The sequence below is a fragment of the Photobacterium angustum genome (assembly GCF_003026365.1).
In the GTDB taxonomy this organism is placed as follows: Bacteria; Pseudomonadota; Gammaproteobacteria; order Enterobacterales; family Vibrionaceae; genus Photobacterium; species Photobacterium angustum.
Genome location: NZ_PYOM01000012.1, coordinates 57,672 through 115,342, shown reverse-complemented (window position 1 = coordinate 115,342; position 57,671 = coordinate 57,672). Strand labels below are relative to the sequence as shown.

General features: G+C 38.4%; 57 protein-coding genes (2 of these 57 cut by a window edge). 20 read left to right on the top strand and 37 right to left on the bottom strand.

The window, feature by feature from the left end:
• On the top strand, positions 1 to 184 hold the 3' portion of the coding sequence (locus CTN01_RS13745; RefSeq protein ID WP_045148884.1) for a membrane protein. It extends 326 nt beyond the left edge of the window; only the last 184 of its 510 coding nucleotides appear in the window; its start codon lies off the left edge, out of view; its stop codon occupies positions 182 to 184.
• 488 nt (positions 185 to 672) lie between these two features.
• Positions 673 to 3,408: a bifunctional acetate--CoA ligase family protein/GNAT family N-acetyltransferase gene (locus CTN01_RS13735; protein WP_045148882.1), complete on the top strand. Its 2,736-nt coding sequence runs from the start codon at positions 673 to 675 to the stop codon at positions 3,406 to 3,408.
• 80 nt (positions 3,409 to 3,488) lie between these two features.
• Here the strand turns inward: CTN01_RS13735 and CTN01_RS13730 are convergent, their stop codons facing one another.
• Positions 3,489 to 5,438: a CHASE3 domain-containing protein gene (locus tag CTN01_RS13730; protein WP_045148880.1), complete on the bottom strand. Its 1,950-nt coding sequence runs from the start codon at positions 5,436 to 5,438 to the stop codon at positions 3,489 to 3,491.
• A 339-nt stretch (positions 5,439 to 5,777) separates the two neighbouring features.
• Here CTN01_RS13730 and CTN01_RS13725 point away from each other — a divergent pair, with 339 nt between their 5' ends.
• The 5 genes from CTN01_RS13725 (at position 5,778) to CTN01_RS13705 (ending at position 12,153) form a co-directional block, all read left to right on the top strand.
• Positions 5,778 to 6,569, top strand: coding sequence for a DUF4344 domain-containing metallopeptidase (locus tag CTN01_RS13725; RefSeq protein WP_249033684.1), 792 nt, complete (start codon positions 5,778 to 5,780; stop codon positions 6,567 to 6,569).
• A gap of 181 nt (positions 6,570 to 6,750) precedes the next feature.
• Positions 6,751 to 10,491: an intermembrane phospholipid transport YdbH family protein gene (locus tag CTN01_RS13720; protein ID WP_045148876.1), complete on the top strand. Its 3,741-nt coding sequence runs from the start codon at positions 6,751 to 6,753 to the stop codon at positions 10,489 to 10,491.
• 17 nt (positions 10,492 to 10,508) lie between these two features.
• Positions 10,509 to 10,766, top strand: a complete 258-nt coding sequence (locus CTN01_RS13715; RefSeq protein WP_052666615.1) for a YnbE family lipoprotein — start codon at positions 10,509 to 10,511, stop codon at positions 10,764 to 10,766.
• Positions 10,747 to 11,088, top strand: a complete 342-nt coding sequence (locus tag CTN01_RS13710) for a YdbL family probable chaperone protein (RefSeq protein ID WP_045127424.1) — start codon at positions 10,747 to 10,749, stop codon at positions 11,086 to 11,088. Before CTN01_RS13715 ends, CTN01_RS13710 begins: the two co-directional genes overlap by 20 nt.
• Positions 11,089 to 11,202: 114 nt before the next feature.
• Positions 11,203 to 12,153, top strand: a complete 951-nt coding sequence (locus tag CTN01_RS13705; RefSeq protein ID WP_045082051.1) for a YeiH family protein — start codon at positions 11,203 to 11,205, stop codon at positions 12,151 to 12,153.
• 82 nt (positions 12,154 to 12,235) lie between these two features.
• Here the strand turns inward: CTN01_RS13705 and CTN01_RS13700 are convergent, their stop codons facing one another.
• The 6 genes from CTN01_RS13700 to CTN01_RS13675 all read right to left on the bottom strand — a co-directional run bounded on the left by CTN01_RS13700 (position 12,236) and on the right by CTN01_RS13675 (position 17,693).
• Positions 12,236 to 12,841 (bottom strand): sugar O-acetyltransferase, encoded by a 606-nt coding sequence (locus tag CTN01_RS13700; RefSeq protein ID WP_107342173.1) that lies wholly within the window; start codon positions 12,839 to 12,841, stop codon positions 12,236 to 12,238.
• A 161-nt stretch (positions 12,842 to 13,002) separates the two neighbouring features.
• On the bottom strand, positions 13,003 to 13,845 hold the full coding sequence (locus CTN01_RS13695) for a tetratricopeptide repeat protein (RefSeq protein ID WP_045127423.1): 843 nt from the start codon (positions 13,843 to 13,845) through the stop codon (positions 13,003 to 13,005).
• A 254-nt stretch (positions 13,846 to 14,099) separates the two neighbouring features.
• Positions 14,100 to 14,330, bottom strand: a complete 231-nt coding sequence (locus CTN01_RS13690; protein WP_045148874.1) for a hypothetical protein — start codon at positions 14,328 to 14,330, stop codon at positions 14,100 to 14,102.
• A 176-nt stretch (positions 14,331 to 14,506) separates the two neighbouring features.
• Complete coding sequence (locus CTN01_RS13685) at positions 14,507 to 15,877, bottom strand: histidine-type phosphatase (RefSeq protein WP_045148872.1); 1,371 nt, start codon at positions 15,875 to 15,877, stop codon at positions 14,507 to 14,509.
• 111 nt (positions 15,878 to 15,988) lie between these two features.
• Complete coding sequence (locus CTN01_RS13680; RefSeq protein ID WP_045148870.1) at positions 15,989 to 17,299, bottom strand: Y-family DNA polymerase; 1,311 nt, start codon at positions 17,297 to 17,299, stop codon at positions 15,989 to 15,991.
• A 13-nt stretch (positions 17,300 to 17,312) separates the two neighbouring features.
• Positions 17,313 to 17,693 carry a LexA family protein gene (locus CTN01_RS13675; RefSeq protein WP_045148868.1) on the bottom strand — a complete coding sequence of 127 codons (381 nt, stop codon included), beginning with the start codon at positions 17,691 to 17,693 and terminating at the stop codon, positions 17,313 to 17,315.
• Between the two features lie 302 nt (positions 17,694 to 17,995).
• Here CTN01_RS13675 and CTN01_RS13670 point away from each other — a divergent pair, with 302 nt between their 5' ends.
• On the top strand, positions 17,996 to 18,547 hold the full coding sequence (locus CTN01_RS13670) for an SPOR domain-containing protein (protein WP_045148866.1): 552 nt from the start codon (positions 17,996 to 17,998) through the stop codon (positions 18,545 to 18,547).
• Between the two features lie 124 nt (positions 18,548 to 18,671).
• On the opposite strand, the gene CTN01_RS13665 is transcribed toward CTN01_RS13670, so the two are convergent.
• Positions 18,672 to 20,012, bottom strand: a complete 1,341-nt coding sequence (locus tag CTN01_RS13665) for a DEAD/DEAH box helicase (RefSeq protein WP_045082046.1) — start codon at positions 20,010 to 20,012, stop codon at positions 18,672 to 18,674.
• 223 nt (positions 20,013 to 20,235) lie between these two features.
• Here CTN01_RS13665 and CTN01_RS13660 point away from each other — a divergent pair, with 223 nt between their 5' ends.
• Positions 20,236 to 20,835, top strand: coding sequence for a DUF2238 domain-containing protein (locus CTN01_RS13660; RefSeq protein ID WP_080896196.1), 600 nt, complete (start codon positions 20,236 to 20,238; stop codon positions 20,833 to 20,835).
• A gap of 92 nt (positions 20,836 to 20,927) precedes the next feature.
• On the opposite strand, the gene galE is transcribed toward CTN01_RS13660, so the two are convergent.
• Positions 20,928 to 21,947, bottom strand: a complete 1,020-nt coding sequence (galE, locus tag CTN01_RS13655; protein ID WP_045148863.1) for a UDP-glucose 4-epimerase GalE — start codon at positions 21,945 to 21,947, stop codon at positions 20,928 to 20,930.
• Between the two features lie 271 nt (positions 21,948 to 22,218).
• Between galE and CTN01_RS13650 the strand changes: the two genes are divergently transcribed.
• The 4 genes from CTN01_RS13650 to CTN01_RS13635 all read left to right on the top strand — a co-directional run bounded on the left by CTN01_RS13650 (position 22,219) and on the right by CTN01_RS13635 (position 25,638).
• Positions 22,219 to 23,142, top strand: coding sequence for an alpha/beta fold hydrolase (locus tag CTN01_RS13650; protein ID WP_045148862.1), 924 nt, complete (start codon positions 22,219 to 22,221; stop codon positions 23,140 to 23,142).
• 236 nt (positions 23,143 to 23,378) lie between these two features.
• Positions 23,379 to 24,431 carry a GGDEF domain-containing protein gene (locus CTN01_RS13645; RefSeq protein WP_045148861.1) on the top strand — a complete coding sequence of 351 codons (1,053 nt, stop codon included), beginning with the start codon at positions 23,379 to 23,381 and terminating at the stop codon, positions 24,429 to 24,431.
• Positions 24,432 to 24,443: 12 nt separating this feature from the next.
• Positions 24,444 to 24,959, top strand: coding sequence for an NUDIX hydrolase (locus CTN01_RS13640; protein WP_045148860.1), 516 nt, complete (start codon positions 24,444 to 24,446; stop codon positions 24,957 to 24,959).
• 124 nt (positions 24,960 to 25,083) lie between these two features.
• Positions 25,084 to 25,638 carry a manganese efflux pump MntP gene (locus CTN01_RS13635; RefSeq protein WP_045148859.1) on the top strand — a complete coding sequence of 185 codons (555 nt, stop codon included), beginning with the start codon at positions 25,084 to 25,086 and terminating at the stop codon, positions 25,636 to 25,638.
• A gap of 179 nt (positions 25,639 to 25,817) precedes the next feature.
• Here CTN01_RS13635 and CTN01_RS13630 read toward each other — a convergent pair whose 3' ends face one another.
• From CTN01_RS13630 to CTN01_RS13565, 14 genes are all read right to left on the bottom strand, one after another.
• Positions 25,818 to 26,732, bottom strand: a complete 915-nt coding sequence (locus tag CTN01_RS13630) for a metal ABC transporter solute-binding protein, Zn/Mn family (RefSeq protein WP_107188315.1) — start codon at positions 26,730 to 26,732, stop codon at positions 25,818 to 25,820.
• 12 nt (positions 26,733 to 26,744) lie between these two features.
• Positions 26,745 to 27,620: a metal ABC transporter permease gene (locus tag CTN01_RS13625; RefSeq protein WP_045082039.1), complete on the bottom strand. Its 876-nt coding sequence runs from the start codon at positions 27,618 to 27,620 to the stop codon at positions 26,745 to 26,747.
• Positions 27,620 to 28,378, bottom strand: a complete 759-nt coding sequence (locus CTN01_RS13620) for a metal ABC transporter ATP-binding protein (protein ID WP_080890287.1) — start codon at positions 28,376 to 28,378, stop codon at positions 27,620 to 27,622. The genes CTN01_RS13625 and CTN01_RS13620 overlap by 1 nt, the downstream gene beginning before the upstream one ends.
• Complete coding sequence (locus CTN01_RS13615; protein WP_045148857.1) at positions 28,375 to 29,283, bottom strand: metal ABC transporter solute-binding protein, Zn/Mn family; 909 nt, start codon at positions 29,281 to 29,283, stop codon at positions 28,375 to 28,377. The genes CTN01_RS13620 and CTN01_RS13615 overlap by 4 nt, the downstream gene beginning before the upstream one ends.
• A gap of 57 nt (positions 29,284 to 29,340) precedes the next feature.
• Positions 29,341 to 29,928 carry a DUF6162 family protein gene (locus CTN01_RS13610; RefSeq protein ID WP_045148856.1) on the bottom strand — a complete coding sequence of 196 codons (588 nt, stop codon included), beginning with the start codon at positions 29,926 to 29,928 and terminating at the stop codon, positions 29,341 to 29,343.
• On the bottom strand, positions 29,925 to 30,242 hold the full coding sequence (locus CTN01_RS13605; RefSeq protein ID WP_045148952.1) for a hypothetical protein: 318 nt from the start codon (positions 30,240 to 30,242) through the stop codon (positions 29,925 to 29,927). Before CTN01_RS13605 ends, CTN01_RS13610 begins: the two co-directional genes overlap by 4 nt.
• Before the next feature lie 90 nt (positions 30,243 to 30,332).
• The gene (locus CTN01_RS13600; RefSeq protein WP_045082037.1) at positions 30,333 to 31,163 is read right to left on the bottom strand and encodes a DUF4198 domain-containing protein; all 831 of its coding nucleotides are present in this window, start codon (positions 31,161 to 31,163) and stop codon (positions 30,333 to 30,335) included.
• 13 nt (positions 31,164 to 31,176) lie between these two features.
• A complete protein-coding gene (locus CTN01_RS13595) occupies positions 31,177 to 31,701 on the bottom strand; it encodes a DUF2271 domain-containing protein (protein WP_045148855.1) in 525 nt (174 codons plus the stop codon).
• A 17-nt stretch (positions 31,702 to 31,718) separates the two neighbouring features.
• The gene (locus tag CTN01_RS13590; RefSeq protein ID WP_045148854.1) at positions 31,719 to 32,348 is read right to left on the bottom strand and encodes a PepSY-associated TM helix domain-containing protein; all 630 of its coding nucleotides are present in this window, start codon (positions 32,346 to 32,348) and stop codon (positions 31,719 to 31,721) included.
• A 228-nt stretch (positions 32,349 to 32,576) separates the two neighbouring features.
• Positions 32,577 to 33,155, bottom strand: a complete 579-nt coding sequence (locus CTN01_RS13585; protein ID WP_107342172.1) for an RNA polymerase sigma factor — start codon at positions 33,153 to 33,155, stop codon at positions 32,577 to 32,579.
• A gap of 146 nt (positions 33,156 to 33,301) precedes the next feature.
• Positions 33,302 to 34,480: a DUF481 domain-containing protein gene (locus CTN01_RS13580; protein WP_045148853.1), complete on the bottom strand. Its 1,179-nt coding sequence runs from the start codon at positions 34,478 to 34,480 to the stop codon at positions 33,302 to 33,304.
• A 323-nt stretch (positions 34,481 to 34,803) separates the two neighbouring features.
• On the bottom strand, positions 34,804 to 35,595 hold the full coding sequence (locus CTN01_RS13575) for a phytanoyl-CoA dioxygenase family protein (protein ID WP_045184159.1): 792 nt from the start codon (positions 35,593 to 35,595) through the stop codon (positions 34,804 to 34,806).
• Between the two features lie 284 nt (positions 35,596 to 35,879).
• Positions 35,880 to 36,908 carry a methionine synthase gene (locus tag CTN01_RS13570; protein ID WP_045148851.1) on the bottom strand — a complete coding sequence of 343 codons (1,029 nt, stop codon included), beginning with the start codon at positions 36,906 to 36,908 and terminating at the stop codon, positions 35,880 to 35,882.
• A 49-nt stretch (positions 36,909 to 36,957) separates the two neighbouring features.
• Positions 36,958 to 37,938 (bottom strand): DUF1852 domain-containing protein, encoded by a 981-nt coding sequence (locus tag CTN01_RS13565; protein ID WP_045148850.1) that lies wholly within the window; start codon positions 37,936 to 37,938, stop codon positions 36,958 to 36,960.
• A 249-nt stretch (positions 37,939 to 38,187) separates the two neighbouring features.
• On the opposite strand from CTN01_RS13565, the gene CTN01_RS13560 reads away from it, so the two are divergent.
• A complete protein-coding gene (locus CTN01_RS13560) occupies positions 38,188 to 38,997 on the top strand; it encodes a sulfite exporter TauE/SafE family protein (protein ID WP_045148848.1) in 810 nt (269 codons plus the stop codon).
• Positions 38,998 to 39,101: 104 nt separating this feature from the next.
• Here CTN01_RS13560 and CTN01_RS13555 read toward each other — a convergent pair whose 3' ends face one another.
• The 7 genes from CTN01_RS13555 to CTN01_RS13525 form a co-directional block, all read right to left on the bottom strand.
• Positions 39,102 to 40,286: a CDC27 family protein gene (locus CTN01_RS13555; RefSeq protein WP_045148950.1), complete on the bottom strand. Its 1,185-nt coding sequence runs from the start codon at positions 40,284 to 40,286 to the stop codon at positions 39,102 to 39,104.
• Positions 40,286 to 40,942, bottom strand: coding sequence for an energy transducer TonB (locus tag CTN01_RS13550; RefSeq protein WP_045148847.1), 657 nt, complete (start codon positions 40,940 to 40,942; stop codon positions 40,286 to 40,288). Before CTN01_RS13550 ends, CTN01_RS13555 begins: the two co-directional genes overlap by 1 nt.
• Positions 40,942 to 41,346 carry an ExbD/TolR family protein gene (locus CTN01_RS13545; RefSeq protein WP_005365390.1) on the bottom strand — a complete coding sequence of 135 codons (405 nt, stop codon included), beginning with the start codon at positions 41,344 to 41,346 and terminating at the stop codon, positions 40,942 to 40,944. Before CTN01_RS13545 ends, CTN01_RS13550 begins: the two co-directional genes overlap by 1 nt.
• Positions 41,343 to 41,876, bottom strand: coding sequence for a MotA/TolQ/ExbB proton channel family protein (locus CTN01_RS13540; RefSeq protein WP_045082027.1), 534 nt, complete (start codon positions 41,874 to 41,876; stop codon positions 41,343 to 41,345). The genes CTN01_RS13545 and CTN01_RS13540 overlap by 4 nt, the downstream gene beginning before the upstream one ends.
• A complete protein-coding gene (locus CTN01_RS13535) occupies positions 41,876 to 43,243 on the bottom strand; it encodes a MotA/TolQ/ExbB proton channel family protein (RefSeq protein ID WP_045148845.1) in 1,368 nt (455 codons plus the stop codon). The genes CTN01_RS13540 and CTN01_RS13535 overlap by 1 nt, the downstream gene beginning before the upstream one ends.
• The gene (locus CTN01_RS13530) at positions 43,243 to 44,016 is read right to left on the bottom strand and encodes a DUF3450 domain-containing protein (protein WP_039872011.1); all 774 of its coding nucleotides are present in this window, start codon (positions 44,014 to 44,016) and stop codon (positions 43,243 to 43,245) included. The genes CTN01_RS13535 and CTN01_RS13530 overlap by 1 nt, the downstream gene beginning before the upstream one ends.
• Before the next feature lie 155 nt (positions 44,017 to 44,171).
• On the bottom strand, positions 44,172 to 46,262 hold the full coding sequence (locus tag CTN01_RS13525; protein WP_045148843.1) for a TonB-dependent siderophore receptor: 2,091 nt from the start codon (positions 46,260 to 46,262) through the stop codon (positions 44,172 to 44,174).
• A gap of 394 nt (positions 46,263 to 46,656) precedes the next feature.
• Here CTN01_RS13525 and CTN01_RS13520 point away from each other — a divergent pair, with 394 nt between their 5' ends.
• Positions 46,657 to 47,088, top strand: coding sequence for a hypothetical protein (locus tag CTN01_RS13520; RefSeq protein ID WP_045082024.1), 432 nt, complete (start codon positions 46,657 to 46,659; stop codon positions 47,086 to 47,088).
• A gap of 126 nt (positions 47,089 to 47,214) precedes the next feature.
• Entirely contained in the window at positions 47,215 to 47,826 is a 612-nt protein-coding gene (locus tag CTN01_RS13515; protein WP_045148841.1) for a flavin reductase family protein, read from the top strand.
• Between the two features lie 95 nt (positions 47,827 to 47,921).
• On the opposite strand, the gene CTN01_RS13510 is transcribed toward CTN01_RS13515, so the two are convergent.
• Entirely contained in the window at positions 47,922 to 48,170 is a 249-nt protein-coding gene (locus tag CTN01_RS13510) for a DUF3297 family protein (protein ID WP_045082022.1), read from the bottom strand.
• Between the two features lie 341 nt (positions 48,171 to 48,511).
• On the opposite strand from CTN01_RS13510, the gene CTN01_RS13505 reads away from it, so the two are divergent.
• The gene (locus tag CTN01_RS13505) at positions 48,512 to 50,818 is read left to right on the top strand and encodes a methyl-accepting chemotaxis protein (RefSeq protein WP_107188317.1); all 2,307 of its coding nucleotides are present in this window, start codon (positions 48,512 to 48,514) and stop codon (positions 50,816 to 50,818) included.
• 86 nt (positions 50,819 to 50,904) lie between these two features.
• Here the strand turns inward: CTN01_RS13505 and CTN01_RS13500 are convergent, their stop codons facing one another.
• The gene (locus tag CTN01_RS13500; protein WP_045148839.1) at positions 50,905 to 51,801 is read right to left on the bottom strand and encodes a LysR family transcriptional regulator; all 897 of its coding nucleotides are present in this window, start codon (positions 51,799 to 51,801) and stop codon (positions 50,905 to 50,907) included.
• 156 nt (positions 51,802 to 51,957) lie between these two features.
• Here CTN01_RS13500 and CTN01_RS13495 point away from each other — a divergent pair, with 156 nt between their 5' ends.
• The 3 genes from CTN01_RS13495 to CTN01_RS13485 are packed head-to-tail and all read left to right on the top strand — an operon-like array spanning position 51,958 to position 53,757.
• Complete coding sequence (locus CTN01_RS13495) at positions 51,958 to 52,401, top strand: DoxX family protein (protein ID WP_045148837.1); 444 nt, start codon at positions 51,958 to 51,960, stop codon at positions 52,399 to 52,401.
• 23 nt (positions 52,402 to 52,424) lie between these two features.
• Entirely contained in the window at positions 52,425 to 53,120 is a 696-nt protein-coding gene (locus CTN01_RS13490; protein WP_045148836.1) for a pirin family protein, read from the top strand.
• A gap of 58 nt (positions 53,121 to 53,178) precedes the next feature.
• Positions 53,179 to 53,757, top strand: coding sequence for an NAD(P)H-dependent oxidoreductase (locus CTN01_RS13485; RefSeq protein ID WP_107342171.1), 579 nt, complete (start codon positions 53,179 to 53,181; stop codon positions 53,755 to 53,757).
• Positions 53,758 to 53,868: 111 nt separating this feature from the next.
• Here the strand turns inward: CTN01_RS13485 and CTN01_RS13480 are convergent, their stop codons facing one another.
• The 5 genes from CTN01_RS13480 to CTN01_RS13460 form a co-directional block, all read right to left on the bottom strand.
• Positions 53,869 to 54,228, bottom strand: a complete 360-nt coding sequence (locus CTN01_RS13480) for a DUF6559 family protein (protein ID WP_045148835.1) — start codon at positions 54,226 to 54,228, stop codon at positions 53,869 to 53,871.
• A gap of 248 nt (positions 54,229 to 54,476) precedes the next feature.
• The gene (locus tag CTN01_RS13475; protein WP_045148834.1) at positions 54,477 to 54,896 is read right to left on the bottom strand and encodes a PACE efflux transporter; all 420 of its coding nucleotides are present in this window, start codon (positions 54,894 to 54,896) and stop codon (positions 54,477 to 54,479) included.
• Between the two features lie 123 nt (positions 54,897 to 55,019).
• A complete protein-coding gene (locus CTN01_RS13470) occupies positions 55,020 to 56,012 on the bottom strand; it encodes a RelA/SpoT domain-containing protein (RefSeq protein ID WP_045148832.1) in 993 nt (330 codons plus the stop codon).
• A 163-nt stretch (positions 56,013 to 56,175) separates the two neighbouring features.
• Positions 56,176 to 56,391: a KTSC domain-containing protein gene (locus CTN01_RS13465; RefSeq protein ID WP_045082015.1), complete on the bottom strand. Its 216-nt coding sequence runs from the start codon at positions 56,389 to 56,391 to the stop codon at positions 56,176 to 56,178.
• Positions 56,392 to 56,598: 207 nt separating this feature from the next.
• A protein-coding gene (locus CTN01_RS13460; protein WP_045148830.1) for a BCCT family transporter crosses the window boundary here: on the bottom strand, positions 56,599 to 57,671 show its 3' portion. Its footprint extends 520 nt past the window's final position; only the last 1,073 of its 1,593 coding nucleotides appear in the window; the start codon falls outside the window, past its right edge; the stop codon is at positions 56,599 to 56,601.

Genomic DNA, 57,671 nt, shown 5'->3' with positions numbered 1-57,671 from the left:
TAAAGCATTGCTGCTTACCCCAATTGTATTAGCTGGCTTTTGGTTCTGTTTTATCTTTAATGTTCCCGCAGGCGTTATTGCGTGTGCAATGCTTGGCGCAATCTTATTAGGTGTAGCTGCATTTAGTAAGTGGCGTATGCCATTACATTTCGATATTGGTGATAAAACCCGTTATCAAGTTTAAGCAATTACGCTTTATTGATAATAAAAAAAAGAGATCATAGCGATCTCTTTTTTATATATACTAGCGCCCTGCTAATCTACGACTCTTTTTCTGCCTATACATATTCTTATCTGTAATCTCGAGTGCCAATTTAACACCTTCATCTAATGTACCAATACCATATGAAAAACTCAGATATAGCTCTTGAGATGAAAAATGCGCTTCAATACTAGTACGTATCTTTTCCATTCTTTTACTTACAACATCAATACATAGACTATCGAACAGTAATGTAAATGCATCACCACAAAGCGAATCATTACATCGTTCTCGCGTAGCATGGTTTTCATGGTATCAGCGAAAAATACCTACACGCCCTTAATACCTTATGACCCATAGTTTTAAATTTATTATGTTCAGATCACAGCTCTTTCGCTAGATTTTCCATCTTATCTGATTCAGGTTTATTCTATAACTAGCTTATCTATTAACTTTAAAGGATATCGATCATGGATGGGATGAGACGCTTACTCAAACCAAAATCAATTACCGTTATTGGCGCATCAGATAATCCTTCGCGTGCCGGTAATGTGGTTATTCGGAATCTCTTATCCGATCAATTCCGTGGTCCTATCATGCCAGTTACGCCAAAATATGATGCGGTAGCAGGCATTCTTGCTTATCCTGATATTGCTAGTCTACCCCGTGTCCCTGATTTAGCTATTGTGTGTACTCGCGCTGAATTAAATATTGATATTGTTGAACAACTGGGTAAGAAAGGCGTTAAAGCTGCAATTATTCTTGCGGCAGGAATGAATAATCCACAGTTAACCCCCGCCCCTTTCACACCAAACTATCAGCCAAGCCTTGAAGATCAAATGCTGGCGAAAGCCAAAGAATATGGAATGCGATTAATCGGCCCTAATAGTATGGGTCTTATCTTACCGTGGTTAAACTTAAACGCATCGTTTTCTCCCATCAGTGCTAATAAAGGAAATATCGCCTTTATTTCACAATCTGCTGCGGTATGTACCACTATTTTAGATTGGGCAAAAAATAAGAGTATTGGGTTTTCCACCTTTTTATCACTCGGTGATGCCTGTGATATTAACTTTGCGGAGTTGTTAGATACCTTATGCCAAGATTCTAAAACAGAAGCGATTTTGCTTTACATTGATTCGGTAAAAGATGCGCGACGCTTTATGTCTGCCGCTAGGGCCGCAGCACGTAACCGCCGAATATTGGTATTAAAAAGTGGCCGAACCCAAGCAGGCAGCTCTGCTGCACATATCCATACCGGCGGTGATATCGGCTTAGATGCGGTTTATGATGCTGCAATTAGACGATCTGGTATGTTACGAGTAAACAATACGCACGAACTATTTGCAGCGGTTGAAACACTTGCCCACTCTGTACCACTACGAGGTGAGCGCTTAGCGATTTTAACCAATGGCGGCGGGCCAGCGATTATGGCTGTTGATGCGCTTTCAGATCGCGGTGGAAAGCTTGCCCAGCTCAGCCCTGAAACCATTAATCGACTTTCAGCTGTGTTGCCTTCATGTTGGTCTCACTCTAATCCCATTGATATTATTGGTGATGCTGATATAACGCGGTACCAACAAGCGATAAAGATCTTATTAGATAGTGATGATTTTGATGCCTTATTGATCATGCACAGTCCATCTGCGATTGCACCCGATACAGCAACCGCAAATGCACTTGTTGATACTCTCCACCAGCACCCTCGAACTAAACGTTTTAATATACTGACTAATTGGGCGGGTGAAAACGAAGCAGCTACAGCACGAAGAACCTTTACAGAGGCAGGTTTTCCAGCCTATCGCACACCTGAAAGTGCAGTCTCTGCTTTCATGCATTTAGTCGAATACCGACGCAACCAAAAGCAACTGATGGAAACACCGGCTTCTGTTGGCTATGACAATCATAATTCACATCAAGTCCACGAATTAGTGAATATGATGCTGACCAATAATATTCTTCATTTGGAAACACATGAAGCTCGCCCGATTTTAGAATGTTATGGCTTTAATACTCTACCTACATGGATAGCACTTGATGCTGTTGAGGCCGTTCATATTGCTGAGCAAATAGGCTATCCCGTTGCCGTTAAGTTACGATCTCCCGATATACGACATAAATCAGAAATACATGGTGTTGTTCTTCATCTTCGTACCGCAGCAGAAGTTGAAACCGCAGCACAAGCTATCTTTGATAGAGTAGCGATGCTTTATCCCACTGCACGTATTGATGGATTATTAGTACAACGCATGGCAGATCGTTCAGGCGCACAGGAATTGCGGATCGATGTACACAATGATCCGATCTTTGGCCCAGTGATCTTAATGGGAGAAGATAATGCACATTGGGATATCCACCGTGACGCTGCTGTAGGCATACCACCGTTAAATATGGCGCTGGCTCGTTATATGGTGATCGATGCGCTAAAAACAGGAAAAATCAAGCATCGCAGTGCGTTAGAGAAAATAGACATTCCTGCTTTGTGTAATCTATTGATTAAGATCTCGCAATTGATCATCGATTGCCCAGAGATCAAAGCTCTTAATATTCATCCATTATTAATTAGCGGTAGTGATCTCACTGTGTTAGATGCTTCAATGGATATTCAATCTTTCAGTGGTGATAAACAAAAACGCCTTGCGATACGCCCTTACCCTAAAGAGTACGAGGAAAGTTGCGTACTCAAAGATAGTCAAACCTTACTATTACGCCCTATTTTGCCTGAAGATGAACCGTTACATAAAACCTTTATGTCTAAAGTTTCGGTTGAGGATCTTTATAAACGCTTTTTCTCTGATGTCGGTGAGCTAAACCATGAAGCACTCGCAAAATTTACACAAATAGATTATGACCGTGAGATGGCTTTTGTTGCCGTTGCACAAAATGCCAATATCAACCCAGATACGAATGAGAAAGAAGATGTTGTTTTAGGTGTTGCTCGGGCGTTATCCGATCCTAAAAATCATGATGCCGAGTTTGCGATTCTAGTACGCTCTGATATGAAAGGATTAGGGCTTGGCAGTATCTTAATGGACAAGTTAGTGAGATACAGTAAACAACGTGGATTACAATATTTAACGGGTATGACGATGCCATCCAATCGCGGGATGATCCATCTTGCAGAGAAAGTCGGTTTTAACATTGATGTACAACTAGAAGATGGCATTGTTGAAATGCTACTTCCCCTTGCCGATAAAAAAAGATAGCTAACTTTGAAGGCAGCAATTCAATGAATTCATCAAATTGCTGCCTTTTTTATTTTTCTGCTTATATTCAACATCTAACGTTAAACTTTAAATTGACGAATTATGTAATGCATCTGAGAAGATAAGTCAGATAGTTCTTGTGTTGATTTAACGGTTTCATTAACACTTTGAGCACTTTGCTGAGAAATCATATTCACCGTTTCCATGTTTCTATTAATTTCTTCAGTCGTTGTACTTTGCTCTTCTGAAGCATTAGCTGTTTGTGTATTCATATCGTTGATCTTGGCAATAGATTCGCTAATCACCCCAAACGCATCTCGGGATCTCGTTGCATTCACAACACTTTCTTTCACGAAGTTATTACTCTTATCCATACTGTCTACTAGTTCATTAGTACCTAACTGCACTTTTTCGATTAATTCTTGGATTTCTGTGGTTGAATCTTGTGTGCGTTTTGCTAACTCTCTAACTTCATCAGCAACAACCGCAAAACCTCGCCCTTGCTCACCAGCTCGTGCCGCTTCGATTGCAGCATTCAATGCCAATAAATTTGTTTGATCTGCGATGCCACGAATAACATCTAAAATCCCACCTATATTTTCAGTTTCTTGCACCAATTCATTTAAACGTACTGAGGTAAGATTTATCTCTTCATCAAGTTGATGGATACCTTCTATGGTCTCTTTAACAATGATAATCCCTGATTGCGCTTCCCTATTTGCTTCATTGGCAAATTGAGCCGCTGAAAATGCATTCTGTGCGACTTCTTGAACTGACATAGACATTTGATTCATCGCTACTGCCACTTCATCTGTCATATGTTGTTGTTCTTTCACACCTTGGCTTGATTGTGTCGTTATAGTGGTTAAATTATCGGATGCATATCCAAGTTGATCACTTGCATTACTCATTTTTAAAATGATTTGTTTTAAACTATCTGCTGTTGTCTGTAGTGCCGTGAGTAATACACCTACTTCATTATTACCATTTGGCTTGATTTGAATCGTTAAATTACCGTTAGCGAGTTCTTTTGCTGCAACAACCGCTCGTCCAATTGGTCCAGTGATCGTTTTCGAAATAACAATACCAATAGTCAAGGCAAGTATCGCTGTAATGATCCCTCCGAAAATAATCACTTTGGTTGCCAAATCTGCAGCATTTTCTGCCGATATTTTACGTTGCACCATTAAGTCTTTTTCAACTGCGATGATATCATTTACTTGACTACGCAGTTCATCCATATAGATCTTACCTTGCTTACTTGAAAGCTCTTGGTATAAATCTTCCATCACCTTGTAATTAAGCCCATTTGTTATCAGACTAATCGCAACTTCAGCATAATTATTGATCCAAGCACTGACAGTTCCACCTTCAAAATCATTGATTTTAAAAAAATTATCTAACTCTTTTTTACCGATATAATACGGCTCAAGGTAATTTTCATCTTTATTAATGATGTAACCGCGTAAACCTGTTTCCATATTAATTAACGCTTGTAGTACATCAGTGCTTTTATAGCCAAACTTCCTATCTTTTACTTCAACTCGAATCTGATCCATAAGCTTCTTTCCCATGCCAGAAGCTAATAGTTCATCGATTTCAGTAGCTGCATTCTCACCACTTTTAATATCTTTTCGAAGCTTAATGATCTTTTCTGCATACTTTTGCCAGTTCATCGCAACATTCTCGACTTTATCAAACCGCCGTTGTTGTGTGGGATTGTCACTGGTTAATTGTTTAACAATAGAGAGATCATTTTTGAACCTATTTTTACCACTCACATAAGGTTCTAAATATTCAGTTTGTCCACCAATAGCAAAACCGCGCAGTCCTGTTTCTTGATCGATCATCGCACTAACAAGCCCATTCGCATGATCGATAACTTTATATGTGTGTTCTACTTTTTTGGATGTTTGCTCCATTGTATTAATTGCATTCCATACAATGGTAAATAAAACGCCAAGTAAAAAAATAACGAAGCCATTACTTATTAGTAGCTTATTTCTTATTGAAATATTGGAGATATTCATAATGTATTAGCCTTTTATTATTGAGTAATAACGGCAGGTATGACGGCGATCACTTCAGTGAATCCCAAATGTCCATAGCTTATAGCCTTATATAGAATAAGCAATTAATTGCACTTAAATTTATAAACTACGGTAATTTGTTTTAAAACTGAGAATATCAAACATATTGATAAAATTATTTTTAAAGGCGTAGCATATTTAGCTAACAAAAATGCCTTATACACTATAATTTTCACTTTAAAGACAGTTAGCCGAATTATGTGAGGTATTACTGTGTATAACTATCCAAACACTGAGGGATATAAAACACGTCATTATTTATATTTACTCACTACTATCATGAGTTTTTTGTTTCTATCGCATTTTACTTACGCAGGAACGACCAAAAATATTGGTACCAATATTCCTGTCGACGATCATTACGGATTAGCGCTTGAACCTGCTCCAACTATCACTTATCGCTTTTTGCCACCAGCGATTGGACAGCAACAGATTGAACAATTTATTGAACAATCTCCTGTACTCGAAACGATCAAACAACTTAGCCAACGTCGTTTTATTTTCTCACCCAGTTTACAGATTGTGTTCGGTTCGGAAGATGGTCCACTGTTTGATCCTGTGACAAATTCAATCCACATTCCCTATCAATTTGTCATTGAAGCCCGTAAGCGTTTTAAAAATAAAGGGGGGATTAACAATCAACGAGAGTTAAACCAAGCAACAGAAGATACATTATTACATACCCTACTACATGAAATTGGTCATGCTTATATTCTCGATAGAGCAATACCTATTTTAGGTAAAGAAGAGGATTCCGTTGATAACTTTGCTACCATTCTATTGCTTAACGATATCGCAAGAGGAGATGAAATAGCGATGAACTCCGCCGACTTATTTGCGTTAGAAGATTTGGATATCGACAGTTTTGATGATGCGGATTTTGTCAGCGAGCACAGTTTAGATTTGCAGCGTTATTATAATATTTTATGTTTAGTGTATGGCAGTAACCCTAGCCGTTATCAACGTATTTTTGATGAGTTACCCGTTTCTGATCGCCAACAGCAAAAAGAGCGTTGTCCTGAATATTTTTCTGTCATTAATCAAGGCTGGTTGCATTATCTTGCAGAATAACGATGAGTACGCTGATATGAAATGATACCTTTTTTAAAATGCTCTTTTTTAAGCTATAAATAACCCAAATATGACAAAGCAATAAACAATCACTTTACTATAGGGCTATAATCTTTAATATCAATAACATGATAACGATTTACATTGTGTTGTTACACTTTTACGGATGAGTTTGTATTCTATGTCGAATGACAGTAAAAAAGATAAAAAAGCAGAAACAAACTCAGATATAGCGCAGAATAACCATACTAATACGGTTTCGCGCCCTAAGCGATTCCGCCGCTTTCTATTTTGGACGATTTTACTTTTTACAACGCTTCCGCCTGTCGTACTTTCTGTCTGGCTGAACAGTAAAGGAATCCACCTCAACAGTGTTTCAGGCTTACATTTCAAACATGGTCTTTCCGCCAAGAAAATCTCTGTCAGTATTAATGATACAAATTTGGAGTTTAATAATTTATCTCTTCAACGACGTCTCGATAAAACTAGTGGGGATGTGTCGTATCATATAGTGGCAACAAAAACTAAGCTGGTACTTCCTCCTGCAGCAAAATTAATGCTGAGAGAGAACAATGTACAACTGAACTACATTCACTTTTACGACGCTGATTTTAAATTTACTCAATTTAAAGCGCCTTTGCGTTTTTCTGCCCATGCCCGAAAAGTAACAGCATCAGCGCTGCACACTAACAGTGTGAGTGGATGGCCTAATGCTATTCAGATACTAGAAGATGTTAACGTAGATTTTAATAGTGATCCTGATATTGCGTTATCTGGCACTGTGAAGCATGGTGTGATTACTCTGTTTTTTCCTAACTATAATCCCTCTCCTCATTATCGTTTACCTTTTAACGATGGTGATTTTTCTATTGCTTGGAAGAAAGACTCAACTCCACTCAAAATTAATATCGGCTCTTTGGTTCCAGAGTGGGAAACCTTATATTCAATTTTAGAAAAGCAAATCATCACGAAAATGGCTTTCGCGATTGATTTCCATGACCCAATCGATTCAATGGTGTTAACCACTGATAAATTTCATATTGAAGAACCTAAATATTTACCTCAATTTGTTGAGCGTGCCGATATTAATAATAAGGGTTACCACTTAGGGCAAACCATTGCCAACCTTGCGCAATTGCCGATGCACAAATTTAAAGTAAAATCTTTCACTTACGGTGATTTGATTTTAGATGCGAAAGTAGTGTTGGAAACCCCACTCACTAATACCGATGGTAAGACGGAACAAAAAAAGCATAAAAAGAAAACAGGTAAAAAGCTGGTTACACAGAAACAAATTGATAGGAAAAAGGCGATAGATAAAGCGAAACAACAAGCAAAAGATCTTAACATTACAGAAGAAAAGCGAACAAAAGCGAAATTCATTGTTCGTGGTAAAGCCCTTGCACCTAACCCTTATGATCTCGATGTAACAGTTCGTCACTTAACTAAATTTGATGCGTGGGTTAATACCCACCTAACACGCAGTGACGGTAACAACCTTTACTGTGAATCTAAAGTTCTCTTTAAACAGCCATTACCAACGTACTTCAATTGTAATGCTAACTTCAAAGACACTAAAGAATTTACAGATCGCATTGGCTTAACTGAACTTCCTAATGCAAAGATCAATGGCCCACTGCGCTTTTGGGCCAAACAAACATCAGCCCCACTTGACGCGCCTAAGAACAAAAGCATGTTGCTTAACAATAAACTTGCTACCGCTTATTATGATGTAGGATTTGAACTACCTGAATCTTTTGAGATCGCCTTAAACAAGTATGCTCTCCCTGCAGGCTTATTCAAAAAATTTAATGGTGAACACGCAGCTCAAAGTAAAAACAAACAACTTGCTGATGTTAAAATGATCAGTGATGGCAGAATCGAATTTAACGTAAATTTCTACGACAAACTATTACGTGTCAATTTAAAAGATGACAGTAAAAAAATTAGTTTTGTCAACAAAAAAACGCAATCGGCTATTAATCTAAATTTTAAGGATCTAAGCTGTCTTTACCCTAATTTGCAATGTCATATTAATGCAGAAATTGAAGCTAAAGCAGATAAGATTTATCCCATGCCTGATAGTTTGATTAAAAACTTCAATTTTCATACCAACATGGTTGCAACATGGGCTAACAACCTCTTAGTCGCAAAAATGGCGAAAAATAATATTTCGATGGATAATGTTGATGTTCAAAGTCTTCCAGGCTTTCAAAAGAGTCAAAGTAAAAACGTTAACTTCCAATTAGATTCATTAGTCGGACTCTATACACAAAATAAGCAAGGTACAGTTGGTACATTTACCATCTATCAGCCAGCAGATACAAAGGCATCACTAAGTTCTGAATTTGTGGTAAACCGCCAAGAAGAAACGCATTCAAATACAAACAGGCATCAATCATTAAGTCGTTATCGTGCTGATTTAGGGATCAAAGTTAATAATTTTTATCTTAGCCAAGATTTGAAATTAGACGATGACACGCCATCAGAAAACGTGAAGCCTAACGCTGATAGTGCTAATAAAGTGGCGTCATCAAAAGTCTGTAATCCTATCATAGTGAGCCTTCATACCCCACCGTATAAACGTACTCGCGCATACAGTGTAGAAGAACTCATTAAAGATAACGTTTACCTAACGACGGCTGTAACACAATTAAATGTATGTAAGAGAATGTCCCTTTTCACAGTGCCATTGCGTGAAGGAATTCATAATCCAGATGCTTTTTTAGCCAAGTCTGTCTCTGATACATCGGGTAATATAAATCACAATAAAGAAATTGACGTCACGCTTAAACCACTGATCATTCGTTCTGATTACGGTATTGTTTTTAATGTTCAACGTAATCAATTAAAGCTGGGGAAAATTTATAGTGATGGGCACGTACAGTTATTAGGCAATGAGTTAACCCTCAATAATCAATTTAAAAACAGTAGAAAGGCTTTATTTGCTGATATTGATTTACACTCTAATTTTGACAGTGGCAACTCCCACATAAAGTTACAGCGTCACACTTTTAACTTTACACCAGAGCAAGATCTTAAAAGCTATTACATTCCAGTTTTGCCGATTGATTTAAATATTACCCATGGTCAATTAACCACAAGTGCCGATATTCATATAAATAAAGACGCACAAATTACAGGCTCTATTGGATTATCAAGCAAAGGCATTACTGGTGCGTATGAAGGCTACCGCTTCGGTAACGTTCATAGCAATGTACAATTAGCGCTCATGGCTTCTAATTTGAAAACACAAGCACCGCTGGAAATCTCAGCCGATTATCTTGATGTGGGTATTTCGATGTCAAACCCTCGTTTTGTTGCTGATTTTGATACCGCAAAGCAGTATTACCATATTGCACACGGATCTACTGAGCTTTATGGCGGTAATGTCACCATTACACCACTTACTATAACTAGCCTTAGTAATATTAAAGAAGTACCCTTGAAAGTAACAGGAGTTGATTTAAAACGTGTCATGGCGATTGCGGATCAAGACAATATAGAGCTAACAGGTAAAGTAGATGGCGTTATTCCTATTGCACTTGATAATGGCAGTATCGTGATACGTAACGCTTCACTGGACACCCGTAAACCCGGTGGCGTATTGCGTTATATTGAAGGCTCGAGCATTGATAAGAAAATTAAAGCGGCGGACGCGTCAAGTCCGCTCAATATTGCAAAGGTTCTAGAAAATTACCATTATAATAGTATTGCTCTTGCCTTTGATTACGCTAAAGATGGTGATCTTTCATTAACAACAGAAATAAAAGGTCAAAATCCAGATTTCCAGAACGGACGTCCGATCCACTTAAACGTTAATTTAAATGACAATATCCCTAAATTATTGCGCTCAAAAGATATGATTTATTCATCAAATTTAGTCGCTCAGATCAAACAACAACTTGGCATTCAAGAATAAGAAGACAACGACCATATATGACTATCTATAAAAAACATTGCCAAAATCACAACAATAAACTCCGTTCTTATGGCCATTTTTCAGTGGTAAAAGTCGCTTTTCTGCTATTCGGTCTTTCGAGTAGTATTGTAATCAGTGGCTGTACACCAAAAGTTGAGGTTGCGCTTTCAGAAGAGCCAATTGTTATTAACCTTAACATCAATATTAAACATGAAATCAATGTGAAAGCCGATCGTGAAATTAATGAGCTATTCAATGATAAAGAAGTCTTTTAAATTCGTTCTAAGTGTCATGACTGGGCTAATACTATTGTCGTCTATAGCTCATGCATTAACGTTACAACAAGCTAAACAGCAAGGACTGATTGGTGAGGCAAATAATGGGTATGTTGCAAGTGTGCAACCTACTCCTTCACCGTCTTTACGTGCGTTAATTGATTCCGTGAATAACAAACGTCAACAAGGCTACTTACAAATCAGCAAAAAGAATAATCTATCATTAGATGATGTGACTAGCATGGCACAAGAAAAAGCGGTTAAGAAAACCTTACCGGGGCTGTATTTTCAAACTAAAACGGGTGATTGGGTTAAGAAATAAACCCTTACTTATGTTAAGTTTTTCTTAACCCTACACTCAGTCTATTTAACTCTTAACTGCTCAGTATTCAGCGTATAATCCTTTAATTATAATTATATTTTTATCGCTATTACTATGCCCATCATTGATAACTTCAAACGTCTACGACCAATGGACGCGATTTTTATTTGTACTGCATTATTATGTTTGCTACCTATTATCAGCTCGCCAATCGCTTTAATTCTAGGTTTTCTACTTGCCAGTTTTGGTTTAGTCCCTTCACAATTTAATATTGCCGCCCTAACAAAAAAACTTTTATCTTATTCCATTATAGGCTTGGGCTTTGGTATCCACTTAAATGAGGCAATTGAAGCCAGTAAAGCTGGATTAGGTTTAATCATTTGCTCTATTTTCTTTACTCTTCTTTTAGGCTGGATTGCTACACACTTTTTATCACTAGATAAGAAAACTGGCCATTTAATTGCTTCTGGTACTGCAATTTGTGGTGGTAGCGCTATTGCAGCTGTTTCACCTGCTATTAATGCAAAAGATGAACAAACATCACTTGCCTTAGCAACGGTATTTGTCTTAAACGCTGTCGCACTATTTGTATTTCCTGCTATTGGTCATTTACTGGATATGAGTCAACACGCTTTCGGGACATGGGCTGCGATCGCCATTCACGATACTTCGTCCGTCGTCGGTGCCGCAGGTTCTTACGGGGATGAAGCATTAAAAACGGCAACAACGTTAAAGTTAGCGCGTGCATTATGGATCATTCCTGTCGCTTTTATCAGTGCTTTAATTTTTAAAGGGAACAGCAAGAAAATCTCGGTACCTTACTTTATCGTTTTATATTGTGTTGCTATCTTAATTGCACACTTTTTACCGCAGTTTCAATCTGTCTACGATATGATTTTTGTCGCTTCTAAGCGTTTGCTGGTGGTGTGTTTATTCTTAATTGGCTCTGGTATCACTGTTAATAAGCTAAGAAATGCGGGCCCTAAACCTATGTTATTAGGTGTACTACTCTGGCTTGCTATTGGTATTTCTTCATTAACCTATATTGAAATGTTTATCCCTTAATTTTTCGCTATTGTTTAAACAAAGAGCCAGACTATATGTCTGGCTCTTTGTTTTTATACGCTGGTTGGCAGCCCCTTAAGTATTACATTTCCATAATTGGACGCCACATTTCTTCGATTTCTTGTTCTGATGGCATCTTACCGTGTTCTATTTTTTTGATTACCCTACATGGATTACCTGCCGCAACACAGTCGGCAGGAATATCTTTCGTTACAATACTTCCAGCGCCTATAACACTTCGATCACCAATCGTGACGCCGTCTAATATTATGGCTCCCGCTCCTATCCATACACTATCGCCAATAGTAATAGGGTTAGCAGCTGCAATAGGTAAGACTCTTTCAGCAATATCTAATGGATGACCAGCAGTACTTATAACCACATTCGGTCCAATTTGAACGAATTCTCCAAACACTACTGGAGCAATATCTAAAATTTTAACGCCTGCATTAAGAAAACCACCCCGTTTGAAATGTATATTCTTCCCCATATCACAATAAAATGGCGGAAGAATAGTAACGCCATTTTCCGCACCCAATAACGCTGTCAGGATGAGACGTGATTTTTCTTCTTCTGATGGTCGAGCATGGTTAAAGTCATACAGTTTTTCTTTAACACTTAGCTGAAATTGAACAAGTTCTGGGTTGATGGGTAAATGTACGGAGAAATCTGATATTTTGCTGCTCATCCTGTGCCTCTGATACCGATAGACTTTTCAATATAAGTAATAAAGTATCTGATAACGCAGAGATTTTATATAACAATAAACACGGATAAATAAAAAAAGCGGCAATCATTTTGCCGCTTCGTGATAGAGATCTTAATTAAAAAGAGCGAATATAAATATGTTTATTCAGGAGAATGTAACAACAGATCAAATCGACTGTTACCATGAAGAATATCGAGATCAGGCTCATCTGCAATTAAATCACGAATGGATGGGCTGGCAATAATCGCACGCTCTAGATCTTCAATCGCTTGATCTTCAATCCCTAATCGAGAATATGCACAAGCACGTTGATAAAGTGCAGGACCATTGGTGTCATCTACCTCCAACACTCGATTACATAAACTCAGCGCCCAATGGTATTCCTTAATTTCCATTGCCGCATCTGCTTTATAGGTTAGTGCTTCAAGATCACCGGGTCGAATAAGCAATATTTCATCATAAACATCAATACGTTGTTCAGGTGTTTGAGAACTTTGCGCACGTAACCATAGGTTATGAATTTCGTTAATTTTCTCAATTTCTTTATTATTTTCACTAATAATGCGAGTTTTACGTTTTAAATCTCGTTCAAGCGCCAAGAACTTCTTCTCATATTCTTGGGCAATCTTCTCTAATCGTTTATCCGCCATTTCAGTGGTGTTACTTTTGAATTCACGAAGAGACTGCCAACCAACAAATGCAATAAGAGATGCGACACCTGCAATAATGTAGAAAAAATAAGTAACGGTGACATTCGCATAATTTAATGATTTATCAGCAACCGTTAATTCACGGTCGGTAATTTCAATCACCATTCGGCGCTCAAGATCTTGCTGTGATTCACGTAAATCTTTCAATTCATCAAGAATATAACGTTCCATGAACGGCTTTTCTAACATGTCCGTTTCTGAGTATTTTTTTTCACTTGCCTGTACGGAAAAACAGAGAAGTAGAGAAGCTAATAGCCCTATAAGCAAGCGCATAAGTATTCCTTTTACATAGGTAAACAATACAACTTCTGAAACCATAGCAAATGGAAGGACTAAATAGCAAAAAGTGAGGGTAAATTGCTGAAAAATGGATATATAAGCAGGTTAATAGAAATATATCGAATAATTAATCACCACTTTCTTGTTTTGTAATGATTGAAATAAGACCATTTAATCATTTTAATGTAAATCTCCCATTAAAAACTATATAGAGTTTATCAATAAAGCGACATTACGAACTGACAACATTATGGTTCAATTTCAACCCTATCGGATCTGGACACAGTTTGAACTGCGTGATGTTTACTCTCATCAACTTTAAGCCATACCACAGTGATAAGAATAACAAAGGCAATTAAATCGCAAATTGCACTGATTAATCCTGATGTCATTAGCGAAGCAACTATTAGCCCAATCGCAATCAATGCGGCTGTAATTCTTAGCTTTTTATCATTATTTTTATCTAACCATTTTTTCATACTTCACTCCTATCTGCTGATTAATAGTAATAGAGTGATGAAGGTTGAAAAATATCGATTGAGTATTTGATAGAGTAAAATAGTCTATCAAATACTCGTTATTAAATGTGAGTATTTAAAAGCGAACATACTATTTGGATCTTACGATACAGATAGGCTATCAACTCGATTAGAGATTATTGCTTATAGCAACGCTTTAATTCACTGAAGCGATAGAAATAACTCCCAGCCTCAATAGGATGACAGGATGATTTAAAGCCAATTTCTTTCTCGTTATAGAGCATTTTCACAAGCAAATCATCATCTTCACCACGATACACATCCCACTGAATATTACTGCTATAAGGCGCTACCCATTTACCGCGCCAATCATTGTTGTCATAGCTAAAGGTCGTTTGAGGATCAATGCCCTCTTCACTACCCTTCAATTGCATATTGGCAGCAAAAGGCATAATAGTTTCAGCATGGGCAAAACGTACCTTTAGTGCCGCCTGCTCATTACCTTGTTTAATTTTTTCGATTTCATTGAAAAAGTCATCAACCAATACCGATGCCATCTTGTAAGTAATATCAGTATTGTTAAAGCTTGGGCCTTTTTCATAAAAATCTTCACCATCTAATACATAGCTTAACCATTGAGTTTCTTCTGGAGTAAAGAATTGCTCAAATTGCCAAGGATCTTCACCCGCTTCTTGTGCCATACCCGGTGCAATTAAGTAAAGGTTAAACAAATGAATCACTGCATCGACTTCATTTTCTGCCAATAACTCATCAGGCTCTTCTGTTGAATAAAACTTCAGTTCACCATTTACTAATTGTTGTACAAACTCAGGACTATAGAGGCGTCCTAATACTGCTTGTGCTACTTGATGAGATTTCTCGCTATCGAATAAGCGATCAATAGCCGCTCTTAATGCAGCGTCGTGATCAACATAGTCATTGTATTCTTTGTTTTCTTTATGGAAATACAACTGCGCTTTGTTAACTTTTGGTTCTAACAGTAAATCGGCGAGATCTTGGTTATTTTCTGTTAAACCTTCAGTAAAAGCATTGGCACTTGCCAGTGCGCGATCTTTACCTGAATATTCCACCACAATATGACGTTGATTTTCTATTGCTTGATCAACCAAAGAATGATTGCGCTGTGCTGCACGCTTACCAATCGCCAACAATTCATCATGACCTAAACCGGATAAATTACCGTAACCTAACGCTTCGTTAGCTGCAGTCATGCGTTCGATTTCAGCACCGAGCTTTTCACCTAATGGAGTAAGCGCACCTTGCTTTTGTGCCTCACGCCAAACTTGCATTGAAATATCGTCATATTTAAAACTGGAAAGTGCACGGGAGCCATGACGAGAGACCAACTCAGAATAAACTAACTCATAACCTTGCGGTGCTTGTTGGTAACTACCGAGTTTCTGCTGAGGCGCATAAGTTGTTTTTGTACCAAATTGATACTCAGTAACGGGATCGGATTTATCACCTGAATGACAAGCTGTGATCCCGATAACTCCCAGAGCACAACACAAAGCAAGATAACGCATATAAAACCTTAATATTCGTGTAAAAACGCGAGATTAAGCGAGTTATGTGACAACTTATCTTCATTTAGGTCAGGCTTTTGTCAACTTAAAACTATTCGCCGCGACAGAGGTTTAACATTTCGCAATCGGTAATTCATCAAGTCGTGTAGTCCAACGGTTAGAACGATGTGCTTGCTTCATGTGCCAGTTGGAAGTTGCAATAACAGAGGCGGGTTTAATTCCATTCTTAAACTTCGCATTCATCATATCGGTGATTGCCATTAAATCTCGACGTTTAGCTTCATCATAGGCACTGGTATCAAACATATCTAATTGAAAACTATTGTTTTCAGCTGGCGTCAATTCATCTAATATCACACCAACTTTTTGATACTCATAGCCTTCTTTATAGAGTTGTTTAAGCTGCTGTAATGCTGATTCAATAAACTTATAGTTATCTTGGCTTGGACACATAAGTGCCACTGTACTACTACGGTTTCGCTGTGGGAGTTGCTTATAGCGATTAGTACGTAAGAAAACACCAACAATATTTGCTTGGCTTCCTTGTTTTCGCAGTTTTTCTCCCGCTCGTTGGCAATGAAAAGCCAAAGCAGATTTTAACTCTTCAAACTCGGTAATGCCTTGGCCAAAACTTCGACTCGATAAAATTTGTTTACGGGTTTCATCAATATCCCCAGGCGCAATACACGCGACACCTTGCAACTCCATCACTGTACGTGCGAGAACGACATTCCATACACAACGCATTTCTGACGCGCTCTTTTGGGATAGTTGTAATGCATTATCAATACCTAATGTACATAACCTAGTTGCCGTTTTTGCTCCAATTCCCCAAATATTTTGAATATCTGTACGGGCTAATAACCATTCTCTTTTATAATCACTATCAATTTGAATGACACCATTAACCTGTCGCTCATACACTTTGGCTGCATGATTGCCCAATTTAGCCAAGGTTGCAGTAGCACCAATCCCTACACGAACAGGCAATCCAATATTTTTATAAATAGTGTCTTTAATTTCGCGGCCATAATCTTGCAATTGTTCTAACTTAAAACCATCGAGACGAACAAAGGCTTCATCTATTGAATATTGTTCTACACACGGAGAAAATTTAGAGAGCTCTTCAATAAAACGACGACTCATATCGGCATATAAGTTGTAATTTGAACTACGTACCTGAACACCTTTCATACGAGCCTCTCGTTCAACTTTAAACCATGGCGCACCACGTTGAATGCCGAGTGCTTTCGCTTGATCAGAAAGAGCAACACAACAACCATCATTATTTGAAAGTACAACTAAGGGCTTATTCACTAATGTTGGATCAAACAACTGTTCACAAGAACAATAGAAACTCTTGGCGTCCACTAATGCCCACACTTGATCGTGTTTACCTGTAATAATTTCAGATATTGTCATTTCAAATACAGCATTAAAGTAAGTTGTGAATATTACGGGTCACGACACCAAAAATTTCAGCATCTTGAGGTAGAGGAAATGATTTCATGGCTGGATTTTCTGCTTTTAACCACCAAGCATCATTTATACGAACTAAACGTTTACAGGTAAATTCATCATATATACGTGCAATAACTATTCGCCCAGGAATTACTTTTTCTGCTCGATCAACCACCAGCAAATCACCATCAAAAATTCCAGCGCCAATCATGGACTCACCGGATGCACGCAAAAAGAAAGTAGCGTTCGGGTGGCGAATCAAATACTCATCAAGATCTAAACTCTCTTGATGTCCATCAGCAGGAGATGGAAAACCACACGCCACTGATTCAATAAAATACGGATATGCTGTCATTAAACAGGCCAAACACTAACTGTACATTTATACAGTTTAATACGAATAGTACTATAAGGTCACTTTTTTATTGCTTTTCTCTCACTGCAAAAATCCATTGTTAATGAAACATATTAAAAACTAATAAATCAGTATTTTAATCGAATGAAAAACCATCAAACAGCGTTTTTTATACTATTTTAATGCGGAGAATATGCTTTTGTTAGATACAATGAACAAACAAAATTTGATACTGAATATTGACACCTACTCCTAGGCTTTCCTCGATATAGTATCTACTCTCAAAGATTATGGAGACACGTATGACGTTGCTGACTCGTAAGGCAGTTACTCTTTTAGGCCTATTAGCTTTATCTGGTTGTGCATCTTCTGACAGCCCATGCGATTCAGGTTACCTTATGCCATCAAAAATTGATGGTGCTAATTTTCAGTGTGAAAAGCCAGCTGATACTGTCGTTCCTGAAACAACAGTTACACCACCGCCAGTGATTGATAGCGATTATATCGACAACAATAATGCGCATCTTGAAGACGAAACATCAATGACTAACGACCAAGCATTTGGTGATATTTCCCCTTCTCGTTACACAGTACAAATATTAGCACTAAGTGAAGAGCGTAATTTACGTGGTTACCTACAACCAATTACAGGTAATGAACCTATCTGGGTTAACTGGAAACGTGTAGATGGTCGTAACTGGTATGCTGTCATTTATGGTAACTTTGCAACTAAAGATGAAGCTCGCCAAGCTATTCAAAGTCTACCAGCATCTGTTCGAGCACAAGGTCCATTCCCATTAAGCTTTGCTACGGTAAAAGCTGACAAAGAAGGTCAGGTATACCAACTACGTTAATCACTCTTTGATTACGCAATAAAAAACCAGCCTTAGTGCTGGTTTTTTTATCGATTCTATTTTAAACAGACATAAAAAAACCAGAGTCATACTCTGGCTTTTTTGCAGTGATTAGACAGAGAGCTTATTCGCCGTCTTTACTCACGTCTGTATTGCGCTTTTTCTTCGGCATAAATACGTCGTTACCCACCGCTTGGTTTTCGTAAAAACGTTTATCCACTTTCTTCTTGGCACGTGGAGCTTGTTGCTTCTTAGCAACCACTTTATCGCCTGTTGGCTTCTTCTTGATAAACTTCTTCTTAGGCGCAGGTTTCAAACCTTTAAACTTACCTTCTAACCCTTCGATAGTGGTAAATTCAATCTTCTGCTTTAAGAATGCTTCAACGTTTTTAAAGCTCTTCCAGTCCTTAGGGCCAACCAGAGATATAGCATCACCTTTGTTACCCGCACGACCTGTACGACCTACACGGTGGACATATTCTTCCGCGTGTTTAGGCATATCGAAGTTAATAACCAGTGATACGTTATCAATATCTAAACCACGAGAAGCAATATCCGTTGTAACAAGGATCTTATGACATGTGCGCTCAAACTGGCTCATGATGCTATTACGCTGGTTCTGGTTTAAGCTGCCACTTAGTGCAACGGCTTTTAGCTTACGCTCGTTTAGTTCAGCGGTTAAACGATCAGTATCAGCACGGGTTGCAGTAAAGATGATAACTTGTTTGTAATCTTGGGTTTCTAAGATTTTATCCAGTAACGCTTGTTTATGATCTAAATGATCACAAAGAATAAAACGTTGAGTAATATCTTTATGTTCTTCCGCTGAGTGACCAATCGAAATACGCTTAGGGTTATCAAGCATTTCGGATGCAATTTCAACTACATCTGAATGGTCTAGCGTTGCAGAGAACATTAACGTTTGACGACGACGGTGGTTAGCCGCTTCGTTAATACGACGAAGTTGTGCCTCAAAACCTAAATCAAGCATACGGTCAGCTTCATCAAGGATTAGCATTTCTAAACCATCAAGGTGCGTACTACGGTGCTCTAGGTGATCAGCTAAGCGACCCGGTGTTGCAACAACAAACATAGGGTCATTACGTAGTGCTTTAACTTGATCATTAAAGTTTTCACCACCAACAATCAAGGTACCGTCATAAGGTGTACCTGCATTTAACGTCCGTAATTGAGCAAAAACCTGTTTAGCCAATTCACGTGTTGGCGTCAGGATCAATACACGAGGATCACGGCGTGTAAACGGCTTACTACGATACATACGTTGCATTGCAGGAAGCAAAAACGCCAATGTTTTACCGGAACCCGTTTTCGATGAGGCTAAGATATCTTTGCCTGCGATAGCAACAGGAATTGCTGTTTGCTGAATTTCGGTTGCTCGATCAAACGCCAAATGATTGATTTTTTTCAGTAGGCGTGGGTCTAATCCAAGATCTTTAAAATGCAAAATGACGCTCCGGTAAAAACAACTCTTTGGATAGAGTTTACAGTTAACTATGATGAATATCACAATAACGTGAAAAACATTAGCCGTGGATTATAACACAAGTTCTGATTAAGAAAGCATATTTACCTTTTTCATTTTCTTATAAGGTGGTAGATAAAAACGAATTGGAAAGAAATGAGCATTTAGTCTAATCTAGCGAAGATTTATTCAATAAGGATGTATGATGTCAGAAAATAAATTCCCATTATGGTTAGCCGTTTCCTATACCCTCTTTTTCATCATTTTAGGAATAAACCCTGCTTTTAGAGAAGTATGGATAGCAGAAGCCATTCCACTGATCATTATTTTTGGAGCACTCATTTTCACTTTCCGTTACTATCGCTTTAGTAACCTTGCTTACGCTTTAATGGCTGTATGGTTAGTACTACACAATATCGGCGCTCACTATACCTTTGCGAATGTCCCATTTGATTGGTTTAATGATTTAATTGGTTCCCAACGTAATAACTTTGATCGCCTTGCCCACTTTTCGATTGGCTTTTATGCTTTCCCTGTTGCTGAATATTTAGTGAGAAAAAACCATTGTAAGCCGCTTATTGCTGGTTTATTTGGTTTATTTGCTGTCATGGCGGTTGCTGCTGGCTATGAGATAGTTGAATGGTGGTACGCTGCAAGTGCTGGCGGTGAAGCAGGCATTGAATTCTTAGGCTCTCAAGGAGATATTTGGGACGCTCAGAAAGACATGTTAGCTGATACCTTGGGTGCCGTGTTTAGTTTGATCTTATTCTTTATTTTTAAAACCTATAAGCAAACCGAAAATTAAAACTCTGCGGTTAACTACTCATATCAAAAAGGCGCTCACTTCAGTATAAAGTGAGCGCCTTTTGATTATTTGTAATTCACTCTTAACGCTAATTATTCCGCGTCTGGATAACCATTTGGGTTAGTCGACTGCCAGCGCCAAGTATCTTGCGTCATATCATCTAAGGTTAATTTCGCTTCCCAATGCAACTCTGCTTTTGCTTTTGCAGGATCTGCCCAGCATTCAGCAATATCACCTGGACGACGCGGTGCAATACGGTACGCTACTTCAACACCTGATGCTTTTGAGAATGCATCAACCATTTGCAGTACGCTGTTACCGTTACCTGTCCCTAGGTTATAGATATGTAACCCGGCTTCAGTGCCTTTATGGTTCAGTGCTGCTAAGTGACCATCAGCAAGATCAACGACATGAATGTAATCACGAACACCAGTGCCATCAATCGTTGGATAGTCATTACCAAACACAGATAGGAATTCACGTCGACCAACTGCAACTTGAGAAATAAATGGCATCAAGTTATTCGGGATACCTTGTGGATCTTCACCCATTGTGCCTGATTTATGCGAACCAACAGGATTAAAGTAGCGCAATAACGTAATACTCATTTCTGGATGAGCGTGTTGAATATCAGCTAAGCATTCTTCAACCATTAACTTGCTACGACCATATGGGTTAGTAGCACTGGTTGGAAAATCTTCTGTGATTGGCACAGAGGCAGGATCACCATAAACCGTTGCTGATGAACTAAAGATCAATGCATTCACAGCAGCAGCACGCATAGCTTCAACAAGCACTAATGTGCCATGAACATTATTATCGTAGTATTCAAGAGGCTTTTCTACTGACTCACCCACTGCTTTTAAACCAGCAAAATGGATAACAGCATCGATTTCATTTTCAGCGAAAACTTTATCTAAAAAAGCACGATCGCGAATATCACCGTGATAAAAAGCAGGTTTAACGCCAGTAAGGTTTTCAATACGACCCAATACTGTTTCTTTACTGTTATACAAATTATCGACAATAATTGGTGTCATACCAGCTTCAATCATTTGTACACAAGTATGGCTGCCGATATAGCCCATGCCACCAGTAACTAAAACACGCATAGTGTCTCCTAATCCTTAAAATAGAGGCTATCACATTCATACAAATAGATATTAAGCTTTTATATTAAATGGATAGTCAATCAGTTGAGGATGATTATCGTGATTCATCATCATAGTTTCAAGTCAGTTATGCTTAATATTACCATCGAACGCACTTAATCGTTATTATTTATGTTTACAATTACAAACAATAACTTCGATTTTAATTACTTGCAGCTATATTATAAAACACTGTATTATTATGCGGTGCTTTTTTAACTATCGAGTCATTATGAAACGTTTATTACCTATAACTATGATGGTATGCAGCCTACTTCCTCTTCTTAATGGCTGTGAAGTGGTTCAATGGAAAACCGATCATGATAAAACCGTGCTGCATGATGATGGTTTTACTAAACATTCCCTTGCATTAAAAGAAGGCGGAACGCTGAGTTACTGGGAAGGTGGACAAGGTGAACCTTTATTATTATTACACGGTTTTGGCGGTACAGCAGCGGCAACATGGAAAGCTGAAATGCTTGAATTAAGCAAACATTATCGTGTTATCGCACCTGATTTACTGTGGTTTGGTGAATCACAAAGCAAAGCAGAAGCTCGTTTAGCGACTCAAACTCAAGCAATATGGCAACTTGTTGATCACTTAAAACTACAAAAAATCAATGTTGCTGGTATCTCATACGGTGGTTTTGTTACTTACGATATGATGACTACACCTGAACGGATAAATAAAGCAATTATAATTGCTAGCCCAGGTCCGCTTTTTAGCGATAACGACTTAGCTGATTTAGTTAAACGCGCCAATGTGAATACACCAGAAGCGTTATTTGTACCGAGTGGCGCTGACGGTATTCGCCGTTTATACGACAATGTTTTTGTGAAGAAAAAACCAATGCCGGATTTTGTTGCAGAGCAAATCTATCAGGGCTATTTTTCACAATGGAAGCCAGAACGTACAAGTTTGATCCAAACGCTGCCATTAGATCGTGATCGCATCCAGCAATTCGATCCTACTCATTTGCCGAAACTCATGCTCATTTGGGGTGAAAAAGATAAGATATTTCCATTATCTAATGGCATCAAACTGAGCAAATATACTCAAGCACCTATAGTGGTTATCCCAAATACCGCACACGGTGTGACTAATGAGCAACCAGAACTCACTTCTGAAGTAATTAATAACTTTTTACAACAATAAATCAGTGAGTAATAGTAAATAAGAGGGAGGACACATTCTTCCCTTAATATCACTAGATAGTAACGTTATTAACAAGTTAGACAAAATACACCCTTGTTATCCATGCTTATTGGTTATTGATAAAGCTCGTTACATTAATTTTCAAAAAAAATTAGACATAGAGTGAAACACTGCTATTCTCGCACAGTGCACAACATGCTGTATTCTTTAATTCTGTGCGAAGGCGTTTCCAACTTATGACGACATTAATCAAAAGCAATCAGCTTCATCCCACCAATTTTGCTTATATCGAACTTAGCGAAAAAACACTTAAAAAACAGCTCGCATTACTTTTCCCCTTTTCTGGCGCTATTTGTGGTGTCATTGCTTTTACTTATTTTGTTTCTAATGCTGAGTTTTATTTTACCCTTGTCGGTATCATTGGCATGTTCCTTTGTTATAGCCTTGCTATCCTCAACCGCTCTATTTTTTCAGCGAAAACCTTATTCTGGATATTCTTGATTGCAACAACCTTAGTCTGTACTAGTGGGTTTTATTTTGAAGGCGCACGCCACATCAGTAACACTATTGGATTAACCATTCCTCTGTTGTGTTTTTTCGCTTTAAGGATCAAAACAGCAGCATGGTATAGCAGTCTATTTGGTTTTATCTATATCGTTCTGAGTATTTCTGAAATTGCCAGCAAACATTTACAAATATCATCGGCATTACAAAACATCAGTACTTATTCGATTATTTTTGTGATGGCATTTTTGCTTTCTCGTCATCGCTATGATGCCATTATGCAAGTTAAACGTACCACAACCCATGACTATTTAACTGGACTTCTAAGCCGTGAAGGGTTTATCCCTCTTTATCTTAATGAGTCATCTCGTTGCAAACGCTATCGTCGTGATATTTCAATGCTACTGATTGATATCGATAACCTTCGCGACATTAACGATCGATACGGACTCGATGTGGGAGATAAAGCCATTATGATGTTAGCAAAATGCATGAAAGAGACTTGCGATGCTGATGTTCAAATTGCACGATTAAGTTGCCAAGAATTTTGTATTCTTATACCTAATGCTGATCTCCAAAAAGCGGAATTTATAGCCATTGCTTTACGTAATGAAGTCGCTAAATGGACTTTAGAGTTAGAATCTGGACATAAAATAAATATGACGATCAGTGTCGGTATAACCACCGTTGAATATCAAGATTTTAGATATGACTACATTAAAGCTGAGAGTGCATTGATGCGTGCGAAACGTTGGGGATATAATCAAATAGCAACCAATGAATAAAGGTGCTAAAGCATGTCTTCAAAAATAATGTACCAATGGAAATGTTTTTCAGTTGAAGAACAAGAGCACGTTCTGCCGAATAATAAACAAGTAACATTCACTTCAATTAAGCATCCAGGGGCTGTGGTCATTATTCCTATTAATAACCAAGGGCATCTTGTCTTAGTGAACCAATATCGTCCTGCAATTAAACAATGGATATTAGAATTCCCAGCTGGAACATTAGAATCTGATGAAGATATTTTTCTTTGTGCGAAAAGAGAACTTGCTGAAGAAACCAATTTAAAAGCAGAAAGTTGGCAATCATTAGGCGAATTACTACCAGTACCAAGCTTTTGTGATGAGATCCAACACCTTTTCGTTGCAACGGATCTATCTCCAACAATTGGTCAGCTTGATGATGATGAGATTATCGAAGTTGTTACCCTTTCGGTAACTGAGCTCGAACAAAAAATCGCAAAAAATGAAATTAAAGATAACAAAACCCTGTCTGCTTTTCTTAAAGCTCGTTTAGCTGGACTCCTTTAAATTTGTACGCTGAAAGTAGATTTCAGCGTGCAAAACGCCATATCTGAAAAATAACTACTCACACATATTGATCGTAGTTCTCACAGTAAAAGAATATAAAGAATGCTTTATGGAATGAGAGTTCATGTCTTTCCTTCTCGCATTATTATTTACCCTGTCCTCTAACCTCGATAACTTTGTCATGGGTTTAACATACGGCGTTAAAAATGAAGATATTCCTCTTTCATCGAATATCATCATTTCATTTATTACCACTTTCGTCACCTATTTATCCATGCTGTTTGGTCAACTGATCACTCACCTTGTTCCCCACAAATTCTCAAATGAATTAGGTTCTGTCATTTTTATTCTAATGGGGGCTTGGTTTATTGGTTCAGATTTATTTAAAAAACAACAAATAGCACAAGAAAAACACCGTGATTTAAGTATCAAAGGTGCGATTATTTTAGGTTTCTTACTTTCAATTAATAATATTGGAGTAGGTATTCTGGGTAGTATTACTCAGTTAAATATCATGTTAGTTGTAACATTAACTTTCATTACAGGTGTTGGATTAACCTATGCGGGTAATAATTTAGGCGATCATGTGATTGGTAAAGTAATTGGAAAATATAACGACATAATTTCTGGCACATTACTTATTGGGTTAGGTGTATTGTCTTTGCTTTTCACATTCTAGCCAATGAAAAAAGCCCAGCACTAAGCCGGGCAAAGCAGTGCTACTTAAATTCTCGTATAAACAGAATTAATAGGTAGCAACTACGTCATAAGCAGTGGACGCTTAGACTATTTAAGTGTTGCAGTTTTTCGCTACACTTTATTTACAAATCAATGAATACATAGCGATAATATCCTAGTTTAAATTTTTACTTCCCAACGCTTTAGCGGCTGTTTGGTATCAATTCCATCACGTCCCCAACGATCAAGGCTATCAATCACGATAACTTTAGTATCTGCAGAAACGAATGCTTTCATATTCTGACTTAACGCTTTAGTTGTAAGAATAGTTAATGAAGGATCGTCTTTTAATAATCGGCTTAATTGCGCTTTATCAGCATCTGTCCATTCCAATTCTGGCTTCGTCATACGCTCAACAACAAATAGCTGATTACCAGATGCAAAATCCTCTAGCTCTGCAGAGAGTAAGACAACAGCATTAACATCTGCTTGCATAAGAGTGTCTTGTTGACGATTAATCAGTTTACGAACATCTATCATTAAAGCTTGTTGATTCTTTTCTATTTGCTGGGCTTTTTCAGGCCATACACGCTGGAGATCATCGCTTACAATTGCTGCCATGCGTGTTAAGTTAGTCGGGTTTAACCACGCATATAACGACGTAGTACCATCGGATAAGCGCAATGCCGCTACACCTTGTGCGCGAGGCGAAATGGCTTGAGATGCGTCGATTTCAACAATATTTATATTGCCCTCACGAGCATGAACAAAGAGCGGATCATTCGGCCAAATTGCTCCTAACGTAATCGCTGCTTTTGCTGTTTTACTAGCATTTGAAGCTACATAAGCCCCTTTGGTTGAAAACCAGTTAGGTAAACGCGTTACACCGTAGCGTTTAGGAGGCAAATACTCTGTCGTGATCCCTGTCTCTTTGGTCAACTCTGTCGCTAACATATAAGTCACAGGCGTTGCTGTTAAAATGTCTTTGGCGTAAGCAACACTTGTTGGCATTAAAACGGCAGCACTTAAACAGGCACCGAATAAAACAGTTTGCGTTTTGCGCATGGAGGTAGAAAATTTATTCAACAAAAACATGTGGTTTCCTGATTAACTTTTACGAATAATGCGGTACATCGTTGCTGACATGAAAAAGATAGCAGAAACAATAATAATCGCAGCGCCTGATGGGACTGGAAGTTTTAATTCCATCGGCAATACCGTACCAATAACACAACTTATTGTGGCTAGTAGAGCCGACAATAAAACAAAACTGCCCATATTCTTGGTTAATAACCGCGCCGTTGCGCCAGGGATCAATAGCAACGCACCAACCAACACTGCCCCAACAATTTTCACAGATGCTATAGTGACCAGCGTTATCATCATCACAAATAGGTAATCGTAAAAATTGGTTTTGTAGCCACGAACTCGGGCAATATCAGGACTAATACAGGTTAATAAAATCCGATTAAACGTCGGTATTAAGAGCAGTACAATTAAGGCACAACTGATCGCAAGAACAATCAAATCTTGATCTGTTACCGTTAGGATTGAACCAAACAAGACGTTTTCTAACATGTGAATATTGATCTTACGTGCTACATACATCAACAATGCAGCACCAACCGCTAATGCTAACGCGAGGAAAACACCTACTAATGTGTCGTAAGGAACATTAGTTCGATTTCGAACGAAATGCAGCAATAAAGCAAAAATCATGCAGAAGCTAAATAAACCAATGAATGGATTTTCTGGTGGCTCGCCTAACAATACACCTAAGGCAATACCCGTTAGAGCGGCGTGGCCGACAGCTTCAGAAAAGAACGCTAAGCGTTTAGCAATCACTAAAGTACCTAAACCACCTAAAAGAGGCCCAAGCAACAGTGCCGCTACGATTGCATTAACCATAAAGGCATAAGAGAAACTGTCACTTAACCAACCAGCATCAACACCGAGTTGTGCCCAATGTCTTAATAGTTCCATTACGCCACCTCTGATTGATTAGACGCAGATACTGCTGGCTGTGAATAATGATTAAACAAACGTTCAATCTTCTCTGGTACCAATACTTGACTATGATCACCGCTATCGACTAACACACGATTAACCACATGAACTTGCGCCTCTAAACGTCGAACCGCTGTCACATCATGATGAACCGCTAAGACAGTTTTACCTTGGTTAACAAATTCATTGATAAGCGATTCTAAATACCGCACTCCCTGCTCATCCATACCTGTCGTTGGCTCATCAAGTACCAGCAAATCGGGATTATCTAATAATGCTTGAGCAAACAATACGCGCTGTTGTTCACCACCAGATAATTGCCCCATACGGCGATCTGCACGATTAGCCATACCGACACGATCAAGTTGCGTTAATGCTATTTGTTTATCTTTCTGGCGTTGACGCCAAAATAAAGGTGAACGGGTTTGATTTAATAATATAAAATCCATCACTGTTAACGGCAAACTTTGTTCGAACATTGCTTTTTGTGGCACATAACCAATCGTACCGGCTTTACCGTTATTAACTGACTCATCCCATAAAATATCAATCTGGCCACGAAACGGTGTTAAACCTAAAATAGAACGTAGAAGTGAAGTTTTACCACCACCATTAGGTCCCATCACCACATGGCATTGCCCACCGTCAAATTGATGAGTGATTTCAGATAAAATCTGATTAGGGCCGTATTGTAGGTTAACGTTAGCTAACTGAATGCTAGGACCGATGATCATGCTTGATCCTTATTTGCAGCAAACTTTATCGCTTCAACCAATGTGGCAAGATTTTCTTTCATCTCAAGCTCAACTTTCTTACCATCGTACTCACCGTGTGTCATGTGAGAAAAACGGTATAACTGAACACCTGTTGCCTTTTCAATGGTATCGACATAACGGTTAGGCATGTTTAACTCGTAAAACAAAACATCAATTCCTGATTGTTTAATTTTCTCAATGGTTTCTTGTAGTTGGCTTGCACTTGGTTCTACACCATGAGCAGGTTCAATCACGGCAGCAACATCAACACCAAACTCTTGCAATAAGTAACCATACGCATTGTGCGTAGTCGCAACTTTCATTCCCGCTGTATCTAAATCCCCCAGCGTAAGCATTGCATCACGCTTCATTAAACGAAATTGTTTGGCATAATCGCGGGCATTTTTTCGATATTCAGCGGAATTGTCAGGATCAATTTTCGCCAACTCATTAGCAATGGTATAAACCTTCTGAATCGTGGTAGATAATCCAACAAACGTATGGGGGTTCACAGCGCCATTACCAACCGACTGCCCCATCGCAGGCAACAGTGGAACATCATTATTAGCTTCAATAACAATCAAATCATCACGATCTGCTGCTTGAATAACTTTCAACGCAAAATCATCGTGACCAATACCATTAACCACAATGATATCCATCTCTTTTAGACGTTTAAGATCGTTAGGTTGAGGTAAATAATTATGGGGATTAAAACCTGCATCAACCAATGGCAAAATTTCTGCTTTATCGCCAACAACTGCTTTTACATAACTGTAATAAGGCTGTAGAGTAATACCAATGGTCTTTTTATCAGCAGCAAAGCTATTCATACTCATAAGCAATGCTATGGCAGTAAGGCTAGATTTTATTAGTTTATTCATTGTTATCTAAATCTCGGTACAGTAAAGATTAACGGCAATAAAACCAAAGCGCCGTTATTAGTGATTGTGTGATTCGTTATTATTAGGAGAATCGTTAAACACAATTTGTGTCCAACCATTATTAATTAATTGTTTTCCATCAAAATCGCGTAATGTATTGGCATCAAGTAAGGTCACATTATCGTTCATCGCGAGCCAAATATCGGGAAACGCTGAATCACTATTAAGCACTACCGACATCGAACCTTTATCATCGGTTCTCACACCTTGATAGATAGCATCAGTTATCAATGTCCACTGATGACGACCTTTTCGCTCCCAACTTTTATCTGTCACAAAAGGAGCAATCCAAAACTCTTGAAGCTCAGATATTTGTGGCCACTGACCAATAGCAGAACTTAACTGGCTATCTTGATATAAGTTACGGATTTCTTCATGAGCAAGCCGTAATTCCGCAATCATAGCGATCTCTTCAGCGGCTAAATCAGTAATTGAAACTTGATGCGAAAGCAGTGCCGATTTTGGCTGCTTAGTTTGGTGATAAGGGAGTAAAACAAAAGACACCAACAAGATTAATCCAATACATAATGCGACCCACTTACCTTCTCGATCTCCATTATCAGAGCGAACAGTTTGACGGATCATTTTTCTTTTATCTCAACAACATCGACTTCAACAGGGTTCTCATGCCCAGCATCAAAAACCAAATAAAAGTCAGTATCAGGCATGGTGAACTCTGCAATCGAGCGTTTATCTGTCATGCCTTTCGCAATTAAGTTATCGTCGTAATCAAACATATCAACGTTGTACTCCACCGCGGTACTGCCATCACTATAACCAGCTTCACACAACACTTTATCGGCTTCAAACCAACAACTCATTAGTGGAAAATGAGCAAATGCTGGCGTTGAAAATGTTCCTACGCAAAGCAAAGATGCCGCAATAATGGATGATTTCATTGTCATAAAAACCTCAAACAAGCCCAAACACAGGCTTAAAGAATGCATAGATCAAGGCGTGATAAATTCACGCCTTAACCAGAAGTAGTATTACTGAAGTAAGGTTTCAAAAGTTAAGTGAACATTGACGTTTGCACGGTCGTACATAGGATCGTTTTCAACCATACCTTTATAATTCGATTTCATTAGGTAACGCCCCGCCACTTCTGGAGTGAAGGTGATCTTGCCGTCTTTATCACTTACTACATCAATTTGCTCTTGGTGATTACGGTATAGTGTTCCTTCACGTGTAATGTCCGCCGTTACTCCTGCTTGCGGTTTACCATTAAAGAAAAATTGGAAGGTTACTGGTTCGCCCTCAACAATGTCAGATGGGTGTGTAACAGGTACCATTTCAAGATATTTACCTGTCAGTTCCATCGCTTTAGTTGATGGTTTCCCAACAGTCACATAACTTTCTGCACGGGTATAACTCACCTGAGTGACAACGTCACGTGATTTTTCTGGGAGTATTGTCATACGATCCGCTTTATTCGCTTCCATACGTTTTTCAGTATCACGACGTCCAGCTTTGTAGAACGTGTAGTATCTAGGTGTCTGATTAATTTGTACTTTATGAGTACCTTCTTCTTCAAAAAAGAAATCAAAAATCGCACGACGTTTACCACGAATGGTGAAATTAGGGTAAGTAATACGACCATCAGGCATAACAACTTGTGTCGTTTCAATGCTTGCTGGCTTATCATAAACAAATGTTCCGTGTGACGCTGTAACATCAAATGACAGCCAATCACCGCCCTCTTTGGAAACAGTGAAATGTGAAGGTAATACCCAACGTGGGTGTGCTTGAGCGACAGATGCCACACCTAATCCCGCTGTCACTAGGCATGCTAAAGATAGTGCTTTTAATTTATTATTCATGATGACAATTCACTTAGAGTTTGTAGTTAATCTTGATAGTGCCAGTTTCTTGTGTTGGTGCTAAAACATGGCTAACAGCACTTTCGCCGAGCGTTAATTTCTGTCGTAAATAGTTACGTCCGCCATGTTCACGTACCACTTCAACGTAAAAGGTATAATCCCCTTGTTCTACACGGTTGTCTTTATCATCTAAGCCATCCCATGAAAAACGGTATTCACCCACCGGACGTGTGGCAGATGTAACAGCATCAACAAGTTCTCGGTCATAACGACCCACTTTGCGCCACCAGCTACGTAAATCTTTCAGCCATTCGTCTTTACCGACCCAAAGCTGCATCGTTCTTACGGGTTTACGTTCACTGTTTTCAATCCACACCGCGACATAAGGACGGGCGTACATTGAGGTTTCAATTTTGGGTAAACTTAGTTCAACATCTAGCTGAGCGGTTTCTGGCAAAGGTGCCGCCCATACCGTTGATAAAGGTGCCAGCAGTAACGTTGCCAGTACGGTCTTTTTTAATTTATTTTTAATGGTCATCGTTAACCTGCTAAATATTAAGGAACAAATACAATGTAGATAATGGCTGTAATAACTGAGCCGAAACTCATCCACTTCATTGATGTATTAAGTGTTTTCTTTTTCGGTAGTAGCAAACACACACCCGTTAACACAAAACAGATCATCAAAACCGCAGTAATATCAATAAACCACTTCCAAACCTCACCACTATTACGACCTTTATGAAGATCGTTAAGTAGCGCAATAACACCATAATTGGTGATTTCGATATTCGCTTGTGCGGTTGTCATATCAATAAAGACCACAGCGTTATAACCAGGGCCTTTGTAATCTAATGAGATCTCGCCTTCGACTAATTCGTCACCCTCAAGATCTGTAAAGATCTCAATACCAGAAGCCGTACCACGTACATCGGTATGTTTAGAGAGATAGCTGATCAAAGCCGATTTGTTAGGTACGAACTGACCTTGCTCAGACGAAAGTAATGAAGTAGGTATGGTAATTTTTTGCTCTACCACACTGGGTGTATCAGATACAAACAACTCAGGACGATTTAAAGTGATGCCAGTAATGGCAAAAAATAAAACAATCAATAACAACGCCATGGAAATGTAAATATGAAGACGACGAGCCCATAACTGGACATTTTTTTGCTTTAACACCATAGTCAAAAAAACTAGCTACCTACTTAGAATGGCAGTAATTTAATTGATAATCGTTCTTATTGGCATTCAATTTACATTGTTTACGTTAGTAAATGGAGAGGATTATAGAGAGAGTAATAAAATATTAGCAAAAAAAACGTAACCAACTGAATGAAAACAAAAAAGTGAATAAAAAAGGCGTTCACTGGTTTGGAAAGCACACTCTTTACAGTTTAAGAACTCAGCACCTTAATGCTGCAAATCCACAAGGCATTTTTTTCTAAATAGTATTTCATGAAGTAACTTCAGCGCGCGATATAGACGCATTTTACAAGCACTAATTGTTATACACAAAATATCACTAATTTCTATTAATGTTAGATCTTGAAAAAATCGTAAATCAATAATCTCTTGTTCACTGTGAGATAATTCATCTAATAATACACCCAAATCAATTTTATCTTCGATATTGACTTGATTATAATTACTTACAGGCTCAATATTCTCGATAGAAATATTATTTTTATTATATTTTATCTTTTTTTCTAAATAGGAATAACAAACATTATCTGCGATTGTATAAATCCATGCCCTAAAAACGCCTTGATGACAATATTTTGGTAGTGCTTGATAAATTCTTAATAAAACATCCTGAAAAACATCATCAATACTACTGCGATCATTAATTCTAAACATACACCTTGAGTATAAAGATGACCAATAAGGTTTCATTAACAATGAAAATATTTCATTCCTCTTTGATCTATTATTTTGAAAAACATTGAGTAAATCAACTTCATTTAATAAACCATTATTTAATATATTCATTATCATATCCGTATAGTAATTTTATATTATTTCAATGACAAAAAAATCATGTTAATCGCAATACATATTTACTATATGCAAAAAAAAATACAGACTTGTCTTATAAAAAAGAAAGTCTGTGTTTTAGCGTCTAGGAGGTGATTTTTTTACTTCAAACGGTATGTTAATCCAACGTGGAATGTTGTATCGATATCATCATTTCGATTAGTGTTAGTTGTTCCATCATAGTCAATATTATCTTCAGTTTTAGACAAGCCGCCAGTAACGGATACACTTATAGAATTAGATACATAGTAACGAAATGTTGAACGTAAACTATTAGTCATTAAATCTTCTGTTTTATCACTCGCTGCATAAGTGAGTAACCATGCGTTTTCCCAATCAATATTGTCACGCAGTTCATAAGTTAAAGACATAGTATTAGTTGCGTTAAAGCCATTATTACCATCATCAAGAATTGCGGTTAAAATCGCTTCATTTGAAAATTGGGTTTGGTTATTAATTGGATAATGGTATTCCGCCCCTACTTCAAGCGCTGGTTTGGTCTCAGAACCATCATAGTTAGTTATTACCGCGCCACCACCTGCTCTGACTAGCCAGCCATATTTTCGGGTTGAAATTCGTTCATTGATCAATACATCGTAAGAGCTTACTGCGCCTCGTGCACTTAGTTGATTGTCTAAAGCTCTACCGATATCTTCAACCCAATACTCGGCATAATCAGCAGAACCATAACGGCTACGATAAGCTGCTTCTCTTGATATAACTTGTGCTACATTTTGATACGTTTCTCGACTAACATTTCCTCCTAATAAACCATGTTCTTGAAGAGATTGAATAACACGGATCGCTTTTGCCATTGGAGTTGCATTTATCACTCGCCCATAACCTAAACCAGCCGTTAACTTAGTAAAGGGATCTTTCATATCAGTCTGGGCACCAACTTCTGCTTTACCATACCAAAAAAAATCATTTTTCTTAGGGCTAAAGTACATATCATTAGTTAAGGCAGCTAAAGCTTGGTAATTTTCTTTACGTTCATCATTACTATTAGGGCCTTGACTGATGTTTATATCACCGACGAATTCAATTCGCGTATTACGATTTGCCGAGGAAAACACACGATCATAATTTGCACTTGCAATAGCGTTATAACTGGCCTGATCTTGATTACCATCTCGTAAATCAAATTGCGCATCTAAGTACGCATCTTCATACGCTGATGTCGCTTCATCATAATCAAACATGCTAATTTGTTCAGCTAAAGTGACTGAAGATACCAGCATACCAACCGCAGCAGACACCGCAGTGATTGTTGATTTCATGATACTACTCCTTTAATTGTTGCTTTGTTTTTATTTATATTCAGTCCATGGCAATACCCGGCTGTATTTACACAAACTCAGCAACAACTAAAAAAGTCACAATAAAATTTAGTACTTTTTTATTTTCTCAAATATAAGAAATTCTTGATAGGATAAATAAGATGAATTAACTTTAATCATGAGCGTAATTTATAGTATTAAAGATTAGTCAAAATGATAATTATTAGCTATACGACTAGAATCATTAATATGGATAATAGAAATTTATTAGGCTTAATGTAAAACTAATGTTGAACTCCCTTTCACACATCATTTTTATATTTTTATGAAGCAAACTCCATTGATTTAAGATGTAGAGTATTGATAAACAATCGTGGATCAGCTATATTTTTCAGTATGATTTGAGTCGGTAAGCAATCATCATCAACGTAATCAACATAATCAGATGCCGAATCAAAAATTAAAATATCCAATGCTAAGCGATCTAATCCGTATAAACCACGATGAATCATATCTGCTGAAAATACCAATAAATCACCTGCTGATAATGCAATCTTCTTCCCACCAGAAAGGCTATCATGACTAACTTTACCATTCACTTCTTGGCGAACATTGTATTCTTCTTCATTATCCCAGCGTTTGTGTGTCCCCGGTATTATCTCCATGCCTGGTTCATCAAATAAAGGGACACGAAGATGCAACACTTGCGTTTCTAATATGACTTTCATTTGGTCTTCAATATCATAATCGTATTGACAATCACGGTGCCAAAAGTCTTTTTGTTGCGGGTTCACCGGATTAAAGAACAGTTGAGTATTCATAAAAGCAGGATTTTTAGGTATTACGGCATCAACCACATCCATGATCTTTTTTGAACTAATGAAATCAAAAAGTTCCGTTCTCTCAGCGATAGATAAATACTGTGTTCCAGTAATCAAAGATGAGTTAAATGCTTCTTCTTGATAGAACTCTTTGTTGTCAGCTTTCCATAATTCATGAAAAGTTAAAACGACTTTTCTAAGTGAAGCTATCAGATCTTCACTGAAATAATTGCGAATAACAAAGTAACCTAATTCTTCGTATTGCTGACTTAATTGTTGGCTATTAACTACCACTTACGACCTTCACATTCTCTATACCGTTGACTGATTACGGTATTCTTTGGCGAATAATGCCAGACGATAATAGATATAAGCAAGTAGGTCTGAGTATTCTAAATGCGTGTTGTTTATTTAAAGAATTTAGAGCTACTAAAGAGAGGGAATTTGAATATGTAAATGCACTATATCACTCTAACAATAAAGTACATTTACACACGGTGACGATACGGAGGTACAAACAATACAGCAGGTTCGTCAGTTTAAATTTTGCCTTAGCAAGTAATATCAATCAAAATATTCTAAGCTAAAAGTTCTTTACGAATGATGTCTGCGCCTGCATTTAAGGCTTCAAGTTTACCTTGTGCGATATGCTGCGCTAACGGCGCCATACCACAATTGGTACATGGGTAAAGTTTATCAGCATCAACAAATTTAAGCGCTTTACGCAATGTATCCGCGACTTCTTCAGCAGTTTCAATTTTGTCACTCGCAACATCAATCGCCCCCACCATCACTTTTTTTCCACGAATAAGCTCTAGCAGATCCATTGGTACATGAGAGTTGTGGCATTCTAACGAGATAATATCGATATTAGATTGTTGCAGCTTAGGAAACGCCTCTTCGTATTGACGCCACTCTGAACCGAGTGTTTTCTTCCAATCAGTATTAGCTTTAATGCCATAGCCATAACAAATGTGAACAGCGGTTTCACATTTCAGTCCCTCAATGGCTCTTTCTAAACAGGCAATTCCCCATTCATTAACTTCATCAAAGAATACATTAAATGCAGGCTCATCAAATTGGATAATATCAACACCTGCCGCTTCTAATTCTTTGGCTTCTTGATTAAGGATTTTAGCAAATTCCCATGCCAGTTTTTCACGACTTTTGTAGTGCGCATCATAAAGGGTATCAACCATAGTCATAGGGCCAGGCAGTGCCCATTTGATCGGTTGTTTAGTTTGTTGACGCAGGTATTTGGCATCTTCAACAAACACAGATTTTTGACGTGAAACAGGACCGACAACCGTTGGCACACTGGCATCATAACGGTCACGGATTTTAACCGTTTTACGGGTTTCAAAGTCAACGCCGTTGAGGTGCTCTATAAAGGTAGTCACGAAATGTTGGCGTGTTTGCTCACCATCACTAACAATATCAATTCCTGCTTGTTGTTGATTTTTCAGAGACAAGCAGAGCGCCTCTTGTTTACCTGAAGTTAATTCATCCCCTTCTAATTTCCAAGGTGACCAGAGTTTTTCAGGCTCAGCAAGCCAATCAGGTTTAGGTAAGCTTCCTGCTGTTGAAGTCGGTAATAATATTTTCATGATAGTTAACGTCCTATGTTGTGGTAAATGATGAAAGCAATGATTAAAGTTAGCTATTCACGAAATTTGATGACCATTGATCAAGCACGGCTTGATAAGGTTTGATGAAGTGCTGCTCGGCAAATTTGCCTTGCTCACCGGCTAGTCGGCTACGTTCTTCTCTGTCATAGACGATTTTAGTCAATGAGTGATCAGGGCACTTCAAGTTAGGTTTATACGATTTTCCTGCTACCGCATTGGCATTATAAATTTCAGGGCGATAGATTTTTTGAAATGTTTCCATGGTACTGATAGTGCTTATCAACTCTAGATTGGTGTAATCATTTAATAAGTCACCAAAGAAGAAGAAAGCCAACGGCGCAACACTGTTTGCAGGCATGAAGTAGCGTACCTGTAAGCCCATTTTTTTGAAATATTGCTCAGTTAATGACGACTCATTAGGTGTATATTCCACACCAAGTACTGGGTGCTGATTTTCAGTTCGGAAATAGGTTTTGTTATCAGATACAGATAAACAAATTACCGGTGTCTTTTTAAAGTTGTCTTTATAAACATCTGAATTAACAAAGCTTTGGAAAATTTTCCCATGCAATTCGCCGAAGTTATCTGGAATACTGAACTGAGACTTACCTTTATTATAGTTTTGAAGCAGTACGCTAAAGTCATAATCACGTACATAAGAAGAAAAGTTATTACCGACAATCCCTTCAATACGCTGATTGGTTTGATTATCAATAATGTGGGTCTTTAATACTTCAATCGATGGGAATGATTGACCTTTGCCTTCAATATCAATATCAACCGATACAATTTCCAGCTCAATAGAATAACGATCACCTTCGGGGTTATCCCAATTCGCTAAGGCGTTAAAGCTATTATCGATCATCTTTAACGCATTGCGTAAGTTCTGTTGACGACTTTCCCCTCTCGCTAAATTAGCGAAATTGGTAGTAATGCGCGTATTGCTAGCGGGATGATAATTTTCATCAAGGCCAGTCTTATTTATTGTAAATGTAAAGTCTTTATTCATGGCGACCGATATCCTATTAGCTGAAATAAATGATGACATTCGTAGAAGCTGTCGAGTTGTCTGTATTTATTTATACGTAGAGTATTCGATCAATAAAAGCGTATTTCTTTCACTATCAACATGAAAAAAATTCAAGTGGTTACGTTTGAGTTGTTACAAATTTGTAAGTTATAGTTCTCGTCACATAGAAAGGATATCTATTTTTTATTCAATACGTTAACCGCTAATCACATATAAGAAGACAAAGAGATGAATGAATTATTGTTAATAATATACTGCGCTTTACTCGGCAGTGGTGTTGGTTTTTTGGCAGGATTATTAGGTATAGGAGGAGGACTTGTTATAGTACCAATTCTGAGTATTATCTTACTTCATTTCGCCATTTTACCACCTGAACAAGTGGTTATCGTCGCTATTGCTACATCCCTAGCATCTATATTATTCACTTCAACATCTTCTGCCATCGCTCACCACAAAAATGGCAATGTGCCATGGAACCTAGCACCATGGATAATGACAGGTGTTGCCCTAGGTGCACTTATCAGTGGATTTTTAGCTGCCCTATTACCGGGTAATGTTATTCGTATTATATTTGCGGTAAGTGTTGCACTCATTGCATTCAAGATGTTTTACAGCAGTACACAAAAAGAAACCACAACAACACGTAACATGCCCAACAATTTTGTTCTTACCTTTTTAACAACAATTACTGGCGGATTATCGGCCATGATTGGTATTGGCGGCGGTGCACTGTTGGTGCCTTTGTTAACCTTCTTCTCTCTCGATATGAAGAAAGCTATCGGTTGTGCTTCTGCTTGTGGCATTGTTATCGCACTCTTTGGCTCTATCGGTTATGTTAGCTCAGGCATTAACTATCTTTCTATTACTGATGGCTTTGCAGGTTTTGTTTATCTACCCGCATTATTAGGTATTGTTTGTACGTCTTGGTTTACTGCTCCGCTAGGCGCTAAGGCAACAAACTATTTACCTGTGCCAATCATTAAAAAAATCTTCTCAGCATTATTATTAGCAATGGCGACAAATATGGTGCTTAGTTAAACCAAACACGTTAACTCGAATAAAAAAATGAGTGGTTAACTTATGATTATTAAGTTAACGCACTCATTTTTTGATTAGCTCAGGATTAAATGCAAATAAAATATTTAGCTAGCTCGTTCCATTTCACGCATTTGTGATAAATATTTTATCCAGCTCGATGCTGCCGATGAAGGCTTAATATTATTTGCCTGTTTGGCATGAATAATCGCTTTATCGAAGTTATTTAGCTTGTAATACGCACGGACTTTCGCCAACTCAACATCAGACTGTTTATCTTTACGCTTAACCTTATTAAGCTCAGTTAACGCTTTTTGATATTGTCCTTCCTGCAACAACAATTGTGCAAGTTGCCAACGATAACGATTATTACGCTGTGCAGCTTTCTCCCAAATATTGATAGCACTTTGCCACTCTCTTGCCATCTGCCAGTAATTTGCTTGTTCAACAAGCAACCTTGTACTGGTTGTTGCACCGTCCAGTTCAGCTATTTGTTTGGCAGCACGTTCAGGAATACCGCGCTGCGCATAAAGTTGCGCTAGACGATGTAAATCCTGCTGCGTTAACTTAACACCTTGATATTTTGCCAATTTTAATGTGCTCAATGCGTCTGCAGGTTTCCCTGCTCGCAATTGTATATTAGCTAATTGCTGCCACCAGTTGAGCTTAGTTGGCTCTATTGCAATTAAACGATTTAATGTCGATGTTGCACCATTCCAATGCTTTAATTGTAACTGAGCACCCAGCTTAATCGACAACGGAGACATTTCATCTTTGCGTTTATAGCCATCGTAGCGTTTCATTGCAGAGAGGACTTTTGACCACTGGCTCAATTGATAATGTGATTGAGCTATTCGCAACCATAGTTCATAGCCCTTTTGTGATTTTGGGATGCGCTTTGTAAGCTGATAGTAATGCGGCAATGCTTGGCTGTATTTTTGCTCAGAAAGTAAAATATCAGCCAGCATACGCTGAGTAACCCATGCTTGATCATCTTGCAATAAGCCACTCTTCACCGCTTTAGATAAATTGCTTATCGCTTTTGATGGATTACCTTGCTGCCAATAAAACACACCCAACATACGCTGAACAAACGCTTTGTCATAAGGCTCTACCGGCTTTAAAGAGACAAGTAAATCAATCGCCTGATTAACCTTATCATCAAGCTGTAAGTTATTCGCTTTTTGAACCTTAACGGCAATAGACTGCGACAATTTACCTCCCGCGTAAGCAGATGATAAAGGCAAACTTACTGCGGCGGTTAAAGCGATAATAAATGCTAATCTTTTCATCATTTATTCAACTTAAATTCTAAACGTACCGTCTGGCCTGGCTGTGATACAGCACTGCCATTTTGTACTTGTGGTTGGTACTTCCATTTACGCAATGCACGTATCGCTTCTTTATTAAATAAGCGATTAGGTTTTGCTTCAAGCACTGCAATATCGATTGGTCGGCCTTGAGGATCAATCGTGAATTTCAGTATTACGTAACCTTCTTTACCTTGTTTTAGCGCACGGGGCGGATACCTTGGCTCAACACGATACAATGGCATAGCTTGCTGACTCTGACCGATAGTTGGCTCACCTACCGCATTCGATGCACTGCTGAAATCACTAAACTTCGGCATATTGATCGATAAACCTGTAACCGCTGTATCCAATCCTAAGCTTGTCGTAGAAGCAACAGGTTGAACACTTGCTGTTGCAGTTCTTGATGATACCGGCTTTGCTTCTGGTGGTGGCTCTGGTGTTTCAGGTGGTGGTGGTACCGCTCGCTGTCGCCGTTGAGGCGCTTGCTCTTGCTCCATCATTACCATGTTGAACGCCAGCACTTCTTTATCATCTGGCTTTTGGTAATTACCGTTATCTACCATCCATGCCATAAAGGTAAAAAGTCCTAACGCTACAGCAATAGCTAATGGAAAAGCCATTAAAAGACGGATCATTAATTTTTCTCCGCCGCCAATGCGATATTTTTGATCCCTGCTCCTTTCGCCGCATCCATCACTTTAACCACTGTACCGTTATAGGCATGCTCATCCGCTTGGATCACTAAAGAAGCATCAGGTTGCTCTGTAAGCATATGTTCTAATGTTGCTTGAACACGTTCTACATCAACAACACGTTTATCAATATAAACATCATTTGCTGAGGTAATTGCAACAAAGATCCCAGCATCTTTTTGGCTTACCACGTGGCTTGCTTGAGGACGGTTAACTTCTACGCCTGATTCACGTACAAACGAACTCGTTACAATAAAGAAAATCAGCATAATAAATACGATATCGAGCATTGATGTTAAATCAATTTGTGCATCTTCTCGATTTGAAGAACGGCGGCTGAGTCTCATTGCTGACTCCTTAATAATTTTTCTAATTTAAACTCACGCATCTGACAAGCTTTAGATAAACGTGCGTGAACAAACATACCCGCTAAGGCCGCAACCATCCCTGCCATTGTTGGCAATGTAGCTAAAGAAATGCCGGATGCCATTAAACGAGGTTGACTACTACCTTGCGTCGCCATTACATCAAAGACAGAAATCATCCCCGTCACTGTACCAAGTAAACCTAGCATGGGGCAGATTGCGACTAATACTTTGATAAAATTTAAATTCTGATTAAGGGCAATTTTTGCTTCATTGAGCCAGCCATCACGAATTGCACATGCATGCCAAGAAGAATGATCTTTACGAGCCATCCAGCTAGTTAACCACTGCTCTTTTTGCTTTGGAAAATAGAAGAATAAATAAATCACTCGTTCAATAACCAAAAGCCAACATAGCGCAACAACCGCAGCAAGCCACCATAATATGGCGCCACCTTGCGCCATAAAATGAGAAAGCGAAAACCACCAGCCATGTAATACGCTGAAGTCCATTATGCTGCCTGTTCTGCTAATAGGTTACGGTTAGATGCCTGAGAAGATTCGTTTTTTTCAGCTTGCTGAGCAACTAAGCTGATACCTTGTTTTTCAAGGATCAATCGAATATTTTCAGCTTGTGTACTTAATACATTATGAGCCAGCAATAAAGGCATCGCGGCAATCAAACCTAGAACGGTCGTTACCAATGCCATTGAAATACCACCCGCCATCACTTTAGGATCACCATTACCAAACTGCGTGATAACTTGGAAGGTTTCAATCATACCAGTCACAGTACCTAATAAGCCTAACATTGGTGCTAAAGCCGCAAACAATTTTAGCATCGATAAACCTTTTTCTAATCCTTGTTGCTCATCAACAATCGCTTCAAGTAAACGTAATTCTAACGCTTCTACGCTACGATTTTGCTCTTTGTTATACACGGCAAGAATACGACCCAGTGGGTTATTTCCAGCTTGAGTTGGATTTTTTAATTGTTGCTTAATTTGGCGGTTAATAATCGCTAATTTAACACCACGGAAAATGGCAATACCCGCACCAATAGCTAGTAGAAGTAGAATAATTTTACCGACCACACCACCTGCTGTTAGGCGATCTTCCAGCGTAGGTGCATTGGCTAATTGCTCTAACATCACACCACGAGAAGGATCAAGAGCAATACTTTCACTACCTGCAGCCGCTATTGCAGCTAAATCTGAAAGTTGTGGGCCATTTTCAGGTTGTTGTTGATAAGCCGTTGCAAGATGGCGAGGGCCATCCCACTTTAAATAACCCTGATCAGCAACTAAACCTAATGCGCCTAAACGCAATGCTTTTTCTGTGGTTTGCTCACCGTCACCATTAATAAATGGTACATTCACCTTTGCCAACTCACCGCTTGCAACGATTTGTGATTCCATTGCTTGCCACAAACCTTTTAATTGCGGCATAGACGGCAGTGCTTTCGCGTCAACGATTTGGTCAACAACCGGGATATATTTCGTCACATCAACCCCGGTGACAGCGTAACTTTGCTCAGCTTTTAGTTCTTTTGCTGTTTGGCGAACGACCCCAAATAGCTCACCAAGACTGCCAGAATCTAATTGAAGTTGCTGTTCTAATTTCGCGAGTTCTGCTTCATTGGTACTAAAGCTTTGGCTCAGTAATTCTGTTTGTTGTTTTAAGGTATTACGTTGCGCTAATAACGCATCACGTTGTTGACGAATTTTCTGTGCTTCTTGACTAAATCCAGCTTCACGTTGCACGTTATGTTGCTGCTGAGCGACATTTTCTTGTTTCGCTTGCTGTACAACCGATTCTGCAGATGCTGTGAACGGAACCGATGCCATACATAGTGCAATAGCTAACGCTTTTAATTTCATTATTTACTCTCCACGTTAGCAAGGGTTGCTGAAATAGGTAAACGTAATAGGCTTGGTGCAATTTGCTTATTTGCCATTGCAAACGCTTTATCAATATTTGCAGCTTCACTTGTATCAAGCGCCTGCCACTGCTGTTTGTTGCTGTTCCAACTCCAGTAATGGCTACCGTTTAAGCTGCGAGCAACAAATGCAAGACGACCGAGATACAGTAAATCAGCCTCGATTGTTTTACCGTCTTCTAACGTGATTTTATCTTGGTACGTACCCAATTTCGTGCCGTAATCCATTTCGATCTGGTAGGCTTCTAGAATACGACGGAATTTTTCTGCATCGCTAATATCGGCTTGCGACATCATCGTTTGCAACTTTTCAATACGCGCTAAACGCTGTTCATGTTTGATAGGCTTATCTTGCTCAACAACAGTCGATAAACCATCAATCATTTGGTACATCAAAGGTACAACACCTTGGCGCGTCTCTTTAATGTTCTCTATTTGTTCATGAATAGAGGCCATTTCTTGGGTTTGATTATCAACCATACGCGCAAGGTGATCGTGATATACCGTCAGGTTTTTAAGCTCTTCTTGTAATTGCTCGATTTGTGCTTTCATCGCGATAGCCGAATCAGCGTTACGATCAATCTTATCTTGGCTTAATGCTGAAGCCGTATTGGTTTTGTTTTCAATAGAACGTGCGGTATCAAGGCTCGATGCCTGTACCCCAGTTGTGATGCTTAAAATCACAACCGCTAAACTGGTTTTAATAAAATTCATAATCAAACTTAATAATGAGTAATCTTCAATCGCAAAAAATAAAAAAGTTAAGTAATAATAAAAAGTTAAATCGTATAACGACCAAAAATAGTGAAATAGCATTTAATCGCAACAAGGGGAAGCAATGGCTCCCCCTTAGTTACAATTTTTACAAATTAGTATTTAAACTCAAGCGTAGCCATAAAGTTACGACCTTCACCAAGTGTTACACCCGTTGCGCCAACATAGTCTTTACTTGTTGAACCGCCACCAGCCATGTAATCAGTATCAAATACGTTTTCTACGTTAATACGACCAATGATATCTAAATTAGCATCGTACTTGTATGTGTGAGCCATACCTAAATCAACACGCGTGTAACCGTCTTTCTTAAAGGTATTTGCTGCATCACCGAAACGTGAACCTTCGTAAATAACGCCAAGGTTAACATCGGTTGCTGGTGTTACGTTGTACGTAGACCAAACACTTGCAGCGAACTCAGGTACGTCAACAGGACGATTACCTTGGTACTTCTGATCCTTAGTGTATTCCGCATCAAGGTACATTGCTGACGCGCTCATGCTTAGTTTATTCGTTACATTACCCTGTAACGCAAGCTCTGCACCATTGTGAACACGCTCACCCGATTGAGTTTTCTCGTATAGATCTTTACCTACTTGAACATCAATCGTCGAGTTTTCTTGCGTAATGTTAAATACAGCACCCGATACAAATAGTCGATTATCTAGCAGTTCCCACTTAGTACCTAGCTCATATTGCTTACCACGAAGCGGATCAAGTTGCTCACCATCATTCACGTAGTTCGTAGAACCTGATGTTACCGTACCTTGCGGCTCAAAGCTTTCAGAGTAAGCTAAGTAAATTGAACCGTTTTCTGCTGGGTGGAAAATCGCAGCCACTTTAGGTGATACTGCTTCTTCCGCCGCTTTACCTTCTTGTGTTTGACGATCAAAACGAACACCAGCGAGTACTTGCCAGTAATCGTTAATCGTTACCATATCTTGTGCGTAGAACCCCCAAGCATTATAAGAAGAGTGAGATTCTTTTGGCTTACCCGATTTGTAACTAGGTACTGGTGTAGATTGGTTTGGTGCCACTTCTACAGAATTAAATGAACGTTGGAAACGATCGTAGCTGTAGCCTAACCAGTTAGAACCAACGAGTAATTGGTGTTGCATGCCAAGCGTATCAAACTCACCGACGAAATCAGCGTAAGCCGTTTTAAACTTCCAATGATCGTTACGATCATTGCCGCCCTGCTTCACTAAGCCTGATTCTTCAAAATTAGAAAAGTTCGGGTAACTTTCAACATCGTGACGAATAAAGTCTTGGTAATTAAAACCTGTATTTAATGCCCAAGCATCTGTTAGTTGTGCTTTAACATCAAAACCGTAGTTCTCTACTTCATTATTAATTTTTGACCATTGTGCATCCCACACATGATCACGTCCCAATACTGGCTTACCATCAACAATGTAGGCACCTGAATCTACACTTCCTTTATCTTCAGTGCGATCGTAGTGTAGTGACAATGTCACATCTTCATTGAAATCGTAATCAACAAATAGACCGCCAACAAAGCGATCGGTTGAAGGTGTTGATCCATCACCATACTTACGCCATGAATCATAATCTTCTTTTGCAACAACAGCGCGAGCACGTAGTGATTCGTCTTGATTAAGTGACCCACTCACATCTAACACACTACGTGTATGATTATTTGAACCAACATCTTGGCTAAAGTTAACTTGAGTTTCGTGAGTTGGTTTCTTAGCGACCATATTCACTAGACCACCTGGTGCAGATTTACCGTAAAGAAGACCCGCTGGACCTTTCATTACTTCAACACGCTCTAAAAGCTCAACAGGTTGACGGTAGTGAGACCAGTGTTGGTGACCATCACGCAAGAAACCGCTACTGCTACCAAGTTCAAAACCACGTAGTGAGAAACGTTCACGGTTACGGCTTGTTCCACCAGCTGAAATACTTGCATCATTCTGTAACACCTCACCTAACGTACTTGCACGCTGTTCATCGATAAGTTGTTCATCAATTACTGCAACTTGTCCTGGAGTCTCTAGCTGGGTCATCTCCATACGCATCGCTGTTGAATTAGTATCGGCTTTATAACCGTAATCACGCCCTGTTACTACCATGTGCTCATCAACTTCTGTTGATTCTGCATAAGCAACAGGTGCAGAAAGTACCGCACCAATTAACAGCGTCAGCTGGCTTTTAGAAAACATATTCCTTTAACTCCAAAATAAAGATATAACCTGAAAGTGAAGCCACATCAGAGTTGCTCTCAGCACCTATCACTGCTGAATAGGTATTGTTTGTAATAATATAAAGAGCAAATCATGGCTACTACGTGGTAAGTAATAAAGTGCTTACCAAACGACGAAAAGGAATATAAGTGATAACCATTACCATTTGCATTAAATTTACATTCTTTGCATTCGTAAAGATTTCTTGAAGAATTATTAGAGCTAAAAGCAGCATTTTGTTCGCTTTGCCATCGTCTCTTTTTCTGTTGCCTTTATTAATCCGTACCCAATACTGTTTTTAACGAAGACATTTATCATCAACAGTCGTATAATCTGCCCGTTTTTATTCATTATTCATTTCGCGGTATTTAATGTGACTCAACTAAGTCTTGAAGCTATTCACCAACAACTCAATGAACGCAATTTTATTGCTGAAAAAGTCCGTATTGTGACAGTAGAAGCAATGGATCCAGAAGTGCTGGCAACGTGCACAGCAACTGAAAACGAAACCTTCTACAACAGCTATATGAATGTGATTTATTGCAAAGGTGAGCGTTACGTACTTGGCTATCGTTGTAATGAAGAGACCATCGTTGACCAAGCTATTATTTTCAAAGATGGTAAATACTACGATCCAACACTTCAGGCAAACAGCGAAAGCTTCGAACCTTACCAATTTGCCGTATTAGCTGAATTCAAAGTTTTTGATATGATGAAGCACGCTAAAACGAACAAAGATTTCCCGCCTGATGTTGATTTCTTATTTACAAAGAAAAAGCATTTTAAAAACGTAATTAAAGCGTAATTTTCATTAAAGAGCCGACTTCACCGTCGGCTTTTTATTGTCTATTCATTCTAACTTGATCACATTGAGTTAACGTTTATTCGCAGTACAATAGATACAGAAAATTTCAGCGCGAAGGATTTGCACATGTATCTAGATCTATCCACACAGTCTCCCACTGATATCTACCATTTAATGACACAAGCCATTATCCCTCGTCCTATCGCATGGGTACTGACAGATTCTGGTGAGCACAACTACAATCTTGCCCCTTTTTCTTATTTCACCCCAGTTGCTAGTAACCCACCATTATTGATGTTTTCTGTGGGTAAAAAGCCGAGCGGTGAAATCAAAGACACCACACGTAACGTTATTACCAATAAAAAGATGGTGGTACATATTGCTAATATTGCGTTAGCAGAACAAGTTACTCAAACAGCCGCCACCTTAGAGCATGGCGAATCTGAGGTTGAACACACTCAATTAGAACTCACCTCTTTTAATGGTTTTGAACTACCAAGGCTAAAAGATTGCCCTATTGCTTTTGGTTGTAACTTATATGAAGTGAAAGAGATTGGGGAAACACCACAAAGTTTGATCTTTGCTGAAATTAAGCAGATCTACATTGATGACGAAGTTATCGATAGTGAGCAAAAGCGCTTGGTGATTGAAGCATTAAAGGTTAACCCGTTATCACGCTTAGGAGGCAGTGAATACGCAGTATTGGAGAGGACTTTTCCGGTCGCCAGACCCAAATAACATGGCTTCCAACTGTGAATCTGTTTATGTAATTTCAGGCAAAAAAAAGCCTAGTTCGAAAACTAGGCTTTCACTGATTCACTAACTAGCACATATTACTTGTAGAATGCTTCTACCGTGCCTTTTAGTGTGATCAAGATTGGCTGACCACGGCGATCTAGTGCCTTAGGTGAAGGAATTTTTACCCAACCTTCGCTGATGCAGTACTCATCAACATCAAAACGCTCTTTGCCGTTAAGACGAATGCCGATGTCATAGTTGAAACACTCTGCCACGTGGTGAGGGCTACGAGGGTTACCTGAAAGACGATCTGGTAATGCTGGTTGTGATGTAGTATCGGTCATGATCAAATTCTATCGTTAATAAAAAACGTCAGTATTGTAGAGAATATAACGTTCACGCTCAATAGATAAAGAATCTATTTCTTTTTGAAGCCTTATCTATAACCCATAACGCCTAAATTCCATTAACACCTTAGAAATATTAACTATTTATTACACTCTTAAATAAGGGAATATTCACACTCCCCCGATGCAATAAATGCATACTCATTCATTAATTCTGAATTTCATCGCAACAACATCCCATCAAGTGCAATGCATTACATATAATAATGAAAAATCCATATCGGCATATAGAATAATTTTACAAATGTAAAAATGATGTAAAAAGGAATGATTTCTATATGAAAATAGCTAAAAAGATCACGATATACCTATCGATCTTATGCGCATGCTCCGTCATTATCTCAGGTGTGTATATTGCGCGGAAAAGTGCAGAGATCAGCGAAGATGCCATTTATGATCGTGCTATCGAGCAGTTAATTTCTATCCGAGAAATCAAGAAATCTGAAATTAAAAATCATTTCAATACCACGGCAACATTACTTTCAACTTTAGCTTATGATCCAAGTATCCAAAATGCGATGAGAGATTTTGAGCAAGCTTATAGTTCTTATCCAGCAGATATAATTAGCCTTCAAAATAAACAACAGTTACAGCAATTTTATCAAACTCAATTTGAACCCAAATATAAAGACAAAAATAAAATCGCAAGCGTGGCAGAACTTTACCCACAACTCTCTCCGACTTCAGCAGGATTACAAGCGAGATATATTGCTAACAATCATTACCCCATGGGAGAGAAACACTTATTAGATACAGACACGCTTAATAATGACTATGACAAAGCCCATGCGAGCTACCACCCTGTTCTACGCCATTATCTAGAGTCATTTGGTTTTTACGATATATTCTTGATTGATAACAAGAGTGACATTGTTTATAGCGTGTTTAAAGAAGTCGATTTTGCCACTAATTTAGAACAAGGCCCATTTAAAACAAGTGGTTTAGCTTCTGCATATAACACAGCAAAAGCGTTGAATGCAGGTGAGGTAACTTTAACTGACTTTAGTCCTTATACACCTTCATTTGAACAACCAGCATCATTTTTAGCCACCCCTATTTTCTCTGGTAACGAACAACTAGGGGTATTAGTCATTCAATTACCCATAGACGCTATCAATAACATTATGACCTTTGATGGAAGATGGGATACTGCAGGGCTAGGTAATAGCGGTGAAACCTATTTAGTGGGAATGGATCTAACCTTACGTAGCCAATCTCGTTTCTTTTTAGAAGACAAAAACGAATATATAAAAACCTTAGAAAACAATGCAACACCATCTTATATTATTGATAATATTGATAAGAAAGACACTGCTATTGGTTATCAGCTTATCAATACATCAAGCATAACATTAGCCAAAGAAGGTAAAACTGGTAGTCATGCTATTACTGATTACCGAAACGTTGAAGTACTATCAGCATATGCGCCTATTACCTTACTCAATCAGCATTGGATTATTGTCAGCGAAATAGACAAAGCAGAAGCCTTAACCGATGTTACTTTTCTGAAATCACATCTATACAAAACAGTCGCTTTTTGTACCCTAGTCTTATTACTGCTTGCCGCTATTATTTCTTACTTTATTGGTGAATCTATTGCAGAGCCAATCAAGACGTTATCAAAAAAAATTATTGCCATTAGCGAAAATAAAAACCTTTCTGCACGACTTACGATTCGTCATGGTGGTAAAGAAGTGAATGAATTATCAACGTCTTTCAATGCATTTATCGCCACATTAGAGGACTCTTTTTCTCAATTTTCAGATTCAAGCAATGCCTTAAAGATTCAATCTAATACCATAGCAAATAATGCTATCACCATGAGTAAATCTGCTGAAAGACAAAACATAAACTGTGAAAGTATTTCCACTGCGGTAACTGAAATGACAGCATCAGTAAATGAAATCGCTCACTTTTCTGATAATACTTCTCGCCATGTATTAGAAGCCAATGAAAAAAGTACTGAGTCTATCCAAAGTGCAGTTCAGCTAAAACATAATGTTGATAGCCTTGTTAACCAGATGAATGAGGCATTAGCCATTATTGACAGTCTAAAACATGAAAGTCGCGATATTTCAGATGTCCTTAATGTGATTAATGAAGTAGCAGAAAAAACTAATTTACTGGCATTAAATGCAGCAATAGAGGCAGCCCGAGCTGGTGAACATGGGCGTGGATTTGCCGTAGTTGCAGATGAAGTTCGCGTTCTTGCTTCGATGACAAAAGATTCAACAGAGAACATCAAACTGAAAATAGACCGCTTACAAAATGAATCAAACCAAATTGCCGCTAGTGTTCAGCAAGCACACCAACTACTCGATCAGGGAGTAGTAAGTTGTGACGAGAACAATGCTCACCTCCACGACATTCATAACATGCTAAATGAATTACAAAAAATGAGTCAAGAAATCGCTCAAGCGACAAATGAGCAAGCCAGTGTAACTAATGATATTAGTGAATCTATGGCAATTATTGCTGAGTCATCACTATCTAACGCGGAAAAATCATCAGAAATAAAACAGATATCAACGGATCTTAAAGAACAATCCGAACTGATGGATACAGTGATAAGACAATATTCATAAATATGATTAACTAATAAATAGTCAAAGAGTTAGCTTTAATGCTGACTCTTTTTTATTGCATTCAAAGACATACCATTATTACGCATTTACGTTAATCCCCAATCCAGTGAACATAACTTTTTAACAAACCACTCAAATGCTTTTCCTTCCTGATCTTTATGCCATGCGATAAACAAATCTTGATCTTGTCTTGCGAGCTCATATTGTTTCTCAATAAGCTCTCCACTTGCTATAAGTGGTTTAGCTATATGACGAGGTAAATAGCCCACTCCGAGTCCTTGTGCTTGAGCTGCTAATTTAGATTCTATTGAGTTAACACGTATCACTCTTTTACTATTAAACAAACCACTGTCTCTTACAGGTAAAATTTGAGAGGTATCCGCTGCTACTATCGCAGGGTATTCACTGAGGGTTTTAGCATCAAGCACACCATCATGATCTGCAAGTGGATGATCTGGCGAAACAACAAAAACAAAAGAGAGACAGCCAATCTTATAGGTTTGAAACATACCTTTCGGTAATTCACCTGTCACACCTATGGCAATATCAGCTCGGCGGCTATGTAAAGCATCCCAGCCACCGCCCAATACTTCGACACCTAAGCTAACGTCAACTTTATTATCTAATTGATTGAAGTCATGCAGTACATCAAAGAGAATTTGAGCGTCAATGACAGTATCTCTCGCAATTCTAATTTCATTTTCCCAACCACTTTCTAATTGCTGTACAGAATCCACTAAACGATTGGTCGCCAATAAAATTTCGCGACCATGTTCTAAGACAAGCTTACCTGCTGGTGTAAGTATCGATCGCTGACGGGTGCGATCAAACAATGCCACTCCCATGTCTTCTTCTAATTTTTTGATCGTGTAAGTAAGCGCAGAAGGTACTTTGTACAAAGATTCTGCTGCTGCAGCAAAACTTCCCTTCTTATCGATAGCATCAAGTGCTCTTAACGCGTCGATAGTAATGGCATTATTCACACTCCCCCCTTATTCAAAAAATTTGAATTAAAACTTCAAAAGCTTCCGATTTTCATCTCAAACTAACATACCTAAACTTATTTACAACGCTTAAAGCAAACATGTAAGCGCGACTTAAACAAAGCGATGACATTGGAATTATTTGAGGAGTAAATAATGAAGAACCTAATAAATACACTTTTTCATTCCGAAACTGGCTATGGCGCTCTCGCATTACGCATCCCTATAGGCATTATTTTTATGGCTTATGGAGGACAAAAACTGTTTGGTTGGTTCGGTGGTTATGGTCTTCAAACAACGGGTCAATGGATGGATTCAATCGGCCTAACTCCTGGTTTTTTAATGGCACTTTTCGCTGGCAGCGCTGAATTTATTGGTGGCTTATTCATCATATTAGGCTTATTCACTCGACCCGCTTCATTAGCATTAGCCTTCACCATGTTAGTTGCAATCTTTACGGTGCACTTTGAACATGGTTTATTCATTGCCAACAATGGCTACGCATTCGGATTATCTTTATTGGCTGCCAGTGTGTCTCTATTTATAACAGGCGCAGGAAAAGCGTCACTTGACCAATTTATTTTACGAAAGTTAGCTTAATCACTTCATAAGGCAATAACACTATGATCATCGTAAGACACTCTGACCAACGTGGGCTTGCAAACTTTGGTTGGTTAAATAGCAAGCATACTTTTTCGTTCGGTCATTATTATGACCCACAACATATGGGCTTCTCCGCACTACGAGTTATTAATGACGACATTGTCGCAGTTGGTGGCGGTTTTGACACTCACGGCCATAAAAACATGGAAATTATTAGCTATGTACTTGAAGGAGCAATAGAGCACAAAGACAGTGAAGGTAATGTGCACATTCTCTCTGCTGGTGAATTCCAGCTAATGTCAGCAGGTTCTGGGATATATCATAGTGAATATAATGCGTCTCACACAGAACCTCTAAAGTTCTTACAAATCTGGATTCAACCAAATAGCTTCGGCAATAAACCTAGCTACGAACAAAAAGACTTTGGTAAACAACAAGGGCTAACCACCATAGCTACACCAACGGGTGAAAACGGCACTTTACTTATCAAGCAAGACGCCAAACTCCATCAGTTAGTACTAAAACCAAATAGCAAATTAAGTATCGATATCGCAACAGGTCGTAAGATTTATCTACATCAAGTAAATGGCATACTTTCTGTTAATGATATCGAACTTAATGCGGGTGACGGGGCAAAAATCGAGAATCTATATACGCTCAACTTCGCTAATAGAGGACAAGAAGAAGTGACAGCACTGTTGTTTGATTTACCTTGAAATCTATTTACTGAAATCAACCTTCTAAAGATATCTATCCGTTAATAAAGGAAATATTATGTCTACATTACTTGTACTTAAGTCGAGTATTCTTGGTGAACACTCTAAATCTAACCAACTTATTGATGCCGCTATTACAGATATAGAGAACATTATTGTCCGTGATCTGACAACTTCGCCCTTACCTATTCTTGATGGCGAAACATTAAAAGCGATTAATAGTGATGATGACTTAACAGGTGTTCAAAAAGAGATTCAAGAACTCTCTAATACGCTTGTTGAAGAACTAAAACAAGCAGATACCCTGCTCATTGGCGCACCTATGTATAACTTTATGGTGCCTACACAATTAAAAAACTGGTTTGATCTTTTGGCTCGAGCAGGTGTGACCTTCTCATATACTGCACAAGGCCCTAAAGGAATGCTTGAAGATAAAAAAGTGGTTATTGTTACCACCCGTGGCAGTATTCATAAAGATGGTGAAACCGATCACGTAACAGGTTACTTAACAACTTTACTTAGTTTCTTTGGCATCACGAGTGTTAAGTTTGTTTATGCGGAAGGATTAAACCTCGGTGATGATTTAGCAGCAAAGAGCCTCGAATTAGCCCGCTCTGAACTGACTGCGAGAATGTAAACCAGTAGATACAAAACTCGCAAACATCCATTTATTTATGGTAAGAAAATACACGGTAAAATAAGTAACTATGATCAAATTATCACTCACTTTTATTTACCAGAGCCATTATCAGTAACGACTAGTCATTCCCATTCGGTTTGACATGTCGTCATCCATACGACCACCTTTCCATCCACCTTTACCGAGTAAATTGAGAACATCACAAGCGTTATATTCATCGGCCAAAAAGAAATCGTAAGATATATCCATGCGAATTTGGCGTAGTTCAGTGTTATTTGCTAAATCAAGCATATTAGGATCAGCAAACAAAGCGAATGCTATCTGTTGTTGACGTTTGCAGAGTAACTTTATATTAGCTTCTACTTGACCAAGCGTGAAATAGTTACGGCGTCCATAACCTTTTAACAATATAGGCGAAAGGATCTTAATAACTTTTTTTATTCTACGGCGCTGGATATATCGAAACATGATCCCTCAACTTACAGTACTTTTTATGAATAACTCGCTTGGTTCAAATACATTACAAGCATAATGAAAAGCATGTCAAACACTTGTGTTGGTTAGTTATTCGTTAATAACTGAAACTTACAATTTGTAACACTGCACCAGATCCAAAAGAAAATATTATGTGCAAACCAACATAAACATTGTTGTTAGTAAAATAAAAAAGCCCCCAAGAGGTTAATTCTTGTGGGCTTTTATTGTAGCACCAACAATTAATGTACTACTTCAGGAACAGGGAAAATCTTATCGTAAATCAGGTTATAAACATAAGCATAGATTAAGTAAAAGAGAACCATACCGATATCCAGTATAAATGCTTCCCAAATCGACACCTTTAATACCCAAGATAAAATAGGAATAGTGACAATTAATAATCCAGCTTCAAAACCTACACTATGCACTACACGCTGTAACGATGTTTTCTTAAGAGTTTTATAGCGTCGTACCATTAACTTATCAAACCAGTTATTGTAAACGTAGTTCCAACCTGTAGCTAAAAATGAAAACGCAATGCCAATTGCTCCAACATGATCAGAATCATAGCCAAATTGACTCAACACACCAACTAAAAGCACTAATCCAATAATTTCAAAACAAACAGCATGACGAATACGATCAAAACGTGTTCTCATCATATACAACCTCAGTACAACTTTTCTTATATTTTATAAATACCTAAAAGGAATAGATGAATTATAAGCATTATACTAAGACTAACAAACTAGATACTATCCGAAAAACGGATAGTTATGCGGTTATTTCATAAGATCAGCAGCTTTACACTGTGCTTTCCCCATTAAATCTAGTCTATTAGCGACATGGTGTTTTGTTGCTTTCTGCAAAGTATTTTTCTCTGCCTGTAACTGTTCAACTTGTGCTCGTAGCTTATCAATAAGTTCTTGAGAGCCTTGTTGTTTTGATTCATTTTGCTCTAATAATTTAAACAGCTCTGCGACTTCTTGGGCGTTTTCATCACTTTTGTGTCTAATTTCGTCAATTGATTTTTGGTGTTGTTCTAGTTCACTGACCAATTGTTTGACAAAAGATCCCATCTCATCAGCCGATCCAGCCAAACGATTAAACATCAATAAAAATTCGCATACTTGTTCATTATGAGAAAAATTAGGGTAACGAATTTTATGATCTATTTCCGTCCAACCTTCTTCAAAAATTGTTCTTACTTGGACTTCAGTAAAAACAATATGGTTTAAGGGCTGTGAACCAAAGACATAATGTAATGACCGATATCCCGCTGGGTGGATCTTCACTTCAACATCACTCGGTAATTCAGTAAAGACCTTATCGTCACCATTGCGAACATAATAAATTGGCGGCTCTGCATTTTTCCATTCTTGGCAGAGATAATCATGAACCGGTAAACAATCTTCTTTAAATAAATGCAGTGCACGTACTCCAATTAAATCAGTCACAATACTGTCGTAATTGGTTTGGTTAATACCGACATATTTTTGTTTAAATGTGGGTGTATTCGGTTGGGTTTTACGAACAATCTTTTCCATTAAATGCTGTGGATCTTTTACCCGCCAGCGAACGGAATGTACATACTGACAGCGCTGAATAATACGCGCGTACATTTCAGCCGTTTCTTTTAATTGTTCTATATTGGCTTCATGATTAAGACCAATTTGATGCAATGTTGTCCAATCAACAGAACTGGCCTGCCATTCTTCTTGGCTTATACGGTTCACGCTTAAAAAAGATGCTTCAGTTAAATCTGCAATACTCATTATTGCCTACTCTATTTACGATGAATAAGCGTAATTCTACTCATTATGATTACGCTCTATTATCATAAAAATATGCCTGTCGAGCTTTTTAAGCAATCTGAATTTTATTCGAAAAATGAAATCTTAAGAAACAGACAATTAACTGAATATGTACATACACCAACTAAACTATGACTTGGCTATAAACAGATTTAATGTGGCTATTGAAGTGATCTTCTACCGATTCTGCAGATGCAAAATGATAAAAAGCATATTTGGAAACTTCAGAAAAGACACAATAAGGTTGACGCTGTCCCATATCGACATAAAGCTCATTTTTTGTTTCGTTATAACCCACTTTACGAATTGAGTTAGACTCAACGGTGATCCAATTAATCATTCTAGTGACTCCATTCACTTACAGCTTTATTACTGGTTTCAGTTTGCAGAAAGACTCGGCTTTTCTCCAGTATTCGACAAGCTAAATAAAGCAATTATTTTAAAATTTAGTGATGGATCACCCTGCACTATTGATGAATTTTATGATTACAAAAACAAAAAGCCGACAAATGCCGACTTTTTGATAATTATTTAATTTATTATTAGCTTAAGGATATAAGTGCCGCTCACTCATCAACCCTTTCCATAAACTTACACAGGTAATTACAAGAATAAAGCTAAATGGTAACGCGGTTATCACCACACCAGACTGCAATGCTTCTAACGCTTGAGAACCACCGACCCATAATAAAATTGCAGCAATAACACCTTCGATTGTTGCCCAGAAAATACGTTGTGGTACTGGCGCATCTAATTTACCACCAGCGGTAATACTGTCGATAACTAACGATGCGGAATCCGATGATGTCACGAAGAAAACTAAAATAAGTACAATCGAAATCACAGACAACAATAGGCTCATTGGCATCGCATCATATACATAGAATAAAGTTAGGGATAGATCTTGCAGACCATGTAATCCCAACTCTCCTACCTTTGTCGCTACCTGCTCTACCGCAATACCACCGAAGACAGAAAACCAGGTCATTGTTACTAATGTTGGAATAAAGAGAACGGCAAAAATAAACTGCCTTACAGTACGACCTTTAGATACTCGAGCGATAAAGATACCCACAAATGGCGCATATGAAATCCACCATGCCCAATAGAAGATAGTCCAACCATGACGCCATGTATCATCTGTACGACCAATAGGATTGCTTAGTGCAAAGAAGTTCTTCGCATACGCCATAAAAGTATCAGGTAGCGAATGTTTAACAACATCAAAACCCAAAATTGCAACTAAAACTAGCAGTCCAAACGCAATAACAATATTGATATTACTAAGAAGTTTAACCCCGCCATCAATGCCTCGTATTACAGAGAAAATCGCGATTGATGTGACAAAAGCAATAATACCGAACTGTAACCCTAAGCCGCCGTGAGTACCAAATACATAATTAATACCACTCGCCGCTTGTTGCGCGCCTAAACCTAAAGAAGTAACTAAACCAAATAGAGTAGAAACAACAGCAAGAATATCAACGGCATGACCTAACCATCCCCATGCTCGATCACCAAAAATAGGGAACAACAAAGATCGAATTGATAACGGCAAGTTCTTGTTATAAGCAAAAAAGGCTAACGCCAATGCTGCTATTGCGTAAATAGACCAAGCAC

What these genes read in the sequence shown, in the direction of transcription:
- CTN01_RS13735 (WP_045148882.1), top strand. Translation starts at nt 673, where the DNA reads ATGGATGGGATGAGACGCTTACTCAAACCAAAATCAATTACCGTTATT.
- CTN01_RS13730 (WP_045148880.1), bottom strand. Translation starts at nt 5,438, where the DNA reads ATGAATATCTCCAATATTTCAATAAGAAATAAGCTACTAATAAGTAAT.
- CTN01_RS13725 (WP_249033684.1), top strand. Translation starts at nt 5,778, where the DNA reads ATGAGTTTTTTGTTTCTATCGCATTTTACTTACGCAGGAACGACCAAA.
- CTN01_RS13720 (WP_045148876.1), top strand. Translation starts at nt 6,751, where the DNA reads ATGTCGAATGACAGTAAAAAAGATAAAAAAGCAGAAACAAACTCAGAT.
- CTN01_RS13715 (WP_052666615.1), top strand. Translation starts at nt 10,509, where the DNA reads ATGACTATCTATAAAAAACATTGCCAAAATCACAACAATAAACTCCGT.
- CTN01_RS13710 (WP_045127424.1), top strand. Translation starts at nt 10,747, where the DNA reads ATGATAAAGAAGTCTTTTAAATTCGTTCTAAGTGTCATGACTGGGCTA.
- CTN01_RS13705 (WP_045082051.1), top strand. Translation starts at nt 11,203, where the DNA reads ATGCCCATCATTGATAACTTCAAACGTCTACGACCAATGGACGCGATT.
- CTN01_RS13700 (WP_107342173.1), bottom strand. Translation starts at nt 12,841, where the DNA reads ATGAGCAGCAAAATATCAGATTTCTCCGTACATTTACCCATCAACCCA.
- CTN01_RS13695 (WP_045127423.1), bottom strand. Translation starts at nt 13,845, where the DNA reads ATGCGCTTGCTTATAGGGCTATTAGCTTCTCTACTTCTCTGTTTTTCC.
- CTN01_RS13690 (WP_045148874.1), bottom strand. Translation starts at nt 14,330, where the DNA reads ATGAAAAAATGGTTAGATAAAAATAATGATAAAAAGCTAAGAATTACA.
- CTN01_RS13685 (WP_045148872.1), bottom strand. Translation starts at nt 15,877, where the DNA reads ATGCGTTATCTTGCTTTGTGTTGTGCTCTGGGAGTTATCGGGATCACA.
- CTN01_RS13680 (WP_045148870.1), bottom strand. Translation starts at nt 17,299, where the DNA reads ATGACAATATCTGAAATTATTACAGGTAAACACGATCAAGTGTGGGCA.
- CTN01_RS13675 (WP_045148868.1), bottom strand. Translation starts at nt 17,693, where the DNA reads ATGACAGCATATCCGTATTTTATTGAATCAGTGGCGTGTGGTTTTCCA.
- CTN01_RS13670 (WP_045148866.1), top strand. Translation starts at nt 17,996, where the DNA reads ATGACGTTGCTGACTCGTAAGGCAGTTACTCTTTTAGGCCTATTAGCT.
- CTN01_RS13660 (WP_080896196.1), top strand. Translation starts at nt 20,236, where the DNA reads ATGTCAGAAAATAAATTCCCATTATGGTTAGCCGTTTCCTATACCCTC.
- galE (WP_045148863.1), bottom strand. Translation starts at nt 21,947, where the DNA reads ATGCGTGTTTTAGTTACTGGTGGCATGGGCTATATCGGCAGCCATACT.
- CTN01_RS13650 (WP_045148862.1), top strand. Translation starts at nt 22,219, where the DNA reads ATGAAACGTTTATTACCTATAACTATGATGGTATGCAGCCTACTTCCT.
- CTN01_RS13645 (WP_045148861.1), top strand. Translation starts at nt 23,379, where the DNA reads ATGACGACATTAATCAAAAGCAATCAGCTTCATCCCACCAATTTTGCT.
- CTN01_RS13640 (WP_045148860.1), top strand. Translation starts at nt 24,444, where the DNA reads ATGTCTTCAAAAATAATGTACCAATGGAAATGTTTTTCAGTTGAAGAA.
- CTN01_RS13635 (WP_045148859.1), top strand. Translation starts at nt 25,084, where the DNA reads ATGTCTTTCCTTCTCGCATTATTATTTACCCTGTCCTCTAACCTCGAT.
- CTN01_RS13630 (WP_107188315.1), bottom strand. Translation starts at nt 26,732, where the DNA reads ATGTTTTTGTTGAATAAATTTTCTACCTCCATGCGCAAAACGCAAACT.
- CTN01_RS13625 (WP_045082039.1), bottom strand. Translation starts at nt 27,620, where the DNA reads ATGGAACTATTAAGACATTGGGCACAACTCGGTGTTGATGCTGGTTGG.
- CTN01_RS13620 (WP_080890287.1), bottom strand. Translation starts at nt 28,378, where the DNA reads ATGATCATCGGTCCTAGCATTCAGTTAGCTAACGTTAACCTACAATAC.
- CTN01_RS13615 (WP_045148857.1), bottom strand. Translation starts at nt 29,283, where the DNA reads ATGAATAAACTAATAAAATCTAGCCTTACTGCCATAGCATTGCTTATG.
- CTN01_RS13610 (WP_045148856.1), bottom strand. Translation starts at nt 29,928, where the DNA reads ATGATCCGTCAAACTGTTCGCTCTGATAATGGAGATCGAGAAGGTAAG.
- CTN01_RS13605 (WP_045148952.1), bottom strand. Translation starts at nt 30,242, where the DNA reads ATGAAATCATCCATTATTGCGGCATCTTTGCTTTGCGTAGGAACATTT.
- CTN01_RS13600 (WP_045082037.1), bottom strand. Translation starts at nt 31,163, where the DNA reads ATGAATAATAAATTAAAAGCACTATCTTTAGCATGCCTAGTGACAGCG.
- CTN01_RS13595 (WP_045148855.1), bottom strand. Translation starts at nt 31,701, where the DNA reads ATGACCATTAAAAATAAATTAAAAAAGACCGTACTGGCAACGTTACTG.
- CTN01_RS13590 (WP_045148854.1), bottom strand. Translation starts at nt 32,348, where the DNA reads ATGGTGTTAAAGCAAAAAAATGTCCAGTTATGGGCTCGTCGTCTTCAT.
- CTN01_RS13585 (WP_107342172.1), bottom strand. Translation starts at nt 33,155, where the DNA reads ATGAATATATTAAATAATGGTTTATTAAATGAAGTTGATTTACTCAAT.
- CTN01_RS13580 (WP_045148853.1), bottom strand. Translation starts at nt 34,480, where the DNA reads ATGAAATCAACAATCACTGCGGTGTCTGCTGCGGTTGGTATGCTGGTA.
- CTN01_RS13570 (WP_045148851.1), bottom strand. Translation starts at nt 36,908, where the DNA reads ATGAAAATATTATTACCGACTTCAACAGCAGGAAGCTTACCTAAACCT.
- CTN01_RS13565 (WP_045148850.1), bottom strand. Translation starts at nt 37,938, where the DNA reads ATGAATAAAGACTTTACATTTACAATAAATAAGACTGGCCTTGATGAA.
- CTN01_RS13560 (WP_045148848.1), top strand. Translation starts at nt 38,188, where the DNA reads ATGAATGAATTATTGTTAATAATATACTGCGCTTTACTCGGCAGTGGT.
- CTN01_RS13555 (WP_045148950.1), bottom strand. Translation starts at nt 40,286, where the DNA reads ATGAAAAGATTAGCATTTATTATCGCTTTAACCGCCGCAGTAAGTTTG.
- CTN01_RS13550 (WP_045148847.1), bottom strand. Translation starts at nt 40,942, where the DNA reads ATGATCCGTCTTTTAATGGCTTTTCCATTAGCTATTGCTGTAGCGTTA.
- CTN01_RS13545 (WP_005365390.1), bottom strand. Translation starts at nt 41,346, where the DNA reads ATGAGACTCAGCCGCCGTTCTTCAAATCGAGAAGATGCACAAATTGAT.
- CTN01_RS13540 (WP_045082027.1), bottom strand. Translation starts at nt 41,876, where the DNA reads ATGGACTTCAGCGTATTACATGGCTGGTGGTTTTCGCTTTCTCATTTT.
- CTN01_RS13535 (WP_045148845.1), bottom strand. Translation starts at nt 43,243, where the DNA reads ATGAAATTAAAAGCGTTAGCTATTGCACTATGTATGGCATCGGTTCCG.
- CTN01_RS13530 (WP_039872011.1), bottom strand. Translation starts at nt 44,016, where the DNA reads ATGAATTTTATTAAAACCAGTTTAGCGGTTGTGATTTTAAGCATCACA.
- CTN01_RS13525 (WP_045148843.1), bottom strand. Translation starts at nt 46,262, where the DNA reads ATGTTTTCTAAAAGCCAGCTGACGCTGTTAATTGGTGCGGTACTTTCT.
- CTN01_RS13515 (WP_045148841.1), top strand. Translation starts at nt 47,215, where the DNA reads ATGTATCTAGATCTATCCACACAGTCTCCCACTGATATCTACCATTTA.
- CTN01_RS13510 (WP_045082022.1), bottom strand. Translation starts at nt 48,170, where the DNA reads ATGACCGATACTACATCACAACCAGCATTACCAGATCGTCTTTCAGGT.
- CTN01_RS13505 (WP_107188317.1), top strand. Translation starts at nt 48,512, where the DNA reads ATGAAAATAGCTAAAAAGATCACGATATACCTATCGATCTTATGCGCA.
- CTN01_RS13495 (WP_045148837.1), top strand. Translation starts at nt 51,958, where the DNA reads ATGAAGAACCTAATAAATACACTTTTTCATTCCGAAACTGGCTATGGC.
- CTN01_RS13490 (WP_045148836.1), top strand. Translation starts at nt 52,425, where the DNA reads ATGATCATCGTAAGACACTCTGACCAACGTGGGCTTGCAAACTTTGGT.
- CTN01_RS13485 (WP_107342171.1), top strand. Translation starts at nt 53,179, where the DNA reads ATGTCTACATTACTTGTACTTAAGTCGAGTATTCTTGGTGAACACTCT.
- CTN01_RS13480 (WP_045148835.1), bottom strand. Translation starts at nt 54,228, where the DNA reads ATGTTTCGATATATCCAGCGCCGTAGAATAAAAAAAGTTATTAAGATC.
- CTN01_RS13475 (WP_045148834.1), bottom strand. Translation starts at nt 54,896, where the DNA reads ATGAGAACACGTTTTGATCGTATTCGTCATGCTGTTTGTTTTGAAATT.
- CTN01_RS13470 (WP_045148832.1), bottom strand. Translation starts at nt 56,012, where the DNA reads ATGAGTATTGCAGATTTAACTGAAGCATCTTTTTTAAGCGTGAACCGT.
- CTN01_RS13465 (WP_045082015.1), bottom strand. Translation starts at nt 56,391, where the DNA reads ATGATTAATTGGATCACCGTTGAGTCTAACTCAATTCGTAAAGTGGGT.